The sequence below is a fragment of the Sphingomonas faeni genome, from assembly GCF_024273235.1.
Classification (GTDB): Bacteria; Pseudomonadota; Alphaproteobacteria; order Sphingomonadales; family Sphingomonadaceae; genus Sphingomonas; species Sphingomonas faeni_A.
In genome coordinates, this window is sequence record NZ_JANBVH010000024.1 from 1 (window position 1) to 56,872 (window position 56,872).

A 56,872-nucleotide genomic window follows, 5' to 3' on the forward strand; every position below is an offset into this window, starting at 1 on the left:
GAGCGTGTTCCAGCGCGGCATCGACCGCCTGGAAGCGGGCGCGACGTTAGCCACCGCGTTATTCGTGCGCGCCGTTCTCCACCCCCAACCCCTCCCTGGAAGGGAGGGGTTGGGGGTGGGTCGGGTTCCGCATATCCGAACCGTGGCGGCTCGAGCCGGCCGACCCACCCCCTGCCCCTCCCTTCCAGGGAGGGGGGACTGTGGTGGCCTGGTCAGATGAGGCGTGCGTGGTCCAGCGCTGCATCGACCGCCGCGCGTGATACCTCACCAGCGGGCGTCATCGGCAGGCGTAGGGTTTCGGGGAAGCCCGCCCGTACCTTCGTCATCGCGTATTTCACCGGGCCCGGGGATGCGTCGGTGAACAGCGCTTCGTGGAGCGGATAGAGCTGGTCCTGATAGGCGAGCGCCTTGACGAAATCGCCCGCCTGGCACGCCGCCTGAAACTCGGCGCAGAGCTTCGGCGCGACGTTCGCCGTGACGGAGATGCACCCGGTGCCACCCATCACGTTGAACGACAGCGCCATGTCGTCATTCCCCGACAGCTGGCAAAAGTCCGGCCCGCACGACGCGCGGTGCTGCGAAACGCGGGCGAGGACGCCGCTCGCATCCTTCACCCCGACGAACACGTCCGGAAACGCCTTAACGATCCGCGCGAGAGTCGCGGGCTGGATATCCGTCACGGTCCGTGCGGGGACGTTGTAGAGGATGATCGGCAGCGGGGTCGACGTTGCCAGCGCCTCGAAATGGCGGAAGATGCCCTCCTGCCCGGGCCGGTTGTAATAGGGCGGCACCATCAGCGCGGCGTCGGCACCGGCGTCCTTCGCGGCGCGCAGGTTTGCCGACGCGACGCGCGTGTCGTTCGAGCCGGCGCCGGCGATGACGGGCACGCGGCCCTTCGCCTGGTCGACGCAGACCCGGACGACGTGGAAATGCTCGTCATAAGACAAGGTCGCCGCCTCGCCGGTGGTGCCGCACGCGACCAGCCCCGACGAGCCCTCGGCGATCTGCCATTCGATGAAGTCGCGGTAAGCCGGTTCGTCGAAGCTGCCATCGGCGGCGAACGGCGTGACGAGCGCGGGGATCGATCCTGAAAACATGCGGTAGCCTGCGTCCATACTAGAAGAGAAGTCTGGCCTGTTGCGCCAAATACCGGGCGAAATCCGGATTTCGTTCAGGACAGATACGGGTTGGAGGCGTATGCTGTCCACATGGTAGCATCGATGTTGAAAACGAGCCTTCTTCTTGCAGTGGTCGCACAGACCGCTGTTTCCTCGGGTGCGGGTCAACAGACGCTCGATCGATACAGCACGCAGTTGGCCAATATGGGGCCCAATGCGCAGCCGATGGCGACGGACGGCGCGATCGCCTCGACCATCGCCCAGTGGCGGGCGTTGCAGCAGACCGACGCACTGCCGTTCGACAGTTACGCGGGCTTCCTGATGGCGCATCCCGGCTGGCCGAACGAGGCGGCGAACCGGCGTGCAGCCGAGCGCAAGGCGGCGACCGGTTCGCCGACCAGCGTGGTCGCGTTCTTCCGCCGCTATCCGCCGCAATCGGCTTCGGGCGGTGTCGCCTATGCGCGCGCGCTGATGGCGACCGGTGCGCGCGACCAGGCCTATGCGGCGGTGCGGACGGCGTGGCGCAGCGCCGGGCTGACGCCGACCGACGAGGCGATGGTGACATCAGGCTTCCCCGGCGCGCTGACACCGGACGATCAGGATGCGCGGATGGATGCGCTGTTGTGGGCGGGCCAAACCGGCGCGGCGCAGCGGCAATTGGTGTGGACGAGCGCGGCGCGCCGGCCTGTATTCGCGGCGCGGCTGGCCTTCCGAACGAATGCGCCGAACGCATCGGATATCTCGGCCTCGACGCAGAGCTTGTACGCGAACGACGCGGGCTATGTCGCGGACCGGGCGCAGTGGCTGCGCAACTCGGGTGCGAGCCCTTCGGCGCGGGCGTGGCTGGCGCGGCCTCGGTCGCTGACGACGCGGCCGGGCAATGCGGCAGAATGGTACGAGGTGCTCGTCACCAACGCCAACGGCGCGGCGAACGACGGGCAGTACCAGGTCGCCTACGACATCGCGCGGCAGATCGACGATGCGTATCCGGTTGGTACCGACGTCTCGACGAAATCCTATGCCGAGCGTGACGAATACACCAATCTGGCCTGGCTCGGCGGACGGGTGGCGATGAAGCAGCTCGGTCGGCCGGCGGACGCGATGACGCTGTTCGACCGGTATGCGCGGGGCTCGCGCTCGCCTCAGGTGCGGTCGAAGGGCTATTATTGGGCGGGTCGTGCGGCGGAGGCGGCCGGGTTGGCGCCTCAGGCCGCGGCGTTCTACGGCCAGGCGGCGGGGTACCGCGATCAATATTACGGGCAGCTGGCGAACGAGCGGACCGGGCGCCCGCTGGTTGCGCCGCCTTCGGTCGCTTCGGTGACCGTCGATCCAGCCGCACGCGCCGCGTTCGAGCGGCGCGAGACGGTGCGCGCGGTCAAGTTCCTCGGGCAGATTGCCGACTGGCAGGACCAGACCGCGTTCGTCCGCCAGATCGCGGCGGATGCGACGACCGATACCGATCACCTGCTCGCCGCCGAACTGTCGAAGAGCATCAACCGCCCGGATCTCGGCGTGATGGTCGGGCGGAGCGCGCTGGCGAACGGGCTCAGCGATTATTCTGCGGTCGGCTTCCCGATGGTGTCGGTGCCGGCGGGGTATGAAAGCAACTGGACGATGATCCACGCGATCTCGCGGCAGGAGAGCCAGTTCGATCGGGCCGCGGTGTCGCATGCGGGTGCGCGTGGGTTGATGCAGCTGATGCCGGCGACCGCGCGCGAGCAGTCGGGCAAGATCGGGCTGGCCTATAACCAGGCGGCGCTGACGACCGATCCGAACATGTCGATCATGCTGGGGTCGAGCTATTTCCAGCGGGTCTACGCCAATTACGGCAGTTATCCGTTGGCGGTGGCGGCGTATAATGCGGGCGGCGGCAACGTGAACAAGTGGCTCCGCGCGAACGGAGATCCGCGGACCGGTTCGGTCGATATCATCGATTGGGTCGAAGCTATCCCGTACCAGGAAACGCGCAACTATGTGCAGCGCGTGCTGGAGAATGCGGTGGTGTACGACCTGATGAACCCCGCGCGGGCGAAGAGCCGGGGCGCGGCGCGGTTGTCCTGGTATCTGGGGAAGACCCGGCCGGGTTGAGCTGCACGTCAGGCTGAAGAAGGCTGTTCTCCCGCGAAGGCGGGAGCCCAGACTGGACTCCCGCCTTCGCGGGAGAACACGGAATAGCTGCGGTCGTGCCTCCAGCCATTCTCCGTCACCCCAGCGAAAGCTGGGGTATCCCGGTTGTCGGTCGGACTGGAGCCGCGGAAGACCCCAGCTTTCGCTGGGGTGACGGGCGTTGCTGCTGAGGTAACGGTTGTCGCGGTCGAGGTGACGGTTGTTGCAGTCGAAGTCGGTTGTTCCGGCTAGGGTGACGGATATGGCGGCGTTATAGCGCCCTCCATGGATCGTCCCAACTACATCACCCCTACCGGCTACGCCGTGCTCCGCACAGAATATAAGCAACTCCTGTCGACCGAGCGGCCCGCCTTGGTCGAGGTCATCTCCTGGGCGGCGGGCAACGGCGACCGCTCCGAGAACGGTGACTATATCTACGGCCGCAAGCGCCTGCGCGAGATCGACCGCCGGCTCGGCTGGCTGTCGAAGCGGATGAAGGCGGCCAAGGTCGTCGATCCCGCCGCGCAGGAAGATCGCTCGCGCGTCTGGTTCGGCGCCTGCGTGACGGTCGCCGACGAGGACGATATTGAGCGATTGTGTTGAAAAAGTCGGGGTCGGCAGCGGGCAAGCCCGTGTTTTAAAACAGCTGGGCGCGCGCGGCGCCTTAGGCGGGTGCCATCTGCGCCGGCATCGGGATCAGCTTGGCCATCTTGCGGAGGTTCTGGGCAGTAGCGGCGAGGAGGAACTCGTCTTTGGCGCCGTTTGGACCTCTCAGGCGCAATCGATCCAGCTTCAGGATGCGTTTGAGGTGAGCAAATAGCATCTCGACCTTCTTCCGCTGGCGACGGGAGGTCAGATAGGCGTCGGTGGTGGCAATATCGCGGGCCAGGTCACGAGCGCCTTCGTGGATGGAGCGCGTGACCTTGCGGGCCGGCATGTTGGGCGTGCAGCGTTGCCGCAGGTCGCAGCCGGCGCAATCCTGCTGGCGGGCGCGATAGCGGATGAAGCCGTCCTGGCCGGCATCGTCGCGGGACTGCGTGAAGTTGCGGTTGCGGGGGCGCAGGCGGTTGCCGGCAGGACAGACATAGCTGTCATCGCCCAGATCATAACGGAAGTCTGCCCGCGCGAAGGTGCCATCGCGGCGGGCAGACTTGTCGAACACGGGGATGTGCGGGTGGATGTCGCGCTCGTGAACGAGCCATGCGAGCATCTCGGCCGAACCATAACCGGTGTCCGCTGCCAGCCGTTCGGGCCAGACGCCAAACCGGTCCTGTACGCGCTCGATCATCCGTTTGCAGGCGGTTACCTCGGCCTGCCGGATCGCAGTGCTCGGCTCCACGTCCATGATGACGGCATGGTCGAGATCGATGAGGTAGTTGGTCGAGTAGGCATAATAGGCCTGCCCGCCATGCGCGCAGGTCCAGCGCGACGCAGGATCCGCCGGCGCCAAGTACTTCGGCACGACTGGCGTGGCCGCCCCGAATGCAGCATCGTCGAGGACTGCAAGATACTCGCGGACGGCGCGATTGTCGGCGTCGGGCGGCAGGCCCTCGCTACCCGGGCCGCCAGTCTGACGATTGGCATCGGCCCGGATGAGGCTCGCATCGACAGCGAAGCCTTCGCCACCGACCAGCCCCTCGGCCATGCATCGCTCGACCGTCGTTTCGAACAGCCGGCGCAACAGGTCGCTCTCGCGGAAGCGCCCATGCCGGTTCTTCGAGAAGGTCGAGTGATCGGGAACATCACCTTCCAGCCCCAGTCGGCAGAACCAGCGATAGGCCAGGTTCAGATGCACCTCGTCGCACAACCGGCGCTCGGAACGGATCCCCATACAGTAGCCGATGATGAGCATGCGGATCATCAGCTCGGGGTCGATCGATGGCCGTCCCATCTCGCTGTAGAACGGCTTGAGATGTTCGCGGATGCCCGACAGGTCCACGAATCGGTCGATCGAACGCAGCATGTGGTCCGCCGGCACATGCCGCTCCAGACTGAAGCTGTAGAACAGCGCTTCCTGCGCTACCGTCCGCTCGCCCATCATCGGCCCGTCTCCGCTCACCTCGCGAAGATTGAATCAGACCGCCGACACCACTGCAAGGCCGACTTTTTCAACACAATCGGGCGTTCGCGGAACGGCCGAGATGGGAAGGAAAGCGGCCCGTCCGCTCTTGGAGGATTAGTCGGAAAAGCAGCCGTTGAAGATGATGACATCTGGTGCCATTCCAAGCGGATGCGCACCTCTCCCGCGATCGACGCAGCCCGGCAGTTTTTGGCCGTCGTTTGGGACGGCCCAGTTCCTACTGACTCGGCCCTGACAGGGGCTTTGGATCGCCTCATTGCCGCGTATCACGTCACCGTCGACGCGGAGCCCTCGGACGGCGATCTGGAAGCCCCGCGTGACGGCGGCCCCGATCTATTCCAGAGGGTTGGCGCTCGCTTTCCGGATTATGGGCTCTATCCGCTTGCGGACCCGGCCGATGGACCGGGCGCCAAATTGGGTTGGGGCGACGCAATTGATGACCTTGGCGATCTCACGCTTGATATGCGCGAGGTAGTGTGGCTGGCAGACAATACGGGAGCAGATGACGCCCATTGGTCGTTCCGCCTTCACTTCTTCCATTGGGGCACGCACGCTCGGGATTTATCACGATATTTGCACGGTCGCCAGTTCGGCTGAACTTCCGCTATCGGGAAGCTCCAGCTTCGACAGCAACAAATGGGCGTGTTACCGGCTATTCGAAGTTAGCTGCGCTCACTGTCCATGACGTACGCAAAGTCTGCCACGGCTTCCGATAGATTATCAAACCAACGCGACACGCTCTCCATGATAAAATGCTCCGCCTGCTGCCGAGCATGGAAGGCAAGTGTTTCGTCGTCTTGAGGAGCGGTCAGAACCTCGCCGCTGGACACCGCAAACTTGCCTGTCCCAAGGTTCTCATAGCAGACATACCGAATGGCTTTCGATGAACTGACCTGTTCAAAGACGAGTATCTGTCGATGGTAGTCGCCCATGCGGTTTGCTCCTGATGCATCGACAGGCTGAACGAAGGGCGGCTATCCGGCAACCTACATCGGCACACGAATGACCGAGATTGGGCGGGAGAAGCAGGAAGCGGCAACTGCCTATATGAGAGCGATCCGTGGCTGCACGCGCTGAGCCACCATCGTCAGCACTCCGCGATCGTCGTTTACCAAGGTCAAATAGCTAAGAACATGCTCGTAGTATATCCGCAGCGACGACCCGTCGAATTGCAGGGTTCCCTCGACGAAATCCTCCTCCACGATATAGTTAGGAAGCGAGACGGAGCGGAGCGGGTGTTGTGCTAATGCCTCAGCGATTTCGACAAGCATGGCCCGGAACGGAGTCGCATAGTTGAAGCTGTCCAACACCCAGAAGACGAGTTGCCAACCGCCTTGTGGATCAACCTTGATATCTAACGGGGCTCTGACCTCAATCATCGACGGCATGATGACGACTATCGGGCAGCCCGTCTAGACTCGCGGGCGACAACATCTGCGCGTTAGTTGTCGAACCACGCCAAACGTTCGACTTCGACGGAATTGCTGCCCATGTGGCGTATGAACGCGTCGCGAAGGCCGTCGATGTGCTTTTGCCATTTTGGGAGGTCTTCGCTCGGATCGACGCCATCGGCTTCGAACAGCCACCCGACGAACTGATCGACCGTCACCATTCCTCTATCAGGCAAGAAATCGGTGACGTGCATCGGGCGGTCATCGACCACCGATCCGCACCAACCGCGTTCTACGCAAACCTCTGTCATCAAGGCATGGAAGGGCTCGCGGTCCGTCATCGAGTGATGCTGAACGAATGACCGCATTCGAGCAAGCGCCTCACGGTTCGGAATCGCAACAACTGGGCGATACCCGCCAAAATCATCGCCGCCAAGGCCCGCCAGTTTTCGCTGTCCTACACGCGACCTTGGTGTCACGCTCGGTTCTCGGCTCTTTCAAATCGTCGATCACGGCCGTGGTGCAAAGCCGATGATGCTTTGCACACCGCGTGGCTCTTTGCCCGCTCCACGAAAGACCGCGCGTTGGCCTAACCCACCCTAACCTTCTTTTGCGGCCGGCCCCGTACCGATGGCGTACCGACGCCCCCTCGGTCTTCATAAATCGCCCGAACGCGGCTAAGACGCGCGCATCCCCGCATCCGCAAAGGCGCTGCATGACCGTCATCACCGAAGCCGACCTGATCGAAAGCGTCGCCGACGCGCTCCAGTTCATCAGCTATTACCACCCGATGGATTACATCCGCGCCTTGGGCGTCGCCTATGAGGCCGAGCAGAGCCCCGCCGCCAAGGATGCGATCGCGCAGATCCTCACCAACAGCCGGATGTGCGCCGAGGGCCACCGCCCGATCTGCCAGGATACCGGGATCGTCACGATCTTCGTCAAATGGGGCCAGGATTGCCGGCTCGAGTCGACCCGCAGCTTGCAGGAGGTCGTCGACGAGGGTGTGCGGAAAGCCTATCTCAACCCCGAGAACAAGCTGCGTGCGTCGATCCTCGCCGACCCCGCCTTCACGCGCCGCAACACCAAGGACAACACGCCGAGCGTGATGCATGTCGAGATGGTGCCCGGCAACACCGTCTCGATCGACGTCGCGGCGAAGGGCGGCGGCAGCGAGAACAAGTCGAAGTTCAAGATGATGAACCCGAGCGACTCGATCGTCGACTGGGTGCTCGAGATGATCCCGCAGATGGGCGCGGGCTGGTGCCCGCCGGGGATGCTCGGCATCGGCATCGGCGGCACCGCGGAAAAGTCGATGATCCTCGCCAAGCAGTCGCTGATGGGCTCGATCGACATGGCGCAGCTGAAGGCGCGGGGCCCCAAGAACGACATCGAGGCGCTGCGGATCGAGATCTACGACAAGGTCAACGCGCTCGGCATCGGCGCGCAGGGGCTGGGCGGGCTGTCCACGATCCTCGACGTCAAGATCTTCGACTGGCCGACGCATGCCGCGTCGAAGCCGGTGGCGATGATCCCGAACTGCGCCGCCACCCGCCACGCGCATTTCGTGCTCGACGGCTCGGGCCCGGTGTATCTGGAGGCGCCGAAGCTGGAGGAATGGCCGGACGTGAACTGGACGCCCGACAAGGCTGCGATCCGCGTCGATCTCGACACGTTGACGCCTGAAGTCGTGCAGACTTGGAAGCATGGCGACCGCCTGCTGCTTAACGGCAAGATGCTAACCGGGCGCGACGCCGCGCACAAGCGGATCGCCGACATGCTGGCCAAGGGCGAACCGCTCCCGGTCGATTTCGCAGGGCGCGTGATCTATTATGTCGGCCCGGTCGATCCGGTCGGCGACGAAGTCGTCGGACCCGCCGGCCCCACCACCGCCACGCGCATGGACAAGTTCACCCGCATGATACTCGACCAGGGCCTGCTCGCGATGGTCGGCAAGGCCGAGCGCGGCGCCGACGCGACCAAGGCGATCGCCGAACGCAAATCGGCCTATCTGATGGCGGTCGGCGGCGCGGCCTATCTCGTCGCGCGCGCGATCAAGGGGAGCAAGGTCGTCGGCTTCGAGGATCTCGGGATGGAAGCGATCTACGAATTCGAGGTCGCCGACTTCCCCGTCACCGTGGCGGTCGATTCCGCGGGCGAGAACGTCCACCAGCTTGCGCCGCTGGTCTGGCGCGAGAAGATCGCACGCGAAGGGTTGCTGACGCCCGCATGACGACGCGGGTTCGCAGAAGGGGGCAGGGGCCCGTCCGGTGGGTCGTGTCCGTCCTCCTTCTGCTGACCGTCGGGGTCGTCTACGCGCCGCAGCTGCTCGCGTTTCCGTACAAGCAGCGGATCGGCACCGTCACCGTCTATGCCGAACGCGCGATCGATCCGCGGATCGGCAGCGAACTGGCGCGTGCCGAGGGCTTGTTGCGCGCCAGCCCGCTCTACACCGGTCCGCTCGATCGGTCGCTGTTCCTCACGGACGGCGGCTGGCGCTGGCGGCTTCTTGCAATCCAGTCGCCCGGAGCTTTCGCCTTCCGCCGGCCGTTCAGCTCGGCGATCGTCTTCAATCGCAGCGACACCGGCGCCGACCGCGTGACGAACGGTCGCGCGGTCGGCAACACCCGCACGCTGTCCGGCGTGATCGCGCACGAGACGACGCACATCATGATCGCCAACCACTTGGGCGAAGTGCGCAGTGCGATGCTCCCAACCTGGCAGCAGGAGGGGTATGCGGATCACGTCGCGCGTGAGAGCAGCCTGACGGACGCGGATGCTTCGAGTCTTCGCAAGACCGATCCGGGCGCATCGTCCCTCGTATATTATGACGCCCGTCGCCGGGTCGATGCGACATTGCGGGCTAATGGCGGCTCGGTCGACACGCTGTTCGGCGGTCGCTGAACGAACCTTTTCGGAACGCACCTTGGCCAGTCCCGTTGGTGACACACCCCTATCGGAGCACCCTATCATGCCCAAGACCGCAATCGCCCTCGTGGCCGCCTTAACCTTCGCGACCTCCGCATCGGCGCAGTCCGGCGCACCGCAATCGGCGTCGACGCAAAATGGTCTCGGCGGACTTGGTGGTCTAGGCGATCTCGGCGGACTCGGTGGCTTGCTCGGTGGTGCGTTGCCGAGCGTCGGATCGATCGGCGCCGGCAATGCCGCCGGCCTGCTCGGCTATTGCCTCAAGAACAACCTGCTCGGGCAGGGTGGAGCGCTTGGCGCGCTGACCGGCGGACGAAATGGCGCGCCGCGAGGCGGCAGTTCGACGAATGCGCCGGCCACCGGCGCGCAGTCGATCCTCCAGCGTCTGACCGGGCGGCAGGGCGTGCGCACGTCGCCGGGCTACGCGGCGGGCCAAGAAGGCGAGGTGCAGGCTCCGAACGGGCAGGCGTTCTCGCTCGACGATCTGGGCGGGCAAGTGAAGACGCGGATGTGCAGCATCGTGCTCAATCGGGCGAAGGCGTTGCTGTAGGCGCGGTTCCCTGTATTCGGCACCGCCGTCGGGCAGAGCGCCGCGCGTGTTCCCGGACCAGCATGTTTCCCCGCGAAGGCGGGGATCCAGACTGGGCTCCCGCCTTCGCGGGAGAACAAGGACGCGTGCCGCCTGTTCAATCCGTCAGAGAGAGCCGGATTTAGGGGAGGGAGCTAAGTATTCTTGCCTCTTGGACAGCTTCCGGGGAGCTCCGCCGCAAAACAAAACCGATCGAGTATCTAGCGCGGTGATTGCCGAAACGGTCCGATATTAGACAGCGCTGGCGGTGGCGCAATGGCCTTCCGTCTCGGACGCAGCACGCCAACACACCCCGCAATCCCACAAATGAAAAGAGGCTGCCGGATCGTCTCCCGACGACCCGACAACCTCCTGACATGGTCAGCGGCCGGAGAGCTCCAGCCCGGAGGACCATGCGTACCGCCTAGCCTATGGACCACGTGTTGACTGGGAGAGGATACTCCCCACGCGGACCGGCGGCGTTAGCGGTGCGTCCCCCGAACGAACCGAACCGAACTCACTGCTGAACCATGAGACATCGGATCACCTCCTTTCGCTTGTTGAAACAACGCGGCCAAGCCCGACCGCACCCGCAATGTGTGCCGACCGCGCATGCGATACAAGTCTTGTTTTCCGGAAGTTTTCGGCCGATCTTATGCGACTGTCGTCCTGCCGAAATCAGCCGCGACAATCCTCGGTCACGCGCTCGATCTCGGCCCAGGACGGCACCACGAGCGGTGGCAGTCCGGCCTGCTGGACGACGAACCGCCCGCGACTGAACCCCATCGCCTCCAGCAAGGAATCGTTCGGCATCAGCGCAGCCGCGACATAGGGCGGCGTGCCCCCGGTCGGCTGGACGGATACGGCCCGCGTCACGCTCGACGTGCGGATCGTCAGCGGCGTTGGCGGGGTGCCCGCCCGCGACAGATAGACCTGGCGCGCCGCGGTGTCGCAGCGCAGCGTCAGCGACGCATCCGCATTGGCGGGACCAAACAACGCGATCGAACCGCGGGCGTCGCGGCGATAGACCCAGGTCCCCGGCGAATACGGCCAGTCGCGCCAGTCCGCGGCGATCGGTACCGGGCGCGGCGCCCGAGCAGGAGGCGGCGCAACCGTGCGCGGCGGCGGCGGCGGGGCTTCGGCACGCGGTGGCGGGACGCAGCCGGCGATCGACGCGAGCGTCGCCAGGCCGGCAAGGCGCGCCAGGACGAGGGGGCTGGCAAGCGATCGCAAGCCGACGAGGTGAGGGGACGGAGTGCGCATCGCATCGCTATGCGGCAGGCCCGGCGGTCGCTCAAGTACGACGAAGCGCTCTAGGCGGGAACCGCCGCACGGTGGTACCGGTTCAGCGACGGAAGATATCAGGAGAAATTTCATGTCCGACACCGCCGCCCAGACCCCGACCCAGCTGCTCGTCCAGTCGAACATCTCGGGCACGATGAAAGTCGAGAGCCGCGACGGCGACGCTGTCGGCTCGGTCCATGCGTTCATGGTCCATAAGGGCACCGGTCGCGTCACGCACGCCGTGCTGAGCCTCGGCGGCTTCCTCGGCATGGGCAAGAGCTTCTATCCCCTGCCGTTCGCGCTGCTCCAGTTCGACGCGGTCCGCGACCTCTATGTCGTCACGATCGACAAGCGCGTTCTGGAGGGCGGCCCGAGCTGGTCGAACAACGCACCGGTATTCGATCAGGCCTATGCCGACCGCGTCGCCAGCTATTACGGGTCGAGCAGCGAAGACCTCGTCGTCGGCTAAGCGGCGCGGGGGACGATCCGGTCAAGCGCGCCATTCAAGGCGCGCTTGGCTTCTAAAAGATCATACTGATTTTGCAGTCGGAGAAAAAAACCTTCCGACAGGCGAAAATAGCGCGATAGGCGCAGATCGAGCTCTCCGTCCATCGGCACGGCACCTTCCACGACAGACGCGACGCGTTCGGGAGGCACCCCGATATCGCCGGCAAGTTGTTCAATGGTCAGCCGTTCGGGCTCAAGAAATTCGGTGACCAGCATCTGCCCGGCATGCTCGTTTTCGAGCCATTCAGGGTTAGTGATAGTCGGTGATCTCGACGTCATATGCGTCTCCGTCCTTCCACTCGAAACATATGCGCCACTGCATATTAATGGAAATGGAATATTGGCCAGCGCGGTCGTCTTTCAACGCGTGAAGCCGATTGCCGGGCAGTTCGCCGAGTTCGTCCAGCGATTGAGCCGCATCGAGAAGTTTCATCCGGCGTTGTGCCCGCTGCTGCATGTCGACGGGTAGTTTTCGGCTACGATCACCGGTCCAGATAAGCTTGGTTTCGGTATCTTTGACGGACTTGATCATAGCCAACCTCAAAAAATCGAAGTCACCCTCGATTAGATTTATAAAGGTCGGCCTCCTTTTGCCGTACGACCTGACTTCAGCGGCCAAGTCATATCTTATACCTTAGGTCATGAGTCAGCGGCGTCAATCAGCGCGATCGCGAGCCCCCCATTCGCATCTTCTGGCTCTTGCCGTAGCGCGTCTTCCGCGTGCCCGGCTTGCCCTCGTTGCTTCGCCCCATGACAGGCGCCTTCTGCTGATCCACCGGCAGGCCCAGCTCCTCGTTCTCCAGCTGCCGGATCTCGTCGCGCAAGCGCCCGGCGGTCTCGAACTCGAGATCGCTCGCAGCCTTGCGCATTTGCTTCTCGAGGTCCTCGATGTACGCGCGAAGGTTGTGGCCGACCATGTGCGGGCGATCCTCGTCGATCGGGATCGTCACCTGATCCTGGCTCGCCACGTGCGCGATGATGTCGCCGATGTTGCGGCGGATCGTCGTTGGGGTGATGCCGTGCTCGGTGTTGTACGCGACCTGCTTCTCGCGGCGGCGCGCGGTTTCGTTCATCGCGCGCTCCATCGATCCGGTGACGCGGTCGGCGTACAGGATCACGCGGCCGTCGACGTTGCGCGCCGCCCTCCCGATCGTCTGGATCAGCGACGTCTCGGAGCGCAGGAAGCCTTCCTTGTCCGCATCGAGGATCGCGACCAGACCGCATTCGGGGATGTCCAATCCCTCGCGCAACAGGTTGATGCCGATCAGGACGTCGTACACGCCCAGCCGCAGGTCGCGGATCAGCTCGATGCGTTCCAGCGTCTCGACGTCGCTGTGCATGTAGCGGACCTTGATCCCCGCCTCGTGCATATATTCGGTCAGATCCTCCGCCATTCGCTTGGTGAGCGTGGTGACGAGCGTGCGATAGCCGAGCGCCGTCGTTTTGCCGACCTCGACGATGAGGTCCTGGACCTGTTCCTCGACCGGCTTGATCTCGACGGGGGGATCGATCAGCCCGGTCGGACGGATCACCTGTTCGGCAAACACGCCGCCGGTCTGCTCCATTTCCCAGCTGCCCGGGGTCGCCGAGACATAGGTCGTCGGCGGCCGCATCGCGTCCCATTCGTTGAAGCGCAGCGGGCGGTTGTCGATCGCGCTCGGTAGGCGGAAGCCATATTCGGCCAGCGTCAGTTTACGGCGGTGATCGCCGCGCGACATGCCGTTGATCTGGCCGATCGTGACGTGGCTCTCGTCGACGAACAGCAATGCGTTGTCGGGGAGATATTCGAACAGCGTGGGCGGCGGTTCGCCCGGCATGCGCCCGGTGAGGAAGCGCGAGTAATTCTCGATCCCCGCGCAGGACCCGGTCGCGGCGATCATCTCCAGGTCGAAGTTGGTGCGTTGCTCAAGCCGCTGCGCCTCCAGCAGCTTGCCCTCCAGCACCAGCTCCTTCAGCCGCTCGGCGAGTTCATGCTTGATCGCCTCGCCCGCCTGCTTGAGCGTCGGGCCGGGCGTCACGTAATGCGAGTTCGCATAGACGCGCACCGAGTTCAGCGACGCGACCTTCTTGCCGGTCAGCGGATCGAATTCGGTGATCTCCTCGATATCGTCGCCGAAGAACGAGATGCGCCACGCGCTGTCCTCGTAATGCGACGGGAAGATCTCGAGCGTGTCGCCCTTCACGCGGAAATTGCCGCGCTGGAACGCCGCATCGTTCCGTTTGTACTGGAGCGCGACGAGCTTTCGCACGATCTCGCGCTGGTCGACCGTCGTGCCCTTCTTGAGGTCGAAGATCATCGCCGAATAGGTCTCGACCGAGCCGATGCCGTACAGGCACGACACCGACGCGACGATGATGACGTCGTCGCGCTCGAGCAGCGCGCGGGTGGCGGAATGCCGCATCCGGTCGATCGACTCGTTGGTCGACGATTCCTTCTCGATGTAGGTGTCCGAGCGCGCGACATACGCTTCGGGCTGGTAATAATCATAGTAACTGACGAAATACTCGACCGCGTTCTCGGGGAAGAACGACTTCATCTCGCCGTAGAGCTGTGCGGCCAGGATCTTGTTCGGCGCGAGGATCAGCGCGGGCCGCTGGACGCGGTTGATGACGCTGGCCATCGTGAAGGTCTTGCCCGAGCCGGTGACGCCGAGCAGCACCTGGTCCTTCTCGCCGTCGGCGATCGCCGAAACCAGTTCGGCGATCGCGGTCGGCTGGTCGCCCGCCGGTTCGTACTCGCTGACGAGCTTGAACGGCTTGCCGCCCTCGACCTTGTCGGGACGCGCGGTCGGGCGGTGGGGCACGAAAGTGTCGCCGGTTTCGGGCTCGGCGAGGCTGGTGCGGATCTGAATGGCCATCGAGGGGGAATATGGGGAACATGGCCTGAGTCGGCAACGGCCAGTAATCACCGCGATACCCATCTCCGTTCTCCTGCGAACGCAGGAGTCCAGGGTTACAGGGGACGCCGTTCGTAACCCTGGGCTCCTGCGTTCGCAGGAGAACCGCAGGAGGAAGGGCCTGGTTTGGGCAAGGCCAAGTTTAGCTGTTGTTGACCCACCGCACGCACCCCAATACTGCGACCATTTCGCAAGCAATCGATCCGCCAGCGCGATTCTGCGCGGCCGAAGGAATAGACGCATGACCGCCCCGACCGTCGAAGCAACCCGCGCCCCCGCGCTGATCCCCGAGACGCCCGCGTTCCTCAACGCGAAGGTGCTGTGGGTGCGCCACTGGAACGAACATCTGTTCAGTTTCGCGATCGAGCGGCCCTCGACCTTCCGCTTCCGCTCGGGCGAATTCGTGATGATCGGCCTCCCGCAGGAGGGCGGCAAGCCGATCATGCGCGCCTATTCGATCGCCAGCCCACATTATTCGGAGGAGCTGGAGTTCCTGTCGATCAAGGTCGAGGACGGCCCGCTGACCTCGAAGCTCCAGCTGATACAGCCGGGCGACGAAGTGTATCTCGGCAAGAAGCCCACGGGCACGCTGGTGCTCGACGCGCTGCTGCCGGGCAAGCGGCTGTTCATGTTCTCGACCGGCACCGGCCTCGCGCCGTTCCTCAGCCTGATGCGCGATCCCGACGTGTATGCCGCGTATGAGCAGGTGATCGTCGTGCACAGCGTGCGCCGTGTGAGCGATCTCGCCTATCACGACGAGATGGTCGGGCTGCTGGCGGACGACCCGCTGATCGCGGACGAAGCGCAGACGCAGTTCCACTATATCCCGACCGTGACGCGCGAACCGTTCCGCACCACGCGACGGATCGGCGCGCTGATCGAGGACGCCTCGCTGTTCGGCCATCCGGTCCGCGGCGAGCAGAAGCTCAACCCCGAGACCGACCGCGCGATGCTGTGCGGCTCGACCGAGATGATCAAGGAATTCGCGGTGATGCTCGAGGCTAACGGCTTCGAGGAGGGCGCGAATTCGAAGCCCGGCACGTTCGTGATCGAGCGCGCCTTCGTCGGCTGACGGCGTAACGCCTTGGGTTCCCCCGCGAACGCGGGGCCCCAGGGATTACATCACCGTCGAATGCCGGGAGAGTTCGGGCCTGGACCCCCGCCTTCGCGGGCGCACAGCTAGTTGCGTCCCCCGCTCAACCCACAGATACTCGCCTCAAACAACGAGGAGAGACCCATGATCGGCTACGCAACGCTCGGCACCAACGACATCGACTCGGCGCTGACCTTCTACGACGCGCTGTTCGCGACCGTCGGCGGCAAGCGCTTGATGCAGATGCCGGATTCGCGCCAGCTGACCTTCTACGGTGCCGGCGCAGGCAAGCCGATGCTGGCGATCGGCAAGCCGTATGACGGGCAGGACGCGACCGTCGGCAACGGCACGATGGTCGCGCTGGCGGCCGATACGCGCGAGCAGGTCGATCAGGTCTACGCCGAGGCGATCGAACTCGGCGGCGCGGACGAGGGCGCACCGGGCTCGCGCGGCCCTGAGCAGATGGGCTTCTACGGCGCGTATTTCCGGGATCCGGACGGCAACAAGCTGTGCGTGTTCAAGATGGGGTGAGGGCCCTGCAGCAGGCACCACCCCGGCGAAGGCCGGGGCCCAGTTGGAGAAGGGTGCTAATGGTGTACAGCCCCTCGTTACCGCCACCTATCCAATTGGGCCCCGGCCTTCGCCGGGGTGGTCGGATGTGGGGCTGGCGTTACGCTTCTCTCTCCTTGTTCTCCCGCGAAGGCGGGAGCCCAGTCTGGGTCCCCGCCTTCGCGGGGAAACAGGCTTACCCGCTCGACGGGGATAGCGGCCGAACAAGTCCGGGGTGACGGAGAGTCTACCGCAAAGCCCGAACCGCCGGCGTATCGAGGCACTTCAGCAAGGCCTCCCTCGCCACGGGCGTAACCCCCACCGGCTTCGCATACGCCGCAACATCCACCGGTCGCCCGATCGCCATCGGCGCAAACCCGGTCTGCCCGGTACATCGCATCGCCGCCGCCAGCAGCTTCGGCGGCGTGTCATACGCCTCGAACGACAGTCGGAACGTCCCCCAGTGGATCGGTATCGCGTGCGCCGCGCCCAGCCGCCGATACACTTCGACCGCGTCGACCGGCCCGATATGGCTCCCCGATTCCATCTGCCCGTCGACGAACCGGAACGCACCGATCGGGATCAGCGCCAGCCGGATCGGCCCTAGCGCCGCCGCTTCGACCGGCCACCGGCCGTCGCCCATCCCGGTATCGCCCGCAAAGAACACGTTCCCGCCCGGTAGCGTCACGACGAAGCTCGACCACAGCGCGCGATTGCGATCGGTGAACCAGCGGCTGCCCCAATGATGATTCCGCGTCACGGTGACGGCGACGCCGGGCTTGATCGTCACCCGCTGTCCCCAGTCGAGCGCGGTGGCCTTTGCACCGGTCTGGCCGATCACGCTGTCGTTACCCAGACTGGTGACGATCCGCGGCCGATCGCGCTGCCAGAGGCGCCCGAGCGTCGCCTTGTCGAGATGGTCGTAATGATTGTGGCTGACCAGGACGAGATCGATCTTCGGCAGCGCATCGAACGCGATGCCCGGCTCGGCGACGCGGCGCGGGCCCGTGCCGAGCGGCCCGGCGTTCTCCGCCCAGACCGGGTCGGTGAGGATGTTCAGCCCCTGCGTCTGGATCAGCACGCTCGCGTGGCCGACCCACGTCACGACCATCCGCTCGCCCTCGACGCGCGCGGGCGGCGCGATGCGGTTCACCGCGACCGTCTTCGGCCAAGCTGGGCGGCCATCGCTGCCGGTGAAATAGCGCCAGAAAAAGCCCGCGCGGCCCCCGCCGTTGCCGCTGTTGGCGGGCTGGATCTGCTGCGTGTCGGCGTCGTTGTCGGGATTGGCGAAGCGCTCGCCGTCGAAATGGGCACTAGCCGGCCCGCGGTAATAGACGCGGTCGAGGAAGCGCGGCACGATCGTCACCGCCAGCGCCAGAACCACGATCGCCAGCAGCACCACGCTCCCGACGATCTTCAACACCACACGCACGCCGTTCCCCTAAAGCCATGTCGATCCGTAACGCATCGTATCGAGCATCGTTCAGACCGCTTGGCGCGGGTGCGCAACCCCGATAGCTTCCCGACGAAGGGGAATCGGAAAATGCGCAAGTTTATCATCGGGCTGTTGCTCGCGACGGCACTTCCGGGCGTGGCGGAGGCGAAGACCGTCGCGGTCGAGGAACAGTCGATCGACCAGCTCCAGGCGATGATGACCGCGGGCAAGGCGAGCAGCGTCGATCTCGTCCGCGCCTATCTCGCGCGGATCGCGGCGATGGACCGGAACGGGCCGACCTTGCGCAGCGTGATCGCGCTCAACCCCGATGCACTCGCGCAGGCCAAGGCGCTAGATGCCGAACGCAAGGCCGGGCGCATCCGCGGCCCGCTGCACGGCGTACCGGTGCTGATCAAGGACAATGTCGAGACCGCCGACGCGATGCCGACGACCGCGGGTAGCTTGGCGCTCAAGGACAATCTGACGCGACGCGATGCCCCAGTCGTGGCGCAGCTCCGCGCGGCGGGGGCGGTGATCCTGGGCAAGACCAATCTCAGCGAATGGGCGAACATCCGCTCGACGCGCTCGATGAGCGGCTGGAGCGCGGTCGGCGGGCTGGTGCGCAATCCCTATGCGCTCGACCGGACCGCGTGCGGCTCGTCGAGCGGGTCGGGCGCGGCGATTGCGGCGAGCTTCGCGGCCGCGGCGATCGGCACGGAGACCGATGGCTCGGTGGTGTGCCCGTCGTCGATCAACGGGCTGGTCGGGTTGAAGCCCACGCTCGGCCTCGTCAGCCGCACGCACGTCGTGCCGATCAGCCACAGCCAGGATACGCCGGGGCCGATGGCACGCAGCGTGCGCGATGTCGCGACGATGTTTTCGGCGATGATTGGGGTTGATCGTGCGGATGCCGCGACCGCGGGGGCAGGGACGTATAGGCGCGATTATGCCGCGGCGCTGTCGACCAGCGCGCTGTCGGGCCTGCGCGTCGGCGTGATCCGGCCGGAGATGACCGCAGACCTCGCGGCGAAATACCAAGCGGCGCTCGATGTGCTGAAGGCCGCCGGGGCGGTGCTGGTCGAGGCGAAGCAGCCTAAGCTCGACGGGCTCGGCGAGGCGGAACTGCTCGTGCTCCAGACCGAGCTGAAGGCCGACCTCGACACCTATCTCGCGACCACCCCCGCGGCGGTCCGCACGCGCACGCTCGATCAGGTCATCGCGTTCAACTCCGCCAACGCAGCGACGGAAATGCCGTTCTTCGCGCAGGAGACGTTCGAGGCTGCGGCCAAGACCAAGGGACTGAACGACCCGGCGTACAAGGCGGCGCGCGCGAAATCGCTGCGGCTGGCGGGCGCGGAGGGGATCGACGCGATGCTCAAGGCGGCAGGGGCGACGGTGCTGGTCGAGCCTACCTATGGCCCGGCGTGGCTCAGCGAACCGGTGTACGGCGATCAATATGGCGGGCCGAGTTCGAGCGAACTGCCGGCGGTTGCGGGCTATCCGAACCTGACGGTGCCGATGGGGCTGGTGCGCGGGTTGCCGGTCGGCCTGTCGTTCATCGCGACGAAGTATGGCGACGGCGCGGTGCTGGGCGCCGGCTATGCGTATGAGCAGAGGGCGAAGGCGCGGGTCGCGCCGCGGTATCTGCCGACTGCCGCCGTAGGCCCCGGTTTGGAAGCTGATCGCTGACCTAACGATCCTCCCCCGCCAGGGGGAGGTGGCACCGCAGGTGACGGAGGGGGAGGACACGGGACAGCGGTTACCCTTTCCTCCCCCTCCGTCTGGCAAGAGCCAGCCACCTCCCCCTGGCGGGGGAGGATCGCATCAGCCCATTCGCTTCGCGAAATTCCACTGCCAGAGCATGAGCAACGGCACGACCACCGTTTCCATCACCAGCCCGAGCACATGCCCCTGCGACGGCACGCCCACCGCGAGCAGCGAAATCCCGCGCGATACGCCGCCGACGAAAATCAGCCCGCCCAGCAGACGAAACCGCGACCCCTTCCGCTCGATATCCGGAATACAGCTCAGAAACCCGAGGCCGGTCGCGAAGAATATGCCCGAGATATACCGGAAATGGCTGTCCAGATCGCGCGGCACGTCGGTCAGATGCCCGAACGGCGCCGGCCCGTGCAGCACGCCCTGACCGCCGACGATCAGCGGCAACAGGGACGCGACCGCGATCACGGCTTGCAACAGGCGTTTCTCGATCATGGCAGGTCCCGCAGCAGTTCCGGCCTGATCCGGAAGGCCCGCAACGACATCCGGACCTCGAAAATGAACGACACCAGCGCTGCGATCAGCAGGATCATCGCGAGGATGAAGCACAAGGCGACGGCCGTACCGAAATGCAGCTTGGCGAGCTCGGCGATGAAGAGGAGCGCGATCAGCACGCAGGTCATGATCGCGCTGGATACCGCCAGGAACAGCGCGGCGTTGATGATCGTCATGCGCCGGTCGAGCAACCGCAGCTCCCAGCCGTAGCGGGTCCGCTCGGCCGCCGAGAAATTGGGGTGCAACTGCTCCAGTTTCCGCGCCCTGTCGATCACGCGCGACAGCCGTCCCGCGAGCACGTTCAGCAGCTGGCCGATCCCGGCGAGCATGAACACCGGTGCGAGCGAGAGCTGGATCGTCTGGGCGATGGTGGAGATGGCGGGAATGGTCGGCATGCCGCCACCATGATGGGGAATGGCCGATTGCAAAAGGGGGCGATTGCAAAACAGCATGCAATCGTAACCTTCTGCGCGGTATCTAGCGGGCAATGTCCAAGCCGATGCTCCTGGCCGACTTCGTCCGGCTGCCGCCCAACGTCCGCGGCGACGTGGTCGAGGGGCTTGCCGCCGCGATCGACATTGTCGCGGAGCGGGGCGCGCTCAGCCACCGCTTCCTGCGCTTCGGCTGGTACGCCGCCGCACTCGCCGCCTATGGCGGACAGGCGCGGACGCTGGTGGTCGAGCAGGACGACGCGCCGGTCCTGACGCTGCCGTTCGTCCCGCGGGGACCACGCTTGCTGCGGATGGCGGCGATCCCCGGCTGCTACTGGCCGTTCCGCAGCTTCGGCCTCGCGCTCGAAGCCGGCGAGCCAGCGCTGAAGACCGCCTTGTCGACGCTTGCCGCTCACGTGAACGGTCTCAGGATCGGCCCGGTCTACGATACCGATCCCGCCGCGACCGCGCTGATCGCCGCCGCTCGCGCGCAAGGCTGGACCGCGATCGACCGCACCATCGGCGACAACTGGTCGCTCGACCTGCCGCTGGCGAGAGAAGGCCAGCCCTGGCCGCGCACCTCGACATTGCGCAAGAACCGTTTCCACGAAAAGCACCTTGCCGAGCATGGGGCACCCGACTGGCGCTTCCTGTCAGGTACGGACTGGCCCGCCGCGTTCGCCGATCTCGGCGCGGTCGAGCAGACGAGCTGGATCGCGCACGACACCGATCGCACCGGAATGAAGTTCACCGCCGACGGGCATCTCGCCTTCTGGCAGGCTGCGGTCGCCGATCCGGTGCTTGCCGCGATGTTCCGTGCCGCGCTGCTGACGGTCGACGATAGGTCCGCCGCCTTCTCGTTCGATATCGACACTGGCGAACTGCTGTACGCGGTCGCCAACAGCTACGACCCACGCTTCGCCAAGCATTCGCCGGGCAAACTGCTCTACTGGCGCAACCTGGTCGCGGCGCGCGATCGCGGTATCCGCCGGGTCGACTGGGGCGCGGGCGACAGCGGCTACAAGCAGGTCATCGGGGCGACGATCGACGCGCCGATCCGCGACTGGCTGTTGTTCCGCCCTGGCCTGCCAGCGTTCGTCGGTCGCCTGTTCGGCTGGGTCTGGCGGCGCAGCGCTACATCCTGAGCGCGCGGTCGTAGCCGGTAAGCTCCAGATAGCCGCGTCCGCCGCGCGTTCGTACCGCCCCCTCCCAATAGACCGGCATCCCGCTGCGCCGCGTGTCGAGTTCCTGCGCGGCGAACATCGGTACCAGTCGCCAGCGCTGGACGCGACCCTCGGCGCGGACGCTCAGTTCCTGCGATACCGGGTACACCGCGCCGGTCGCCTTGCTCCGCCACGTCGCCAGCGTGCGGAACGCGACGTCGCCGGGCGCGAACACCGTCATCCTGCCGTCGGGACGGCGCAGCGATCCGCCCGCCCACACCGTCCCGCCGCCCTTACGCCGGATCCGGAACGCCATCAGCGCGGAGCCGTCGTCGAAGTTCAGCCCGGTCCAGTCCCAGCCTTGCGCCGCCGGCGCGAGATAATCCGACGACCATTCGCGATCGAGCCACGCCTCGCCGGTCACCGGAACGGTCTTGCCGGCCCTCGTCACCTGGCCCCGCACTCGGAGATGCGGCACCGAGTAATAATAACTCGCCTCGTCGGGTTGCGCGCCCTTGCGACTATAGCCGCCGCGGCCCTGTGGCGGCGGCGGCTGGGTCGGCTGGAACGACAGGTCGAGCCCGAAATCCTGCGCGGTCACGCGCGTCGCCCAGCGCCCGTCGCCCGCGCGGCGCAACCGCCAGTCGCGGATCGACACATCGGCATCCCCCGTCCGCGCCTCGGCCAGTCCGAAGCCGACGCGTGCCGCCCGCTCGCTATGCGACAATTTGCCCGTCTTAGGATCGGACAACGCCGCATGCGCGAACAGCACTTGCCTTGCCGCGAACCTGCTGGGATTGCGCGTATCGATCGGTGGACGTGTGCGGAAGAACGTCACCTGGAAGCCCAGATCCTTCCCGTCGGCGGTGCGCAGCCACCCGGTGAAATACCACCATTCGGTGCGAAACGCCGGATGCGCGCCGTGATCGGCGGGAAAGCGCAGCGCGATGCCGGGCGCCACGACGGGATAGGAAACGGCCGGGGTGGCGGCAGGCGCGATCGCCGCGACCGCCGCGATCCAGCCAAGCGGGATCCAGGAACGTGCCATCACCAATCCTCCCGCACCGTTTGCACCGCGCTCTTGGCGGTTGCGCGCCGCCCGGCAAGGACCGCGGTCGCCGCTGCCGCACCGGTCAGCGCGGCCGCTACGCCGATCAGCGTGCCGATCGGCACCCGCGTGGTCATCGTCCAGTTGAACGACTGCGGGTTGATCACGTGGATCAGCACCTGCGACAGCAGCAACCCGAGCCCGATCCCGGCCAGCGCCCCGGTCAGTCCGACGATCGCACCTTCTGTCGCCAGCATCGACGTCAACTGCCGCCGCGTCAGCCCGAGATGGCGCAACATCCCGAATTCGCGTTCTCGCGCTATCGTCTGCGCCGACATCGTCGCGGCGACGCCGGCAAGCCCGACGAGGATCGCCACCGCCTCCAGCAGATAGGTAACCGCAAAACTGCGATCGAAGATCGTCAGCGCGAGCCGCCGCAGCGTCGCCGGCTGGCTGACCTCCACCTGTTCGCGCAGCCCGGCGGGCAGTTTGGCGGTTATCGCCCGCGCAACCTGAGCCGGATCCCGGCTGGGCGCGATCATCGCGGAAATCTCGTCGCGGGCGTCGTCGCCGGTCAGTCGCTGGTAATCGCCCTCGTCGATCAGCACAGCCCCCGCCTGGCGCCCGTAATCGCGCCACACTCCGGCGACCACGAACTGTGTCCGTCCGGCGATCGGCAGCGTGATGCGCTCGCCCGGATCCCAGCCATACAGCCGTTGCGCGGGTTCGGAGACCCAGACCGGCAACGCGGTCTTCGGGAGCGGCGGCGCGGTCTGGATCAGCACCAGCAGGGGATCACGGCCGCCGCGTTCGGGTCGCGCGATCAGGCTTACAGGCGGGCGATCGGCGGCGATGGTCAGCGGAATCTGGCGACTGAAGGCAAGTCGCTCGATCCCCGGCGTCGTCGCCAGCCGCGTCCGCGTGGCAGGATCGAAACTCGCGCCCGCCGTGGTGCGCAGATACAGGTCCGCGCCCAGCACCTGGTTCAACCATTCATCGACCGCGCCACGAAAGCTTGTCACCATCGTCGCCATCGCGATCATCAGCGCGGTCGAGGCAACGATCCCGCACAGCGCGGTGGCAGCCTCGCCGGGCGCGCCGTGCAGATGCCGGATCGCGAGCAGCCCCGGCACGCTGCCCCGCGTCCGTTTCGCCAAGGGCGTGAGCAGCGTGCGCGCGAACCACGGTACACCCGCGACGCCGCCCGCGAGCATCAGCGCCATGCCCGCAAAGCCGAACAGCGGCAGGCCACCGACCGCAGGCAGCAACGCCGCCCCTCCGCCCGCGACGAGCAAAGCGACCGCAGGCCACCATGCCACGCGCCGCCGCGGATCGAGCACGTCGCCGGCATTCTTCAGCGCAGCCGCCGGCGCCGCGCGGGCCGCCACGCGTGCCGGCAGCGCACTTCCCAATATCGACGCGAGCAGACCGAGCGAGAAGAAGCCGAGCGCCGCGACCGGCTGGATCACGACATGCGCGGTGGCGCCGCCGAAATATCCCGCGCCGAGATCGCCGCCGAACCAGTGCAGCGCACCCCATGCCAGAGCATAGCCCATGACCAAGCCCGCCGACGCGCCGACCAGCCCGATCGCGAGCCCCTCGACGACCACCGCCGCGATAATCCCGCCGCGCGGCATGCCGAGCGTCCGCAGCAAGGCGAAGGCGCGCTGGCGTCGCACCACCGACAGCGACTGCGCGGAGTAGACGAGGAACCCGCCGGTCAGCAGCGCGACCAGCGCCAGCATGTCGAGATTGACCCGGTACGCGCGCGACAGCGAGTCGCCCTGTGCGTTCTGAGTCTCGGCGGTCGACAGGATCGCGTCGGCCGGCAGCGTGGCCCGCAACGCCGCCTCCGCCGCACCACGGTCCGACAGTGCCAGGTCGAGCCGATCGATCCTGCCAAGCCGACCGAAGCGCCACTGCGCGGCGGCGATGTCCATGACGCCGACCGCTACTGCGGCATCGGTCGCCGGCAGGGTGCCTGCAACGCGAAGCGGCACCGACCGCCCATTGGCGACGACCGTGACCCGGCTGCCGATCTTCGCGCCGACCTGCGTGAGCGCGGCGCGCGACAAGAACAGCGTGTCTTCGTCGAAAACGGCGTCGTTGCCGGTGTCCGCCCCCTGCGGTCGCGCACCGATCAGCGAGGGCGTCACCACGGCTGCGCGAACCACGTCGACGCCAAGCAACGTCAGGCGCTTCGTGCCGATCCGCGCGTCGAGGCGGACGACCGGGCTCGTATCGGCGACGCCGTCGGTTCGTGCGACGCGGGGATAAAGGCGTTCGTCGAAGCCCAGGGGACTGGTCGCGCGCACCGACAGTTCGGCCGCGCCGCTGACCCCGCGCATCGCGCCATCGAACGACGCGAGCGCGGATCCGTTGACGAGATGGACAGCGAACCCCAGCGCGACTCCGACCGCGATCGCCACCGCGGTCATGACGAAGCGGGCAGGGTGGAACCGCCACTCGCCGGCGATCAGCCAGCCCAGCGCGACCCGCGCCGACCAGAGCCGGGGCTCCGGAGGGCGAGGAGCAGCGGGGCGTACGTCAGCGATCACGGCGCTCCACCAGTCCGTCGCGACCGAGCGTCAGTACGCGATCGGCGATCGCCGCGCTGGCGTCCGAATGCGTCACCATCACGCCGGCCGCCTTGTTGTCGCGCACCGCTCCGGCGAACAGCGACAGCACGCGCGCCGCGGTTTCGGGATCTAGATTGCCGGTCGGCTCATCCGCCAGGATCAGCGCAGGCCGGTGGACCAGCGCACGGGCGATCGCCACGCGCTGCAACTCGCCGCCCGACAGGTCGCGCGCATAGCCGTCGCCGCGCTCGCCCAGCCCGACCGCCTCGAGCATGGCCTCCGCCCGCGTGCCGGCCGCGGCGGCGTCGGGCGAGACCAGCGTCAACGGCAGCGCGACATTCTGTTGCAGCGTCAGATAGGGCAGGATGTGGAAGGCCTGGAACACGAAGCCGATCCGCTCGCGCCGCAGCCGCGTGCGCGCGGTATCGTCGAGCGTCCCCAGCACCGTCCCGTCGATCGCGACGCTGCCCTCGTCCGCCTCGTCCAGCCCGGCGAGGATGTTGAGCAGCGTCGATTTCCCGACGCCCGATTCGCCGATGATCGCGACGAGTTCGCCCGCGCCGACGTCGAGCTCCAGGTGTTGGAACAGCAGCCGGGGCCCCGGCACCGACTTGCCCAGCGCGCGTACCGCCAGAAGGGTTCGATCGTCCTGCATTCTCGAGTCCCCCGCGGTCATCCCTGGTTCGAACGCGTCCGCATCCGGCTCGATCGACGTCCCTCATGTGTGTCGCGACGGGCTCGACATCAATGCGTGTACGCGAACAGTTAGGTGTCGGCTTCGCAAACGATTGCTGGCAAACTTTGTAAGGAACAAGTTTCCTTAACACCTTCATGCGACGAGACAAAAAACTGTCGAAGCGAACGTCGTGCCTATTCTCTTCAATCTGCATTTTCAGCATTCCGGGTCCCTGGTGGCGGTTGCGGTCGGCATCTGCCTGACGGCGGGGTGGTCGGTGGCGTTGCTCACCACCGATCTCGCCGATCCGACTGCGCACGAGGCCCTGGGCTGGCGGCACGTCGCCCTCGCGCTTGCCGCCGGGCTCGGCGTCTGGACCACGCATTTCATCGCGATCCTCGCCTATCGTCCCGACCTGCTGCTTCGCTACGACGCGTTGATGACGGTGCTGTCGGCGTTCGTGGGGATCGCCGCGGTCGGGCTGCCGATGGTGGCGATCACGCAGGCACGGACGCGGGGCCAGCGCAGCCTGGCGGGCGTCGTCGCCGGTGGCGGAATCTGGTGCATGCATGCGGTCGGCATCACCGGCATGATGGACTGCGCGCATTTCTTCTCCTGGCCGACCAACGTGATCGGCCTGCTGCTCGGGGCGACAATTATGGCGGCGTGGCAGTTCGATGCGCGCTGGTCGCGTTCGCGCCCGACCGGGTGCCTGTTGTTCGCGCTCGCGGTGTGCGTGACGCATTTCGTCTCGCTGTCCGGCGACGTCGTCATCGGCAGCATCGACGAACGCCAGGGTGGCCTGTTGTCGCCCGGGCTGGTCGCTGCCAGCATGGCGTTCGCGGTTTCGGTGACATGCCTCGGCAGCCTGTTGACGTTCACCCGGATAAAGGCCGCGCGCGAGCAGGAGTCGCGGACGCTCAAGGCGGTGCTGGAGAGCATGACCGACGGGCTCGTGTTCATCGACCGGGACGGGCGGCTGCGTCATTTCAACCACCGCTTCCTCGATCTGTTCGATACGCCGGCCGAGGCGATCGCGCCGGGCCTGACGATCGACGCTTTTCTCGATGCGATCGCGCGGTATCGCGACTGGCCTGCCGAAAAGCGTGCGTTGGTCGGCGGTGCGATGAAGCAATGGGTCGAGGCAGATACCGGCTTCGACCGCGAATGCGAGATGGAGGACGGCCGGACCTATCAGATGCAGTGTCGTCCGGTGCCGCGCCAGGGCATCGTCCTGACCTTCACCGACGTCAGCGCGGAGCGGACCGCGCTCGGCGACCTCAAGCATCTCGCCTATCACGATCCGCTGACGGGGCTGGGCAATCGTCGGTCGTTGCGCGAGACGAAGGAGGCGCTGATCGCGCAAGGCGCGCCGTTCACGCTGCTGTTGATCGATCTCGACGAGTTCAAGCGGATCAACGACGCGTTCGGGCACGGCGTCGGCGACAAGCTGCTGGTGCATGTCGCGACGCAGCTCTCCGGGCTGGTCCCGCGCGACAGCTTCATCGCGCGGATGGGCGGCGACGAGATCGCGATCATCGTGCGCGAGATGGGCGAGGCGGCGACCGCGCTGGCGGAGGCGATCGTGGTGCGGTTGAGCGCCCCGGTGGTGGTCGAGGGACGCCGGCTGCTGCCGAGCTGCAGTATCGGCATCTCGGGTTTCGCCGGCGATCTCTCGCCCGAAGACCTGATGAAGCGCGCGGACATGGCATTGTACGAGGCCAAGCGGCTCGGTCGCCGGCGCGCCCAGGCCTATGTCCCGGGCCTCGCCGAACGCCTCGCCGAACGCCAGCACATCGTCGACGACCTGCACGAAGCCCTCCAGACCGCCGGCTTCACCCTCGCATTCCAGCCCGTCGTGCAACTGTCGACCGGGATCACCACCGGTTACGAGGCGCTGATCCGCTGGAACCACCCGACGCGCGGCTGGGTACCGCCAGCGTTGTTCATTCCGATCGCCGAGGAATGCGGCCTGATCGAGGATATCGGTCGTTGGGTGATCATGGACGCCTGTCGCCAGCTATCCGGCTGGTCTTCACACCTGCACGTCGCGATCAACGTATCCGCCGCGCAGCTCAAGTCCGAGGCGCTGGTGCATCACCTGACCCAGGCGATCCTGGTGCACGGGATCGCCGCCGAGCGAGTCGAGATCGAAATCACCGAGACCGCGCTGATCGACGATGCGGACCGGACCGCGGCGACGATCGACCGGATCCGCAGGATCGGCGTGAAGGTGGCGCTCGACGATTTCGGCACCGGCCAGTCGTCGCTGTCGCATCTGCGCGATTTCAAGTTCGACCGGATCAAGATCGACCGGAGCTTCGTGGTTCGTGCGGGCTTCGATCCGCGATCGATGGCGGTGCTGCGCGGGATCGTCGGGGTCGGCAAGGAACTCGGCGTCCTCACGCACGCCGAGGGTGTCGAAACCAGGGACCAGCTCGATCTGCTGCGGATGATCGGTTGCGATGCCGTACAGGGCTATCTCGTCGGACGGCCAGTTACGCCCAGCAACGAGCAGATCGAGCGGTTCGAGCGCGTTCTTCAGAAGGCTACAGCGCACCGCGAACGTCGGGGGCCGCCCGAACTACCGGAGCAGCCCCAGCGGTTTGCCGCCTGACCCGGGTCAGCGTTCGATCAGCCGATGTCGACGGGATGCGTCACGATGATCGTCGGGCGGGCGGCGGCGAGATCGCGCGCGGCGAGGCCGAACGCCTTGAAGTGATCCGACGCCATGTGCTGCTGCACGGCGGCGTCATCGACATAGAGCTCGTTGAACACGAAGCGACGCTCGCCTTCGCCTTCCTGCCATAGCTCGTAGTGCAGCACGCCCGGCTCGGCCCGCGATGCCTCGACGCAGATCTTCGCAGCGGCGACGAACGCCTCGTCCTGGCCGGGCTTGACGGTAACCAACGCAACTACCTTGACGGCCATGGCTTCGAATCCTCGAAAATTAGATGGTGCGGCCAACCTATCCCAAACATCAGCCCGTGGCGATCAATCCGGTTGCGGCCTGGAGATCGACCGAGACCAGGCGGCTGACCCCGCGTTCGATCATCGTCACGCCGAACAGGCGGTGCATCCGGCTCATCGTGACGGCGTTGTGCGTGACGACGAGGTAGCGCGTGTCGGTATCGCGCGACATGCGGTCGAGCAGGTCGCAGAAGCGCTCGATATTGGCGTCGTCGAGCGGCGCGTCGACCTCGTCGAGGACGCAGATCGGGGCGGGGTTGGTTAGGAACAGGCCGAAGATCAGGGCGACCGCGGTCAACGCTTGCTCGCCGCCTGAGAGCAGCGTCAGCGACTGGAGGCGCTTGCCGGGTGGTTGTGCCATGATCTCGAGCCCGGCTTCGAGCGGGTCGTCTGAGTCTATCAGTTCGAGGTGGGCCGCGCCGCCGTCGAACAGCGTGGTGAAGAGGCGCTGGAAGTGACCGTTCACCGCTTCGAATGCGGCGAGCAGGCGCTGGCGGCCTTCGCGGTTGAGCGTGCCGATCGAGCCGCGCAGCCGGTTGACCGCCTGGCCTAGTTCGTCGCGTTCGACGGCGTTGCCCCGCGCGGAATCTTCGAGTTCGGCGAGTTCGGTTTCGGCGACGAGGTTGACCGGGCCGATGCGTTCGCGGTCGGTGGTGAGGCGGTCGTGGGTGGCGGACTCCTCGGCTGGCGCGCGGACGTCGGCGACTGCGAAGCCGAGGCGTTCGGGGAGGACGGGGGCGGGGCATTGGAAGCGTTCGCCGGATAGTTTGCCGAGGTCGAGGCGGCGCGCTTCGTGGTTCTCGACGCGGGCGATCGCGCCGGCGCGGGCTTCGCGGGCTTGCGACAGGGCTTCGGTGGCGGCGCGGTGGGCGTCGTCGGCGGTGCGGGCGGCGGTTTCAGCGGCGCGTTCGGTGGCGAGCAGCGCGTCGGCGGCGGCGCGGGCTTCGTGGTGTTCGGCGTCGAGCGTTGCGATTTCCGAGTCGAGTGCGGCGGGGCGATCGGCGATGGCAGCTAGATCGACGCCGAGGGTCGTCTCGCGCGCGTCCATCGCAGCGATGCGTTTCGCAGCTTCACCGGCGCGCGCGCGCCAGCTTCGGGTGTCGGCCTGCGCTGCGGACAGGCGTTCGCGGTGGGTGGCGATGCTGCGGTCTAGCGTGGTGCGATCGGCGCGGGCCTGCGCGACCGCGGCGCGGCTACGCTCGGCGTCGTATTGCAGCGCGGCGACCTGGCGGGCGTTGGCGGTGCCGTCCGGGACGGCGGCCATCGCGGCTTCGGCGCGGGTGCGGTCGGCGTGGGCCTCGGCGACGTCGTCGGCGATCCGGTGCGCGCGGATATCGAGGTCGGTGCGCTGGGTGGCAAGGCGTTCGAGCGCTGATGCGGCGCGGTCTTCGTTGCGGGTGGCGTCGCGCGCGGTGGTTTCGGCGCGTTGCAGGGCGGCGCGGGCGGTTTGCGACTCGCGGCGGGCTTCGGCGATCTGGTGGTCGATCGCGGCACGGGTTTGTTCGGCGTGTTCGAGCGCCGTGGCCGCGGCGGGGCGGGCGGCCTGGAGCGCGGCGAGACGGTTGCGGCGGACGAGTCTTTCGGCGGCTGCCGCGCCGGTGCCGGTCGCGGTGAATCCGTCCCAGCGGCGGAGTTGGCCGTCGCGCGTGACGATCCGCTGCCCGACTGCGAGGTGTTGGCCTCTATCGGTGTCGACGACAAAGACCTGCGCGAGCCTGCGGGCGAGGGCGGGGGGCGCGTCGACATGCCTTGCCAGCGGTTCGGCGTCGGCGGGCGCGGCGGGGTCGTCTTCGCGGAGTTCGGCGCCCGCCCATGCGTCAAGGCCGGTGTCGAGATCGTCGCCGAGCGCAGCGGCGAGCGCGCGTTCATAGCCGGTGCTGGCCGAGACATGGTCGAGCAACCGGTCGCGCCCGCTGCGCTGTGTCGCCTTGGTGAGAGCCGCTATTTCGCTGTCGATCGCGGCGAGGTCTGCGCGGGCGGTGGCGCGGGCGGTTTCTGCGGCGTCTCGCGCGCTGGTCGCGGCGGCTTCGTCGGTGTCTGCGCGGGCGATGGCTTGGCGAGCGGTCTCGGCTGCGGCGGTCGCGGTGCGTCGGGCTTCGGCGGCGGTTTCGCGCTCTGCGGCTAGCGGAGCGGGGTCGCTAAGGGCGCGGAGGGCGGCGGCGATCTGCGCGGCATCGCGGTCCGCGCGATCGGCGCGGGTGCGGGCGGCGGCGAGCGCCGCGCTGGCGACACGCACTTCGGCGGCGTCGCGGGCCTGGGTGGCGAGCGCCTGGGCGAGGGAGACTTCGGCGTCTCGGGCTTTGCGTTCGGTGTCGGCGAGCGCGGCGTCGAGATCGGGGATCGCGGCGGTGGCGTCGGCGATCGCGGTGTCGAGGGCCCTGGCCTCGTCGGCGAGGCGGGCGAGCGCGGCGGCGGCGTCGCTGGCGAGCGATCCTTCGCGGGCGCGGTCGTCGGCGATGCGGGTGCGGGCGTCGGCGAGGTCGGCGATCCTGCGCTCGACGCCGGCTTTCTCGGTCTTGAGCGCGGCGAGGCGGTGGGCGAGGTCGCCGATGTGGTCGCGGGCGGCGAGGGCGGCGGTGCGGGCGGTCGAGACGGTTTCGACGGCGCGGTGCTGGTCTGCGGCGGCTGCGCGTTCGGCGTCGGTGGTCGCGCGGACGCGGGTTTCGGCGGCGGTGGCCTCGGCTTTGGCGGCGTCGGATGCGGCGGCGGCTTCGCGCCATCGGGCGAAGAGCGTGCGCGCCTCGGCGACGCGGATCTGTGCGGAGATCAGGCGGTAGCGTTCGGCGGCGCGGGCCTGGCGTTTCAGCGAGGCGGCGCGGGCGTCCTGGTCGGAGATGATCTCGTCGAGCTTGGCGAGGTTGGCTTCGGTGGCGCGGAGCTTGCCCTCGGCGTCCTTGCGGCGGACGTGGAGCCCGGCGATCCCGGCGGCTTCCTCCAGCATCGCGCGGCGATCGGCAGGCTTGGCGGCGATGACCGCGCCGATCCGGCCCTGGCTGACGAGCGCGGGGCTGTGCGCACCGGTGGCGGCGTCGGCGAACAGCAGGCCGACGTCCTTCGCGCGGACGTCGCGGCCGTCGATCCGGTAGGCGGACCCGGCGCCGCGTTCGATCCGGCGGACGATCTCGCGTTCGTCACCGGCTATTTCGGCAAGGATCGAGACTTCGGCGAAGTCGCGCGGCGGGCGGGTCGCGGTGCCGGCGAAGATGACGTCGTCCATGCCGGCGCCGCGCAGGGATTTCGCGCTGGCCTCGCCCATCGTCCAGCGGAGCGCTTCGAGGAGGTTCGACTTGCCGCAGCCATTGGGGCCGACGACGCCGGTCAGGCCGGGTTCGATGCGGAGGTCGGCGGGGTCGACGAAGCTCTTGAAGCCGGCGATGCGGAGGCGCTTGATCTGCATTTCTTGCGCCCCCCGACGACTGGTGCTTGATCTTACCCCGGACCGTTGCGCTGCTGTTTCCCCGCGAAGGCGGGGACCCAGACTGGGCTCCCGCCTTCGCGGGAGAACAAGCAATAGCCCGCATCAGACCAAATTTACGCCACCCCGGCGGAGGCCGGGGCCCAGTTGGAAAGGTGGCAGTAACGGAGCGCAACGCTGATCAGCGATGTCCCCCAACTGGGCCCCGGCCTTCGCCGGGGTGGTGCGGCGGGTAGGCTGCCTACTATTTCCTAAGCCGGAGCCTTACGCCCCAGCCGCCTTCAGCGCCTTCTCCATCTGGTCCCAGCTCACGACCTGGTCGAGCTTCTTGTCGTTGATCAGGAACGTCGGCGTGCCCGTCACCGTCCCCGCCTGCATCGCGTTTTCGGTGGGCTTGGCCATAACCTCGAGCTGCTTCTGGTCGGCGAGGCACGCGCGCGCCTTCGCTTCCGGGATCCCGCGCTGCTTGACGAAATCGATCGCGCCCATCTGTTCGGCGAGCTTGGTCGCGACGACCGTCGGCGGCTGGTTGGCGAGCCCCTGCTGCTGCGCGGGCGTCATCGCCTGGAGCTTGTCGAGAAACGCGATCTGGTTGCCGTACATCTGTTCGAGCAGCGGGAAGAACGGCGCGACCCCGCCGCACTGGCCGAGCAGCGTCAGCGCCACATCGGGCGCGCCGTGGACGAGGAAGTCGCGGAATTCGAAGCTCACCTTGCCGGTCGAGACGTATTTTTCCGTCAGCGGCTTGTACGCCTCGCGGGCGAACGCGCCGCAGGTCGGGCACGAGCGTGCGCCATATTCGACGAGCTTGATGGCGGCATTGGGGTTGCCCATCAGATACCCCTCGGGGGTCTTCACGACCGTCTCGGTCCAGCTCTGGCCGGCAGGCGCGGCGGCAGCGGCGACGGGTGCCGCGGCGGGCGCGTCGACGTTGCCGGTCGAATCGTTCTTCGAGCAGGCGGCGAGCGCCAGCGGCAGGGCGGCGAGGGCGATTACGAACTTCATGCTGTTACTCCAGTGGATCATTGGGCGCCGGCCTTGCGAAGCGCGGGTTCGAGCTGGTCCCAGCCGACATGGGGCACGATCTTGCCGTTGAGGTAGAAGGTCGGCGTCGAGTCGATTTCCTTCGGCGCGTCGGCGGTCAGTTTGACGATGCGGTCGATCTCGGGCTGGTTGGCGAAGCAGGCGTCGATCGCCGCGTCGGACAGCCCGCGTGCCTTGACCATCGCGGTCAGGCCGGAGCCATCGGCGTTCGCGCGGATCTGCGCGGCGGCCGGGTACATGGCGAGGCGCGCGGCGTTGCCCTGCTGATACTCGATGCCACGTTGCAGCCATTGCGGCTGTGCGGCGAAGATCGCGGACGAGGTGGCGGAAAAACCTTTCGGGCCGGTGCAGCGCGCGAGGATCGCCGCCGACAGGTCGAGCCGGTCGCGGATGAAGTGGCGGAATTCGAGGCTGGTCGAGCCCGATGCGATCATCTGGCGCTTGAGCAGGGGTTCGGACTTCACCGAGAAGTCGGCGCAGTGCGAACACGTGTAGCTGGCATATTCGACGAGCTTCACGCGCGCGGCGGGGTTGCCGATCAGGTAGGCGCCCGAGGGGAGGATGCGCGCGGTCTGCGACCAGTCGCGCTTGGGCGCGGCGCCGGTCAGCAGGAAGAGGGCGAAGACGGCAAGGAGGACGCGCATCAGGTGATCCTGGGAAGGCCGTGCGTCGAGGCGACGCCGGCGGCGAGGGATTCGAGGACGGCGCGCAGTTCCGGATCGGCGATGCCCTTCAGGCTCGCACCGAGATCGACGGGGACCGGGCGGATCGACGGCGGGGCTTTCCGCGGCACGGGGGCAGCGACCTCGCCTTGGCGGATCGCGACCTTCACGATCGCGGCATAGCCGAAGAAGCGATTGACGCGCTCGATGATCTCGGGGGCGATGTGCTGCATCATCGGGGCATGCGCGCCGCGGACTGTGAGGGTCAGGACGCCGTCCTGTTTCTTGCCGACCGGGAAGCGGATCGATTCGGGGATGCTCGCGCCGGCGAGCTTCGCGCCGACGATCTCGGGCCAGCGGCTCACGATCGACGACTGGACGAAGCCGAATCGCCGGAACGCCGCGCCGCCGATCGCGGGCAACAGCTCGGCGACCGCGCGCGAGCGATTCTCGCGCGGCGCGTCGGGATCGGTCTTGCCTTTCGTCCGGCGTGTCGCGGGCGGTTTCGGGGAAGGGCCAGGCGGCTTGCTCATCTGCAATCCCATGCCATAGGCGACGCGTGAACGCCAAGCGCTCTTCGGTCTCCGCGGCCCTGCTCGACTGGTATGACGCGCATCGCCGCGAGCTGCCGTGGCGGGCGAAGCCGGGCGAGGCGGTCGATCCGTACCGGGTGTGGCTGTCCGAGGTGATGTTGCAGCAGACGACGGTGGCCGCGGTGACGCCGCGCTTCCTCGCATGGACCGCGCGGTGGCCGGACTTCGCGAGTCTGGCGGCGGCGGACGATGCCGATGTGATGGCGGCGTGGGCGGGGCTTGGCTATTACGCGCGGGCCCGCAACCTCGTGAAGGCTGCGAAGGCCGTGGTGGCGGAGCATGGCGGGATGTTTCCTCGGACCGAGGCGGAGTTGCGCGCGCTGCCGGGGTTGGGCGCATATACCGCGGCGGCGGTGGCGGCGATCGCGTTCGGCGAGCGGGCGGTGGTGGTCGATGCGAATGTCGAGCGGGTGGTCGCGCGGCTGTTCGCGATTCAGACGCCCTTGCCGGCGGCGCGGCCTGCGATTCGGGTGGCGGCGGATTCGATCACGCCGGATGCTCGCGCGGGGGATTTCGCGCAGGCGATGATGGATCTCGGCTCGGGGATCTGCACAACGCGCGCGCCGAAGTGTCTGCTGTGTCCGATCCGCGCGTTTTGCGAAGGGTTCAAGCAGCGGGCACCGGAGCGATTGCCGGTGAAGGCGAAGAAGGCGGCCAAGCCTCAGCGCTACGGGACGATCTTCTGGCTGGAACGCGACGGTCAGGTGTTGCTGGTGCGGCGACCGGATACGGGGTTGCTGGGCGGGATGCGGGCGTTTCCGACCGGAGCCTGGGGCGAGGCAGCGCCCGGTTTCGAGGATGCGCCGGCGCAGGCGGATTGGCGGATGCTGGATGAGACCGTCGCGCACGGATTTACGCATTTCGATCTGCAACTGACGCTTGCGGTGGCGACGGTCGAGGCGCATCAACCGCGCGTTCCAACGGCAAGCGAATGGTGGCCGATCGACGACCTGGATACCGCCGGGCTGCCGACCGTTTTCGCCAAGGCCGGAAAGACCATACGCAACCGGGCCATACGGAGATCTGCATGAAACTGGTGCACTGGATTACGGGCGGCCTCGCCGCATTGGCCGCCGCTACGGCCTATGCCCAGCAGGCTCAGCCGCGCCCGCAAGTTGGCCCGCAGCCTTCGCCTCAGGTTCGCTCGACGCCTCGGATGACGATTCCGGTGCGCGCGCTTTTGCCCGCGACGACGGCGCTGTTCGATGGCTACGTCGCGCAGGACAAGATGCCGGGGATCGTCGGGGCGTTCGGCGTCGGCGACGGTCCGACGATGTTCCCCTCCGCGGGCAGGATCAGCGACGACCCGAATGCTCCGGCGGCGGGCCCCGACTCGCTGTGGCGCGTCTACTCCATGTCCAAGCCGATCACCGGCATGGCCGCGATGATGCTGGTCGAGGACGGCAAGCTCAACCTCGACGATCCGGTCAGCAAATACATCCCGGCGTTCAAGGACATGAAGGTCGCGACCAGCCCCGACACCTCGCTCGCCACGCGGCCGGCGACGCGGCCGATCACGATCCGCAACCTGCTGACGCATACCGCCGGGCTCGGCTACACGATCGTCACCAAGGGGCCGCTGCTCAAGGAGTATGAGCGGCTCGGCATCCTGCCGCTGTCGGTCAGCGCGGCGATGGAAGAAAAGATGCGGCCCGTCCGGCCGAAGTCGCTCGAGGAGTTCGCCAACCGCGTCGCGACGCTGCCGCTGATCGCGGACCCCGGCACCAAGTGGAGCTATTCGATCGGGCTCGACGTGATGGGGCGGGTGATCGAGGTCGCGAGCGGCATGAGCTTCGAACGGTTCGTGCAGACGCGGCTGTTCGATCCGCTCAAGATGAAGTCGAGCTTCTGGCAGGTGCCGCAGAGCGAGGTCGGGCGGCTCGCGACCAACTACGCGTTCGTCGGCGACACGCGGACGCCGCTCGATCCGGCGGCGAACTCGGTGTTCCTGCAGAAGCCGAGCTTTCCGTACGGTGGCGCCGGGCTCGTGATGTCGGCGCGCGATTACGACCGGTTCCTGCACATGATCCAGGACGGCGGGACGCTCGACGGCGTGCGCGTGATGAAGCCCGAGACGATCGCGCTCGCGACGTCGAACCTGTTGCCGCCGGGCGTGGCCTATGGCGGCGTGAGTGGCGGTACCGGCGGCACGAAGGGCAGCAACATGGGCTTCGGCGCGGGCGGATCGGTGGTACTCGCGACGACGCCAAACGGGCCGGGCAAGGGTACCTATGCCTGGGGCGGCGCGGCGGGGACGATCGCGTGGGTCGATCCGCTGAAGCATTCGCGCGGCAACGTGATGGTCAATTACTTCCCCGCGGACCGCATTCCGCTCCGCGAGCAAGTGGTCGCGGCGCTGATGCAGGACGCAGCGAGGTTGCGCCGATGAGCGTGATGGAGGCACCGGGCTTCACGGGTGGGACGCTCGACCGGTCCGATGCGCTGCGCCACGATCCGGAGGGGCTGGCAGCGGCGCAGCGGGATTTGCGGGCGCGGTTGCTGGTGCTCGACGGGTTGCTGCCGGGCACGACCGACGACGGGCGGCTCGCCTGGACGTCGATGGCGGACATGCCCGACGATGCCGATCCGATCCTGCTCGGGCTCGACGAGAGCGGGCGGCCGCATTTCGCGGCGTTGCTGAATGGGATGCGCGTCGACAATGCGCCGGCGATGCGGTCGCCTGCGCTGATGGCAGTGCTCGCCGCCCTCGCGCCGGGTGAGGCTGCGACCTATGCTGGCGCGCGCAGTGTCATCGACTGGCATGTGCGGCATGGCTTCTGCGCGAAGTGCGGATCGCCGACCGAGGTGTTCCGGGCCGGGTGGGCGCGGAAGTGTCCGAACTGCGCGGCCGAGCATTTCCCGCGGGTCGATCCGGTGGTGATCATGATCGCCGAGCATGACGGGCGCGCGCTGCTAGGGCGCGGCAAGGGGTGGCCGCCGGGACGGTATTCGGCGCTGGCGGGGTTCCTGGAGCCGGGCGAGTCGATCGAGGAGGCGGTCGCGCGCGAGATCGTCGAGGAGTCTGGGGTTCGCGTCGGCAAGGTGCGCTATGTCGCGAGCCAGCCCTGGCCGTTCCCGTCGTCGCTGATGGTCGCGTGCGTGGCGGAGGCGGAGGACGACGCGATCACGCTCGACGTGAACGAGCTTGAGGACGCGATGTGGGTGCCGCGGGAAATGGTGCGCGCGGTGTTGCGGGGGGAAGAGGGGCCGTTCCTGCCGCCGCCCCCCTATGCGATCGCGTATACGTTGTTGAAGGAATGGGCGGGGGAATAGGTCTGCCCAAAGAATAACGCACTCCCCTCCCTGAAAGGGAGGGGTTGGGGGTGGGTAGGTCAGCTTTAGCCGCCACGGTTCGAGCTTGCGGAAGCCGACCCACCCCCGTCCCCTCCCTTCCAGGGAGGGGGGGAAGTAGCCCGGCTTACGCCGCGATCTTCAGATCCTGCATCACGTCGGCGGTGATCGACAAGCTCCGCTTGCGCGCGTCATGATCGTAGATCGCGCTGGTCACCATGACCTCGTCCACCCCGGTCCGCTCGATGAACGCCGCGATCCCGCGGGCGACCTTGGCCGGGCTGCCGACCGCCGAGCATTGCAGCACACGGTCGAGGATCTGGTTGCCCTGCGCGCCGAGCGATTCGCGGTAGCCGGCGAGGGGCGGCTTCATCTTGCCGGGGTTGCCGGTACGGAGCGCGACGAACGACTGTTGCTGCGAACTGGCGAGCAGCTCGGCCTCGGCATCGGTGTCCGCGGCGAATACGTTGAAGCCGGCCATCGCGTGCGGCTTGGCAAGCCGCGCCGACGGGCGGAAATCGCGGCGGTAGATCGCCAGCGCGGCATCGAGCGCGTCGGGCGCGAAATGCGAGGCGAAGGCGTAGGGCAGGCCCAGCGCGGCGGCGAGCTGCGCGCCGAACGTGCTGGAGCCGAGAATCCACATGTCGACGTCGGCGCCTGCACCCGGCGTGGCGACGATCCCGGTCTGGCCGTCGTTCGCGAAATAGCTCTGCAACTCCATCACATCCTGCGGGAAGGCGTTGGCGTCGGTCTCCAGCGTGCGACGCATCGCACGCGCGACCCGCTGGTCGGAACCGGGTGCGCGGCCGAGGCCCAGGTCGATGCGGCCTGGAAACAGCGCGTCGAGCGTGCCGAACTGCTCGGCGATCGTCAGCGGCGCGTGGTTGGGCAGCATGATGCCGCCCGCGCCGACGCGGATGGTGCTCGTGGCTGCGGCGATGTGCGCGATCACCACCGCGGTCGCGGCCGAGGCGATCCCGGTCATGCCGTGATGTTCGGCGACCCAATAGCGCTGGAACCCGACGTTCTCGGCGTGACGCGCGAGATCGGCCGCGTTGGCGAGCGATTGGGAGACGGTGCCGCCTTCGAGGACGGGAACCAGATCGAGCAGGGAGTAACGTGTCATGCACCAGAGATAGGTACCGAACGGTAGCTTATCCACCCTTGATGTGGATTGCGGTGCTTTCGTCCGGTCGTACAGACGTCACCCCGCTTGTCGCCACGCCCGGCGCTCCCTAGAGGTTCCGGCCGATGCTTGCCCGCCTAAATCACGTCCGCAACTGGATCTTCGATCTCGACAACACGCTGTACCCGGCGAGCGCGGACCTGTTCGCGCAAGTCGATGCGCGGATGACCGGGTTCATCCAGGATCTGCTCGGCCTCGAGTATGACGAGGCACGGCGCGTGCAGAAGGGATATTTCCACAATCACGGCACGACTCTGTCGGGGTTGATGACCGAGCATCACGTCGACCCGCACGCGTTCCTGGAGCATGTCCACGATATCGAGATGGACGTGCTGGAGCACGACGCGCCGCTGGTGGCGGCGATCGCCAAGCTGCCGGGGCGCAAGCTGGTCTTCACCAATGGCGACAAGCCCTATGCGCTGAAGATCCTCGACCGGCTCGGGCTGGGCGAGAGCTTCGAGGCGATCCACGACATCCACGCGATGGACCTGATGCCGAAGCCGCATGCGTCGGCCTATGCGGGCTTTTGTGCGGCGTTCGATATCGACCCCAGGGAGTCGCTGTTCGTCGACGACATGACGCGCAATCTCGCGCCGGCCAAGGCGATCGGGATGACGACCGTGTGGGTCGACAACGGCTCCGAGCAGTCCCCCGGCGGCGCGCGCGACCACATCGATTTTACCGTGCCGGTGCTTGCGCCGTGGCTCGAAACCATCCTGGAGACATCATGACCTTGCAGACCATCATCGACGCCGCCTGGGAAGACCGCGCCAACCTCGGCCTCGAAACCAAGGGTGAGATTCGCGATGCCGTCGAGTCCGCGCTGGCGATGCTCGATGCGGGCACCGCGCGTGTCGCCGAGCCGACCGGGGCTGAGAATGGGGGCGGCTGGAAGGTCAACCAGTGGCTCAAGAAAGCCGTGCTTCTCTCCTTCCGGCTCAACGACAATGTCGTGATCGACGGCGGTTCGGCGGGCGCGCCGGCGTTCGACAAGGTGCCGTCCAAGTTCGCAGGCTGGGGCGATGCGGAGTTCCGCGCGGCGGGTATCCGCGTGGTGCCGGGTGCGGTCGCGCGGCGCGGGAGCTTCATCGCCAAGGGCGCGATTCTGATGCCGAGCTTCGTCAACATCGGCGCCTATGTCGGCGAGGGCACGATGGTCGACGCCTGGGCGACGGTCGGCAGTTGCGCGCAGATCGGCAGGAACGTGCATCTGTCGGGCGGTGCCGGCATCGGCGGCGTGCTCGAGCCGTTGCAGGCCGACCCCGTCATCATCGGCGACGGCGCCTTTATCGGTGCGCGCGCGGAGGTGGCCGAGGGGGTCCGCGTCGGCGAGGGCGCGGTGCTGTCGATGGGCGTGTATCTCGGCGCGTCGACCAAGATCATCGACCGCGCGACCGGCGAGGTCTTCAAGGGCGAAGTGCCGCCCTATGCGGTGGTCGTGCCGGGCTCGATCGGCGGCGGAGACGGCAAGCCCGCTTTGTACTGCGCTGTCATCGTCAAGCGGGTCGATGCGCAAACTCGTTCCAAAACCTCGATCAATGACCTGCTGAGGGACTGATCGGGTCGACATTCGCGCAGGTGCTGCCTATCCGGGTCGAAACATACCGAGGAGAAATATTTTGACCGCTGCCGCCAGCCAGGTTCTCGACCGCGTCCTCGTCCTCGAAATGGTCCGCGTGACCGAAGCCGCTGCGATCGCCGCGTCCACGCTCGTCGGTCGGGGCGACGAGAAGGCAGCCGATGCAGCAGCGGTCGAGGCTATGCGCGAGGCGCTCAACTCGCTGTACATGGACGGCACCGTCGTGATCGGCGAGGGCGAGCGCGACGAAGCGCCGATGCTGTTCATCGGCGAGAAGGTCGGCTCGGCGATCGGCAAGGGCCCGAAGATCGACATCGCGCTCGATCCTTTGGAAGGCACGACGATCTGCGCGACTGCGGGGCCGAACAGCCTCGCCGTGCTGGCGATCGCCGAAGAGGGCGGGCTGCTGAACGCACCCGACGTCTACATGGACAAGATCGCGGTCGGGCCGGGCTATCCCGAGGGCATCATCGATCTCGACAAGACGCCGACCGAGAACATCATGGCGGTCGCCGCCGCCAAGGGCGTGCCGGCGCGCGACCTGATCGTGTGCGTGCTCGACCGGCCGCGTCACGAGAAGCTGATCGCCGAACTGCGTGCGGTTGGTTGCGGGATCATGCTGATCGGGGACGGCGACGTCGCCGGCGTGATCGCGACGTCCGACCCCGAGACGACGATCGACGTGTACATGGGCTCCGGCGGCGCGCCCGAAGGCGTGCTGGCGTGCGCGGCGCTGCGTTGCGTCGGCGGTCAGTTCAAGGGGCGGTTGCTGTTCCGCAACGACGACGAGCGTGGGCGCGCTGCGAAGTGGGGGATTACGGACCTCGATAAGCAATATGACCTGTCCGAACTGGCCAAGGGCGACTGCATCTTCGCGGCGACGGGCGTGACCGATGGCTCGCTGCTGGCGGGCGTGAAGCGGAAGAAGGGCAAGATGACCACCGAGAGCGTGGTCATGCGCGCGTCTTCGGGGACCGTGCGCTGGGTCAAGGGCGAACATCGGACGGCTTGATCGAGCGACCCGAGCGGGGAGCACCACCCCGGCGAAGGCCGGGGCCCAAATGGGAAACGTCGCTAACGGAGCGATCCGCTTCCTTACTCAGGACGTTCCAATTGGGCCCCGGCCTCCGCCGGGGTGGTGCACTTGGCTAGGGCAGGGGACTGACCAAGTATTGTTTCCCCGCGAAGGCGGGGACCCAGGCTGGGCTCCCGCCTTCGCGGGAGAACAAGGACGAGCGGTGAGGGCGTGAGCGGTGGGAGTGTCGGCATGATCCTTCCCAACGCCCTCCTCCTCGCCACCCTCATGAGCCTGGTCTGGTTCCTCAAGGGTGACCTCCTCGGCTATCGCCGCATCAGGCGCCTCCCCGACACCGCCTCGCGCCAGAAAACCTACCGCCTGTGGATCGCCAAGGCCGTGATCGCCTTCGTCCTGCCCGCCATCATAGGGCTGGCACTACTCGGTCGCCTCGACGCCATCGTCGCTGTCCCCCGCGAGTTCGACGCGCTCCGCAGGCTCCTGCCAAGCCTCGCCGGCGATAGCCGCGCGGAGCTGCTCGGCATGATCGGCGGAAGCGCGCTCGGCGGCCTGGTCATCGGTGCGGTCCTCGCGACGCGGCGCAACTGGCGTATCCTCAAGACGATCGGCAATGTCGGGTCGCTCCTTCCGCGCAACCGGGCGGAGATCGCGCATGCCGCCGCCATGTCGATCGCGGCGGGCATATCGGAAGAACTCGCCTTCCGCTTGTTTCTGCCGTTGCTGGTCGCGCTCGTGTCCGGCAACGCGTTCGTCGCGTTCGGCGTCGCGATCGCGCTGTTCGGCGCGATGCACCTCTATCAGGGGCGGGCGGGCGTGATCGCGACCACGCTCGTCGGCGCGCTGATGGCGGCGATCTACCTGATGTCCGGCGAGCTATGGCTGGCGATGCTCCTGCACGCGCTGATCGATCTCAATTCGCTGGCATTGCGACCGGCGCTGACCGGAGCATGGCGCGCGGCTTGACTTCGCCGGCGCGGGTTCGTCCAATCGCGGCACGGTTCACGAAGGGAAATTCCATGTCGCGCCACGCCCTCCTGCTCGCGCTTGCGGTCACCGCCGCAGTGCCCAGCGCAACCATCGCGCAGACGGGCATGCAGACCGCGGCGCAATCCCCCTTCACCTTCGAGGAGGTGATGGTGCCGATGCGCGACGGGGCGAAGCTGCAGACCGTTATCATGCGGCCGCGCGGAATGACCGGGCCGCTGCCGATCCTGCTCCAGCGCACCCCCTACGGCGTGCCCGATGCGCCGTTTCCCAACGCCAGCCGGTTCGGTCCGCTGATGAAGGACGGCTACATCTTCGTGTTCCAGTCGATGCGCGGGCGGTTCAAGTCGGACGGCGTCTTCACGCTCTCGACCGCGGTGCATGCCAAGGGCAACGGGGCCGGCGATCCGAAAGCGGTCGACGAGGCCACGGACGCCTACGACACCGTCGGCTGGCTGGTGAAGAACGTCTCCGCGAACACCGGCAAGGTCGGCATGTGGGGCGTGTCCTACCCGGGTTTCGCCGCGGCCGTCGCGCTGGCGAACCCGCATCCCGCGCTGAAGGCGGTCTCCCCGCAGGCGGCCTGGATCGATTACTGGCAGTCGGACGACCTCCACCGCAACGGCGCGCTGCGGCTGAGCTATGCGACCGACTGGGTGTCGTCGCTGCAGCTCGACAAGACGAAGAATTCCGACTTCGCCTATCCGAGCGATACGTACGATTATTTCCTCAAGGCGGGCTCGGCGGAGGCGATCGACCGGACCGTCTTCAAGGGCCGCGTGCCGATGTTCACGTCGTTGCTCGATCATCCCAACCACGACAGCTTCTATACCGCGCAGCGCTGGACGGACTCGCTCGGCAAGACGACCGTCCCGACGCTGAACGTCGCCGGGTTCTGGGACCAGGAGGATCCGTGGGGTTCGTGGCAGATCTACGCCAGGCAGAAGCGCAACGACCCCGACAATCTCGCGCAGATGGTGGCGGGGCCGTGGCGTCACGGCGGGTGGCAGGGCACGGCGGATCACCTCGGTCCGATCCCGCTGGGTACGGCCAGCGGTACGCAGTTCCAGGAACAGATCCAGGCGCCGTTCTTCGCCTATTGGCTTCACGGCAAGGGCGCGCGGCCGGACTTTGCGGCGAAGATGTTCCAGTCGGGTTCGAACGTCTGGAAGACCTATCCGGCCTGGCCCCCGACGGGCGCGAAGGCGACGAACCTGTACCTGCACACGGACGGCAGCCTGTCGTTCACCGCGCCGCCGGCCAGCGAGGGGTGCCGCGATTACGTGTCCGATCCGGCGAACCCGGTGCCGTTCCGCCGGCGGCCGATGTCGGCGACCTATGCCAGCCCGGACTGGTCTTGGTGGGAGGCGGACGACCAGCGGTTCGTCGATCACCGGCCCGATGTGCTCGGGTATGTGTCGGAACCGCTGACCGCGGACCTGACCGTGACGGGGGCGTTGTCGGCGACGTTGCAGGCATCGACGAGCGGCACGGACAGCGATTTCGTGGTAAAGCTGATCGACGTGCTGCCCGACGATACCGAGGCGTTCGACGGCCGCACGGCGCAACCGGGCGACTATCCGAAGACGCTGAACGGCTATCAGTTGCCGATCGCGATGGAGGTGCGGCGTGGGCGCTTCCTGGCGAGCGATACGACGCCGCAGCCGTTGGTGCCGGGCAAGGTTATGGCGTGGGACGTGCCGCTGCGCGACCACGACCATGTGTTCAAGGCGGGACACCGGATCATGGTGCAGATCCAGTCGACATGGTTCCCGATGATCGACCGCAACCCGCAATCGTTCGTGCCGAACATCGGGCGGGCGAAACCGGGGGACTATGTGAAGGCGACGCAGAAGGTCTGCGCGGGCTCGCGGATCACGTTGCCGGTTATGCGCTGAGAAGCTTGTTCTCCCGCGAAGGCGGGAGCCCAGACTGGGTCCCCGCCTTCGCGGGGAAACATAAGTCTTCCTTCAGTTCTTCATCCGCCAGCCGGTCTTGAAGATCCAGGCGATGACCAGCAGGCACACCGCCAGAAAGCCCGCCGTCACGGCCAGGCTCACCCCGACCGCGACGTCACCCTGCCCGAAGAAGCTCCAGCGGAAACCGCTCACCAGGTAGACGACCGGGTTGAACAGGCTGACCGTCCGCCACGGCTGGGGCAGCATGTCGATCGAGTAGAACGCGCCGCCGAGGAACGTCAGCGGCGTGATCAGCAGCGCGGGGACGAAATTCAGCTGCTCGAACCCGTTGGCCCAGACGCCGATGATGAACCCGAACAGGCTGAACGCCACCGCGGTCAGGATCAGGAACGCGAGCATCGCGAACGGATGTTCGATGCGCAGCGGCACGAAGAACGACGCCGTCACGAGGATGATCAGCCCGAGGATCACCGACTTGGTGGTAGCCGCGCCGACATAACCGATCACCATCTCCATCGCCGATACGGGCGCCGATAACAGCTCGTAGATCGTGCCCGTGAACTTCGGGAAGTAGATGCCGATCGACGCGTTCGAGATGCTCTGCGTGAGCAACGACAGCATGATCAGGCCGGGAACGATGAAGCTGCCGTAATCGACGCCACCGACATTCTGCATGCGGCTGCCGATCGCACCGCCGAAGACGATGAAATACAGCGACGTCGTGAGGACCGGCGTGACGAGGCTCTGCCACAAGGTGCGCAGCGCACGCGCCATTTCGAAGCGATAGATCGCCCAGATGCCATGGGTATTCATGCGCGTTCCCCCACCAGGTCGACGAAGATGTCTTCGAGGCTCGATTTGCTGGTTTCGAGGTCCTTGAAGCCGATGCCGAGTTCGCTGAGCTTGCGCAGCAACGACGGGATGCCGGTATGATCGGCCTGTGCGTCGAACACGTAGCGGAGGCGCTTGCCGTCGTCCTGGAGCGACACGTCCCACTCTGCGAGGTCGGCGGGGATCGTCGTCATCGGATCCTGGAGCGCGATATCGAGTTCACGCTTGCCGAGCTTCTTCATCAGCGACGCCTTGTCGTCGACCAGCAGCAGCTTGCCCTTGTTGATCACGCCGACGCGGTCGGCCATTTCCTCGGCTTCCTCGATATAATGCGTCGTCAGGATGATCGTCGTGCCGCCTTCGCGCAGGCGGTGGACGAGCTTCCACATGTCGCGGCGCAGCGCCACGTCGACGCCCGCGGTGGGTTCGTCGAGGAACAGGATTTCGGGCTCGTGGCTCAGCGCTTTCGCGATCAGGACGCGGCGCTTCATGCCGCCCGAGAGTTCGCGGATCTTCGCATCGCGCTTGTCCCAGAGCGAGAGGTCACGGAGGACTTGTTCGATATAGTCGCTATGCCCCGAGCGGCCGAACAGGCGGCGGCTGAAGGTGACGGTGGCGAGCACCGTCTCGAACATGTCGACGTTGAGTTCCTGCGGCACGAGGCCGATGCGGCTACGGGCCTGCTTATAGTCGCGGATCGCGTCGTAGCCGGCGACCTTGATCGTGCCGGCGGACGGCGTGACGATGCCGCAGATGATGCTGATGAGCGTCGTCTTGCCGGCGCCGTTCGGGCCGAGAAGGGCAAAGATCTCGCCCTTCTGGATATCGAGGTCGACGGGGTGGAGGGCAGTGGTGCCGCTCTTATAGGTCTTGGTGACGCCCGCGATGGACAGGATCGGTTCGGTCATTGGCACCCCTTTTTCGTGTGGGGAAGATGGGGGTGGGGAGGGGGGAATGATAGGGGCTCCCGCCTTGTTCTCCTGCGAACGCAGGAGCCCAGGATACCGGGCGTTGCGCTTTGTAACCCTGGGCTCCTGCGTGCGCAGGAGAACGGTTAGCCGGTTCTTGCTGCCGCTACCGCCCTTTGCAGGTCTTCCAGCGGCAGTGCCCCCGACAACACGCGGTCGCCTACGACCCAGCTCGGCGTGCCGGTCATGCCGAGCTTGGCGGCGGTTTCCATGTTCTTGGCGATTTCGGCGTCGGCGGTTTTGGTGAAGCTCGCCTGCGTCGTGTCGACCCCGGCCTTGCTCGCAGCGGCGGCGATCGAGGCGTCGCTGACCGGGCCGCCCGCGTAGAGCGCGTCATGGAAGGTGGCGAACTTGCCCTGTTGCGCGGCGGCCAGGCTCGCGCGCGCGGCGATGCGGCTTTCGGCGCTGAGGATCGGGAGTTCGCGGAAGACGACGCGGACCTTGGGGTCGGCGGCGATCAGCTTGGCGATCATCGGCAGGCTCGCGCGGCAATATCCGCAATTATAGTCGAAATACTCGACGAGCGTGACGTCGCCCTTGGGGTTGCCGGCCCAGGCGCTGCCGAATGGCGTGAGAATCGCGTCGCGGTTGGCGGTGACGGTCTTGCCGGACTCGCGGTCGCGCAGTTTCTCCATCGCCTCGGGGAGGATCTCGGGGTGCGCCAACACATAGTCGTGGACGATCGATTCGACCTGCGCGCGCTCGACGCCGCCGCCCTGACGGTCATAGCCCCAGACCGCGAGGCCCCCGAGGGTGGCGCCGATCAAGGCGACGGCGGGAAATACAAGTTTGCTCATTTGCGGCGCTTATACTGCTTGGGATTGTCGTCCATCTCGTTCTGCGCGGCCATCGCGATATCCTGCGCGCGGATCCAGTCGGTCGTGTTCGCCGGAATGTTCGCCAGCGCATATTGCGCGCTCGCCGACGCGGTCCGCATGTCGCCGCCCATGCTCGCGCGCTCGGCGGTGGCGAGCGCGGCGCGCGCGGTGTCGCCGGTCAGTTCGTAGACCGTGCCGAGCTGCATCCACGCGAACGGGTTCTGGTCGTCGCGACCGACCGCGGTGCGCAGGACCTTCGTCGCCTCGGGGTAGTTCGCCTTGTTCTCGGTCGCGATCAGCGCATGGCCGAAGGTGGTGGCGATCAGCGGGTTGTTGCGCGAGCCTTCGGTCGCCTCGCGCAAGGGGACCAGCGATTCGTTGGGCTTGCCCGCCTCGAGCAGGATCTGCCCCTTGATCTCGAGAAAATACGGGTCGGTCGGCTCGGCCTTCACCAGCGCGTTCGCCTCGGCATCGGCTTTGTCGGGGTAGCCGGCCTTGTGGTACGCATAGGCGCGGGCATAGTGCGCGTAGATCGACTGGTCGCTCGGCGGATAGGCCTGGAGCGTCTGGTCGGCGGGCATGACGTAGCCCGCGAGCTTGGCCTTCACGCGACGGAAGCGTTCCTCCAGCGCGGCGTCGGGCTTGTTGGCCCAGGCGGGCGAGGCCTGCAGGTCGGCGGTCAGCGTCGCGACGCGCTCGCCCGAGAGCGGATGCGACTGCATGAACGGGTCGATGTTGGCGGTGCCGTAGCGATATTCCTGCTGCTGCAATTTCTTGAAGAAGCTCAGCATGCCGCGGCCGGAGACGTTGGCCTCGCGGAGGAATTTGGCGCCGGTCGCGTCTGCGGTGGATTCCTGGACGCGGCTGAACGAGAGGTAGCTGCCCATCGCCGCTTGCTGGCCCGCCGCCATGATGCCCGCGCCCGCTTCGCCGCTGCCGGCGGCCATCGCGGCTAGGCCGAGGACCATGGAAAGCAGGTACATGCCCATTGCGGGCTTGGTGCCGCGATCGGCGAGGACGACATGGCCGTCGGCGATGTGGCCGAGCTCGTGCGCGATGACGCCCTGGACTTCGTTGGCGTTGTCGGCGGCCTGGATCAGGCCGGAATGGACGTAGACGGTCTGCCCGCCGGCGACGAACGCGTTGATCGACTCGTCGTTGATGAGGACGACCTTCACGTCGCGCGTCGAGAGCCCGGCGGCCTTGATCAGCGGGTTGGACATCTCCGCGAACATGGTTTCGGTTTCGGCGTCGCGGAGGATCGACTGGGCCTGGAGGGGCGTCGTCCAGAGGAGGAGGGCGGTGGCTGCGGCGGCTACGAAGCGCTTCATATTACGGGGTATCGTCGATTGGGGGCGGGGGGGCAATGGTCGTGCGGTGAGGGGGGCGGCGAGCGTGCGGCGGAGTGAAGTATAGGAAGTGCAGACGCTGGGAGCGGTTTTTGCGGGGTGGATGGGAGAGGAATTGGCATTGGGAGAGGGGAGCAGGGTTTGCTCGTGTAGGACAGGGGTTTGGGGGGGCAGGTGGGGACGGCTCGTCGTTTCCGTTATCCTCCTCTTTCGCTCCGTCATCCCAGCTTTCGCACCGTCATCACGGCTTTCTCACCGTCATCCCAGCGAAAGCTGGGATCTCATCGTTTGGCGGGCGTCGCGTGCCACGGGGGATACCCCAGCTTTCGCTGGGGTGACGGGGTTTGGTTTGCGGTGTTGGTTGCGGTTGCGGGTTTGATTCGGAGTGGCGGGATTTGGTTTGCGGTGTCGGGGTTTGATTCGGAGTGGCGGCGTTTGGTTTGGAGTGGCGGGGTTTGGAGTGGCGTGGCGGGGTTGGAGTGGCGTGGCGGGGTTTGATTCGGAGCGGCGTGGGGACGCGTTCGAGACGGTGTTGCCGAGAGGGTGCCGCCAAATAGCTACCACCCTGGCGGAGGCCGGGGTCCAATTGGGGGACCGGGCTAATCGGGGGCAGCGTGCCGTTATTGCCACCTCTCCAATTGGGCCCCGGCCTTCGCCGGGGTGGTGGTTTGCGTGGAGGGGCAGGCGTGCCCTGCCTGACGCGCGAGCAACATAAAAACCTAGCATCGCCCCTGTGGCTTGTTCACCCGCGAAGGCGGGTGCCCAGCCTGGGTCCCCGCCTTCGCGGGGACACAAGCTTTCGGCTTTCCCGCGAGGGTGCGTTGGCCGCTCAAGGCTGCCAGACGTTCGAAGGGGCGATCCAACCCGCAAACGAAAACGGGCGCGACCTTTCGGTCGCGCCCGTTCTTGACGGCTAGGCTCCAGCGTTAGCCGAACGTGCGCTGCCACCAGCCGCGGCGGGGGGCGCCGTCGGGGTCGTCGTTGGTGTCCGAGGTCGCGACGTCCTGCGGCTGGACTTCGGCCTTGGGCGGGACGGTCTCGATCGGCGTCGCGAGCGGCTCGCTGGTCGGGGCGGCGTCGCCGGCTTCGACCACGGCCACCTTCCGCGGGCGACCGCGGGGCTTGGCGACCTTGGCGGGTGCTTCCTCAACGACCGCCTCTTCAACCGCTGGCGCTTCGACCGCGGCGTCCGACGCCTTGCGACGCGTGCGCTTGGGCTTGGGCGCCGACGCTTCGATGGTCTCGGCGGGCGTTGCGCTCACCTCGTCCATCGTTGCCTCTGCGACCGCTTCGCGACGGCGACGACCAGGCTTCGGAGCCGCCGGCTCGGCCGCGACGGGCTCGGGAACGATCGGCGCCGGAACCACTGGCTCCGGTGCAACCGTCTCGGCTTCCGCCTCGACCGCGCGTGGCTTGCGACCACGGCGAGCCTTGGGTGCTGCATCGGCCACCGCCTCGGCGATGTTCGCCGCTGCGGCCGCCGCGCGTGCCCGCGGACGACGGCGCATCTTCGGGCCCTCGGCCACTTCCGCGACCGGGGCTTGCTCCATAGCGGGCTCGACGGCCGGCTCGTAGGGCGGCTCGGCATAGGTCGACTCGACCGGCTCGTACGCTTCCGGCTCGGGAGCCTCGGCGATCAGCTGGGCGTCGTCGACGCTGCTGACGGCCACGTTGCCCTGCTCGTTGCGGCGACCGCCGCGACGACCGCGACGACCGCGACGACGACGGCCTTCGCCCTCGACGCCATTCGCCTGCTCGGCAGGCGCGCCGTTCTCGATCGCTTCGCCACCGCCGACTTCGACGATGTCGCCCTCGACCTCGTCGATTTCCTCGACGTTGGTGTCGGCGTCCTCGAACGAACCGTCCTCGTTGACGCCCTCTGCGGCGCCCTCTTCACCCGGACGCGCACGACCGCGACGACCGCGACGACGACGACGCTTCTTGCCGCCTTCACCATCGGCATCGCGACCCTCACGCGGCGCACGCTGCTCTCCATTACCCTCGCGAGCCTCACGACGGCGCGGCTGCTCGGCCTCGGCCTCCTCGACCTCTTCCTCCTCGATCTCGTCCTCGATCTCCTCGGGGAGGTCGTCATCGTCTTCTTCGATGATCTGGACGAACTTCGGTGCGTGCGCAGGCGGCGGGCCGCTGGCCTCGACCGTCATGTGTGCGCCCTCCTCGTCCTGGCCGGGGATGATCTCGACGATCACGCCGTAGCGATCCTCGATCTCCGAGATGTCGGCACGCTTGCGGTTGAGGATGTAAACCGCCGCTTCCTGGCTCGCGCGCAGGGTGAGCAGCGAACCACGACCGCGGGCGGCCTCGTCCTCGATGAGACGCAGTGCTGAGATGCCCGACGACGACGCAGTGCGGACCAGACCCGTTCCCTCGCAATGCGGGCAGGGGCGGGTGGACGCTTCGAGCACGCCGGTGCGCAGGCGCTGGCGGCTCATTTCCATGAGGCCGAACGACGAGATGCGCCCGATCTGGATGCGCGCGCGATCGTTCTTGAGCGCCTCCTTCATCGCCTTCTCGACCTTACGGACGTTGGAATTGTTATCCATGTCGATGAAGTCGATGACGACGAGCCCGGCCATGTCGCGCAGGCGGAGCTGGCGGCCGATTTCCTGCGCGGCCTCGAGGTTGGTGGCGGTCGCGGTCTGCTCGATCGAATGCTCGCGCGTCGAACGGCCCGAGTTGATGTCGATCGAGACGAGCGCCTCGGTCGGGTTGATGACGAGGTACCCGCCCGACTTCAGCTGGACGACCGGATGGTACATCGCCGACAGCTGATCCTCGACGCCGGCGCGCTGGAACAGCGGCACGGGGTCGGCGTAATGCTTGATGCGGCGGGCGTGCGTCGGCATCAGCAGGCGCATGAACTCGCGCGCCTGGCGATAGCCGTCCTCACCCTCGACGATGACCTCTTCGATTTCCTTGTTGTAGATGTCGCGGATCGCGCGCTTGATCAGGTCGCTGTCGCCATAGACGAGCGCGGGGGCCGACGCCTTCAGCGTGGCCTCGCGGATGCCGTCCCACAGGCGGGCGAGGTAATCGAAGTCGCGCTTGATCTCGACCTTCGAGCGCTGGAGGCCCGCGGTGCGGACGATGCAGCCCATCGAGGGCGGCAACTGCATGTCGGCCATGATCGTCTTGAGGCGCTTGCGATCGCCCGCGTTGCTGATCTTGCGCGAGATGCCGCCGCCGTGCGACGTGTTCGGCATCAGCACGCAGTAGCGACCGGCGAGCGACAGATACGTGGTGAGCGCCGCGCCCTTGTTGCCGCGCTCCTCCTTGACGACCTGGACGAGCAGCACCTGGCGGCGATGGATCACGTCCTGGATCTTGTACCGGCGGCGCAGGTTCATGCGACGCTCGCGCAGATCCTCGACCGCGGCGTCGTCGCCGTTCGACTTGCGCTTGCGGCGCGGGGCCTCGCCGGCTTCGTTGCCCTCGAGCTCGTCGGCGACGTCGGGATCTACCCCGCCATCGTCCTCGAAGCGCTCGATATCGTCCTCGTCGTCACCCTCTTCGTCGTCCGAATCGTAGTCGGCGCGCAGCGCGGCTTCCTCGGCGGCGTGCTCGGCCTCTTCACGGAGCAGCGCGTCGCGATCTTCCTTGGGGATCTGGTAGTAATCGGGGTGGATCTCGCTGAAGGCGAGGAAGCCGTGGCGATTGCCGCCGTAATCGATGAACGCCGCCTGGAGCGACGGCTCGACCCGCGTGACCTTGGCGAGGTAGATATTGCCCTTGAGCTGCTTGCGTTCGGCACTCTCGAAATCGAATTCCTCGATCCGGTTACCCTTGACGACTGCGATCCGGGTTTCTTCCCGGTGGCGTGCGTCGATCAGCATGCGCGTTGTCATAATAGATTCTCCGCGCGCGCGCCGGGCCTGTCGGCAGCCGTCGCGCGCTTGATGGTGGTGCGGTCGGGCACGGACGCCCGGACTCGCGGATGGTGTGCGAAACTGCCTCTGCGCGAAGTGCATGCCGCGGGAACTCTCCCTGCGGCGCCCGCACGACCGCGAGTCCGTCGGCGAAGGCCGGTCGGAGTGCGGGGCGGGGGGAATGCGTCATTCGAGCGTCAACCTGAAGTGCCGCGCCGGCGAAGGATCCGCAGGCGGGCGTGGAGACCGGCGCGTCGCTGGCAAAATCCAGGCGACACACGGCTGTACGACAGGACTAGCACTGCATACCCGAACTCGCAACTAGCCCGATATTGGCTGCTTTCCGCCGCGTTTCGGCTCGAATTCAGGGCAGGAAGGCGCAGACTTGCCGGCCCGGCAGAGCCTTGCCGGCAAATTCATGGCAAACGGCAAATTAACCGCACACCGCAACCCGCTCTTGGGACGCCGGGGCTTATCTTCCGTGCAGCGATCGGATGTATCGATCAAAGGGGTGTATCATGGCTTTTCGCTGGACCGGCGGTCGTTCCGCACGGCATGGACGCGGGGTGTTCGCGGTAATCGCCCTCATGGCCGGCTGGCTGTCGAGCGTCCCCGCCTGGGCGGCGACCGTGCAGAGCGTCGCGATTCGTGACGGGCGGATCGTCATCCGCTTCGATGAGGCGGTCGGCGATGCCGCGAGCCGCGTGCTGACCGGGCCGCGCCAGATCGCGGTCGACGTGACCGGCGCGACTCCGGGCCGCGAGGTTGCCGCGCGGGGGCTGGTGACCGGCGTTACGCAGATGCGCAGCGGGCGCTCGGGGATGCGGATGGTGTTCGATCTTGCCGAGCCGGCGATCGTCACCGATGGCGGGTTCGACTCCGACGGCCGCGAGCTAACGCTGGCCTTGCGTACGGTCGATTACGCCCAATTCGCGCAGGCCGGGATCGCCGGCCCGCTGACCTTCTTCCCGTTCAATTTCGGTGCGGCGTCGCGGCCCAGGTACAAGGTGTCGGTCCCCGTGCCGCCCAAGGCGCGGGGCATGAAACTGCCGCGCGTGCAAGGCGACGACACGCGGCCGCTGGTGGTGATCGACGCTGGGCATGGCGGCGTGGATCCGGGCGCGATTGGGCCCAACGGCCTGCGCGAGAAGGACGTGACGCTAAAGGTTGCGAAAGCCATCCGCGACGAACTGCTGGCGTCGGGGCGCGTGCGCGTGGCGCTGACGCGGAGTGACGACCGGTATCTGGTGCTGCGCGAGCGCTACGGCGTGGCGCGGCGGCTGAAGGGCGACCTGTTCATCTCGATCCACTGCGACAGCACCGGCTCGGCGGATGCGACCGGCGCGACCGCCTACACCTTGTCGGAGGTGGCGTCCGACAAGGAAGCCGCGCGGCTGGCGGCGCGCGAGAACAAGGCGGACGTGATCTCCGGCGTGAACCTCGGCGAGGCGCCGGCGGACGTGTCGTCGATCCTGATCGACCTGACGCAGCGCGAGACGATGAACGCGTCGGCGACGTTCGCGCGGTTGCTCGGGCGCGAGGCGAGGCCGTTGATGCCGCTCAAGGCGAACTTCCACCGGATGGCGTCGCTGATGGTGCTGAAGGCGCCCGACATGCCGTCGATCCTGTTCGAGACGGGGTATATCTCGAACCCACAGGACGCGGCGTTCCTAGACAGCGAGGAAGGGCGTCGCCGGATCGCGGAGAGCGTAACGCGCGCGGTCGAGGTGAATTTCGCACGCCGGATGGCGGCGCGGTAAGGGGCAGGGTGGGTCAGCCCGCCCGTCCTTACTATATGTTTTCCTGCGCACGCAGGAATCCAGGACCAAGCAGAACAACGCCGTCCGGCATGCGAGACTCCTGGGCTCCTGCTTTCGCAGGAGAGCGATGGGTTTTGAGAAACACGCTCGTTACGGTCGATACGGTTTCCTCTGGCCCCACACCATGTCACAAGTCGCCCGAATTGCTTTGAGGCTGACCAGATGACCGACGCGACGCGGGGCGTATCCGAGACGGGGCCCGAAACCAGCATGCGCGAGCTTACCTTTCGCGGGATCGTGCTCGGCGGGATCATCACGCTGCTGTTCACCGCGGCCAACGTCTATCTCGGGCTCAAGATCGGGCTCACGTTCGCGACCTCGATCCCCGCCGCGGTGATCTCGATGGCGGTGCTGCGGGCGTTCAAGGACTCGACGATCCTCGAGAACAACATCGTCCAGACGATCGCGTCCGCCGCCGGCACGCTCGCGGCGATCATCTTCGTGCTGCCGGGCCTCGTGATGATCGGCTGGTGGCAGGGCTTTCCGTTCTTCACCACCGCGGCGATCACGATGTTCGGCGGCGTGCTCGGCGTGCTGTTCTCGGTGCCGCTGCGCCGTGCGCTCGTCGTCGACACGGTGTTGCCGTACCCTGAAGGCCGCGCGGCTGCAGAGGTGCTGAAGGTCGGCGCGGGCAGTCGCGAAGGCGGCGAGGAGAGCGCACGCGGGCTCGGCATCATCGTCGTGAACGCCGTCGTCTCGGCCGGGTTCGCGATCCTCACGCAGACCAAGCTGGTCGCCGCCGAAGCCGCGACGTGGTTCCGCGTCGGCGCGGGTGCGACCGGGATTTCGGGCGGGCTGTCGTTCGCGTTGCTGGGGGCGGGGCATCTGGTCGGCATCTCGGTCGGCATGGCGATGTTCGCGGGCGTGGTGATCGGCTGGTGGATCCTGCTGCCGATCCTGACCTCGGCCAGCAGCATCACCGGGACTGCCGAGGTGATCGCGACCACCGTGTTCCGCTCGGACGTGCGGTTCTTCGGCGCGGGCGTGATCGGCGTTGCGGCGATCTGGACGTTGTTGAAGATCGCCGGGCCCGTGGTCGGCGGGGTGCGTTCGGCATTGGCGGCTTCGGCGGCCAAGCGGGGCGGTGTCGTGCTGGCGCTGGAGGAGCGTGACATTCCGATCGGGATCGTCGGGATCGCGTCGCTCGCGATGCTGGTGCCGATCGGCATCCTGCTCTGGACCGTGTTGCAGGGCGGGCCGCTGGAGGCGTCGGCGATCGGGCTGATCGCAGGCAGCCTGCTGTTCATCCTCGTCATCGGCCTCGTGATCGCAGCGGTCTGCGGGTACATGGCCGGGCTGATCGGCGCGTCCAATTCGCCGGTGTCGGGGATCGGCATCCTTGCTATCCTGGCGGCCTCGATCCTGTTGGTGTCGTGGTTCGGGCGTGCCGTGGAGCCGGGCACGACGCAGGCGCTGGTCGCCTACGGGCTGATCGTGACGGGCATCGTGTTCGGCATCGCGACGATCTCCAACGACAATCTCCAGGATCTGAAGACGGGCCAGTTGGTCGGTGCGACGCCGTGGAAGCAGCAGGTGGCGCTGCTGATCGGCGTGGTGTTCGGGTCGATCGTGGTGCCGCCTGTGTTGAACTTGCTGGGTAGCACACTCGGGTTCGCCGGTGCGCCGGGAGCGGGGCCGAACGCGCTGGCTGCGCCTCAGGCGGCGTTGATCTCGGCGCTGGCGAAGGGCGTGCTGGGCGGCAATCTCAACTGGGCGATGATCGGCTATGGGGCGCTGACCGGCGTCTTCGTGATCCTGGTCGACGAGTTGCTCGGCAAGGCGGGGAAGCTGCGGTTGCCGCCGCTGGGCGTTGGGCTCGGTGTGTATCTGCCGATGTCGGTGACGTTGCCGGTGACGATCGGGGCGGTCGTCGGGTTCGCGTATGATCGGTGGGCGGATCGGGCTCGCGATCCGGAACTTGCCAAGCGGATGGGGGTGCTGACCGCGACCGGGATGATCGTCGGGGAGTCGCTGTGGGGCGTCGGCTTTGCGGGGATCGTGTATTTGACCAACAAGGAGACGCCGTTGGCGCTGGTCGGGGACGGGTTCGCGAGCGTGGCGCTGGTCGGCGGGACGCTGCTGTTCGCGGTGCTGACGTGGGTGATGTACCGGCGGACTATGGCGGCTTCGCGGTAATACGCATGCCCTCACCCTTCCCACCCGGCAAGTGCCGGGTGGGCCCCTTCCCTCTCCCCCGAGGGGAGAGGGGGTAAGGTTGTTTCCCCGCGAAGGCGGGGATCCAGACTGGGCTCCCGCCTTCGCGGGAGAACAAGGCCCCCTCCCGTTCGTGCTGAGTAGGGACCGAGTAGCTGCGTCAGCGGCGTATCGAGGGCGCGTATCGAAGCATGGGTTCCGCGCGCCAACCTGTCCTTCGATACGCCCTCTCGATACGC

The 56,872-nt window shown here is 67.0% G+C and carries 47 protein-coding genes and 1 pseudogene; 22 read left to right on the top strand and 26 right to left on the bottom strand.

Features of this window, described 5'->3' with window-relative positions; genetic code table 11:
- Positions 1–212: 212 nt before the first annotated feature.
- Complete coding sequence (gene dapA / locus NLI89_RS13630) at positions 213–1,097, bottom strand: 4-hydroxy-tetrahydrodipicolinate synthase (RefSeq protein WP_254687509.1); 885 nt, start codon at positions 1,095–1,097, stop codon at positions 213–215.
- 111 nt (positions 1,098–1,208) lie between these two features.
- Between dapA and NLI89_RS13635 the strand changes: the two genes are divergently transcribed.
- Complete coding sequence (locus NLI89_RS13635; RefSeq protein WP_254687510.1) at positions 1,209–3,206, top strand: lytic transglycosylase domain-containing protein; 1,998 nt, start codon at positions 1,209–1,211, stop codon at positions 3,204–3,206.
- Between the two features lie 303 nt (positions 3,207–3,509).
- Positions 3,510–3,821 (top strand): annotated as a pseudogene (locus NLI89_RS13640) (transcription elongation factor GreB); the annotation flags it as partial.
- A 67-nt stretch (positions 3,822–3,888) separates the two neighbouring features.
- On the opposite strand, the gene NLI89_RS13645 reads toward NLI89_RS13640, so the two are convergent.
- Positions 3,889–5,265: a transposase gene (locus tag NLI89_RS13645; protein ID WP_254687562.1), complete on the bottom strand. Its 1,377-nt coding sequence runs from the start codon at positions 5,263–5,265 to the stop codon at positions 3,889–3,891.
- 189 nt (positions 5,266–5,454) lie between these two features.
- Here NLI89_RS13645 and NLI89_RS13650 point away from each other — a divergent pair, with 189 nt between their 5' ends.
- Positions 5,455–5,901 carry a hypothetical protein gene (locus NLI89_RS13650; RefSeq protein WP_254687511.1) on the top strand — a complete coding sequence of 149 codons (447 nt, stop codon included), beginning with the start codon at positions 5,455–5,457 and terminating at the stop codon, positions 5,899–5,901.
- 65 nt (positions 5,902–5,966) lie between these two features.
- Here NLI89_RS13650 and NLI89_RS13655 read toward each other — a convergent pair whose 3' ends face one another.
- The 3 genes from NLI89_RS13655 to NLI89_RS13665 all read right to left on the bottom strand — a co-directional run bounded on the left by NLI89_RS13655 (position 5,967) and on the right by NLI89_RS13665 (position 7,036).
- Positions 5,967–6,236: a hypothetical protein gene (locus tag NLI89_RS13655; protein ID WP_254687512.1), complete on the bottom strand. Its 270-nt coding sequence runs from the start codon at positions 6,234–6,236 to the stop codon at positions 5,967–5,969.
- 111 nt (positions 6,237–6,347) lie between these two features.
- Entirely contained in the window at positions 6,348–6,683 is a 336-nt protein-coding gene (locus NLI89_RS13660; protein ID WP_254687513.1) for a hypothetical protein, read from the bottom strand.
- Positions 6,684–6,745: 62 nt separating this feature from the next.
- Positions 6,746–7,036 carry a hypothetical protein gene (locus tag NLI89_RS13665; RefSeq protein ID WP_254687514.1) on the bottom strand — a complete coding sequence of 97 codons (291 nt, stop codon included), beginning with the start codon at positions 7,034–7,036 and terminating at the stop codon, positions 6,746–6,748.
- 374 nt (positions 7,037–7,410) lie between these two features.
- On the opposite strand from NLI89_RS13665, the gene NLI89_RS13670 reads away from it, so the two are divergent.
- From NLI89_RS13670 to NLI89_RS13680, 3 genes are all read left to right on the top strand, one after another.
- Entirely contained in the window at positions 7,411–8,928 is a 1,518-nt protein-coding gene (locus tag NLI89_RS13670) for a fumarate hydratase (protein ID WP_254687515.1), read from the top strand.
- Positions 8,929–8,972: 44 nt separating this feature from the next.
- Positions 8,973–9,599: a hypothetical protein gene (locus NLI89_RS13675; protein ID WP_254687516.1), complete on the top strand. Its 627-nt coding sequence runs from the start codon at positions 8,973–8,975 to the stop codon at positions 9,597–9,599.
- Between the two features lie 67 nt (positions 9,600–9,666).
- Positions 9,667–10,173, top strand: coding sequence for a DUF2501 domain-containing protein (locus tag NLI89_RS13680; protein ID WP_254687517.1), 507 nt, complete (start codon positions 9,667–9,669; stop codon positions 10,171–10,173).
- A gap of 696 nt (positions 10,174–10,869) precedes the next feature.
- Here NLI89_RS13680 and NLI89_RS13685 read toward each other — a convergent pair.
- Entirely contained in the window at positions 10,870–11,454 is a 585-nt protein-coding gene (locus tag NLI89_RS13685; protein WP_254687518.1) for a hypothetical protein, read from the bottom strand.
- Between the two features lie 112 nt (positions 11,455–11,566).
- Between NLI89_RS13685 and NLI89_RS13690 the strand changes: the two genes are divergently transcribed.
- Positions 11,567–11,944, top strand: a complete 378-nt coding sequence (locus tag NLI89_RS13690; protein ID WP_254687519.1) for a PRC-barrel domain-containing protein — start codon at positions 11,567–11,569, stop codon at positions 11,942–11,944.
- Here NLI89_RS13690 and NLI89_RS13695 read toward each other — a convergent pair.
- The 3 genes from NLI89_RS13695 to uvrB all read right to left on the bottom strand — a co-directional run bounded on the left by NLI89_RS13695 (position 11,941) and on the right by uvrB (position 14,840).
- Positions 11,941–12,198 carry a HigA family addiction module antitoxin gene (locus tag NLI89_RS13695; protein ID WP_254687520.1) on the bottom strand — a complete coding sequence of 86 codons (258 nt, stop codon included), beginning with the start codon at positions 12,196–12,198 and terminating at the stop codon, positions 11,941–11,943. The genes NLI89_RS13690 and NLI89_RS13695 overlap by 4 nt on opposite strands.
- Positions 12,199–12,232: 34 nt before the next feature.
- Positions 12,233–12,514 (bottom strand): type II toxin-antitoxin system RelE/ParE family toxin, encoded by a 282-nt coding sequence (locus NLI89_RS13700; RefSeq protein WP_254687521.1) that lies wholly within the window; start codon positions 12,512–12,514, stop codon positions 12,233–12,235.
- A gap of 127 nt (positions 12,515–12,641) precedes the next feature.
- The gene (gene uvrB, locus NLI89_RS13705) at positions 12,642–14,840 is read right to left on the bottom strand and encodes an excinuclease ABC subunit UvrB (protein ID WP_254687522.1); all 2,199 of its coding nucleotides are present in this window, start codon (positions 14,838–14,840) and stop codon (positions 12,642–12,644) included.
- Between the two features lie 280 nt (positions 14,841–15,120).
- Here uvrB and NLI89_RS13710 point away from each other — a divergent pair, with 280 nt between their 5' ends.
- Together NLI89_RS13710 and NLI89_RS13715 are read left to right on the top strand one after the other, a co-directional pair.
- Positions 15,121–15,951, top strand: a complete 831-nt coding sequence (locus NLI89_RS13710) for a ferredoxin--NADP reductase (protein ID WP_254687523.1) — start codon at positions 15,121–15,123, stop codon at positions 15,949–15,951.
- 165 nt (positions 15,952–16,116) lie between these two features.
- Positions 16,117–16,503 (top strand): VOC family protein, encoded by a 387-nt coding sequence (locus NLI89_RS13715; protein ID WP_254687524.1) that lies wholly within the window; start codon positions 16,117–16,119, stop codon positions 16,501–16,503.
- 265 nt (positions 16,504–16,768) lie between these two features.
- Here NLI89_RS13715 and NLI89_RS13720 read toward each other — a convergent pair whose 3' ends face one another.
- Positions 16,769–17,944 carry an MBL fold metallo-hydrolase gene (locus NLI89_RS13720; protein WP_254687563.1) on the bottom strand — a complete coding sequence of 392 codons (1,176 nt, stop codon included), beginning with the start codon at positions 17,942–17,944 and terminating at the stop codon, positions 16,769–16,771.
- A gap of 120 nt (positions 17,945–18,064) precedes the next feature.
- Between NLI89_RS13720 and NLI89_RS13725 the strand changes: the two genes are divergently transcribed.
- Positions 18,065–19,645 (top strand): amidase, encoded by a 1,581-nt coding sequence (locus NLI89_RS13725; RefSeq protein WP_254687525.1) that lies wholly within the window; start codon positions 18,065–18,067, stop codon positions 19,643–19,645.
- 135 nt (positions 19,646–19,780) lie between these two features.
- Here NLI89_RS13725 and NLI89_RS13730 read toward each other — a convergent pair whose 3' ends face one another.
- Positions 19,781–20,170, bottom strand: coding sequence for a DUF4345 domain-containing protein (locus tag NLI89_RS13730; protein WP_254687526.1), 390 nt, complete (start codon positions 20,168–20,170; stop codon positions 19,781–19,783).
- On the bottom strand, positions 20,167–20,625 hold the full coding sequence (locus NLI89_RS13735; RefSeq protein WP_187503865.1) for a DUF2721 domain-containing protein: 459 nt from the start codon (positions 20,623–20,625) through the stop codon (positions 20,167–20,169). Before NLI89_RS13735 ends, NLI89_RS13730 begins: the two co-directional genes overlap by 4 nt.
- A gap of 92 nt (positions 20,626–20,717) precedes the next feature.
- On the opposite strand from NLI89_RS13735, the gene NLI89_RS13740 reads away from it, so the two are divergent.
- Positions 20,718–21,806: a GNAT family N-acetyltransferase gene (locus tag NLI89_RS13740; RefSeq protein WP_254687527.1), complete on the top strand. Its 1,089-nt coding sequence runs from the start codon at positions 20,718–20,720 to the stop codon at positions 21,804–21,806.
- Here the strand turns inward: NLI89_RS13740 and NLI89_RS13745 are convergent.
- From NLI89_RS13745 to NLI89_RS13755, 3 genes are read right to left on the bottom strand one after another with little or no spacing between them, the layout of a single operon-like run.
- On the bottom strand, positions 21,796–22,872 hold the full coding sequence (locus NLI89_RS13745) for a lipocalin-like domain-containing protein (RefSeq protein WP_254687528.1): 1,077 nt from the start codon (positions 22,870–22,872) through the stop codon (positions 21,796–21,798). The genes NLI89_RS13740 and NLI89_RS13745 overlap by 11 nt on opposite strands.
- Positions 22,872–25,430, bottom strand: coding sequence for an FtsX-like permease family protein (locus NLI89_RS13750; RefSeq protein ID WP_254687529.1), 2,559 nt, complete (start codon positions 25,428–25,430; stop codon positions 22,872–22,874). The genes NLI89_RS13745 and NLI89_RS13750 overlap by 1 nt, the downstream gene beginning before the upstream one ends.
- Positions 25,420–26,106 carry an ABC transporter ATP-binding protein gene (locus tag NLI89_RS13755; protein WP_254687530.1) on the bottom strand — a complete coding sequence of 229 codons (687 nt, stop codon included), beginning with the start codon at positions 26,104–26,106 and terminating at the stop codon, positions 25,420–25,422. The genes NLI89_RS13750 and NLI89_RS13755 overlap by 11 nt, the downstream gene beginning before the upstream one ends.
- Before the next feature lie 211 nt (positions 26,107–26,317).
- Between NLI89_RS13755 and NLI89_RS13760 the strand changes: the two genes are divergently transcribed.
- A complete protein-coding gene (locus tag NLI89_RS13760; protein ID WP_254687531.1) occupies positions 26,318–28,744 on the top strand; it encodes a bifunctional diguanylate cyclase/phosphodiesterase in 2,427 nt (808 codons plus the stop codon).
- Between the two features lie 17 nt (positions 28,745–28,761).
- Here NLI89_RS13760 and NLI89_RS13765 read toward each other — a convergent pair whose 3' ends face one another.
- The 5 genes from NLI89_RS13765 to NLI89_RS13785 all read right to left on the bottom strand — a co-directional run bounded on the left by NLI89_RS13765 (position 28,762) and on the right by NLI89_RS13785 (position 34,751).
- Entirely contained in the window at positions 28,762–29,058 is a 297-nt protein-coding gene (locus NLI89_RS13765; RefSeq protein ID WP_254687532.1) for a putative quinol monooxygenase, read from the bottom strand.
- 49 nt (positions 29,059–29,107) lie between these two features.
- Complete coding sequence (gene smc / locus NLI89_RS13770; protein WP_254687533.1) at positions 29,108–32,494, bottom strand: chromosome segregation protein SMC; 3,387 nt, start codon at positions 32,492–32,494, stop codon at positions 29,108–29,110.
- A 282-nt stretch (positions 32,495–32,776) separates the two neighbouring features.
- Positions 32,777–33,517, bottom strand: coding sequence for a thioredoxin domain-containing protein (locus NLI89_RS13775; protein WP_254687534.1), 741 nt, complete (start codon positions 33,515–33,517; stop codon positions 32,777–32,779).
- A gap of 17 nt (positions 33,518–33,534) precedes the next feature.
- Complete coding sequence (locus NLI89_RS13780; protein WP_254687535.1) at positions 33,535–34,200, bottom strand: thioredoxin domain-containing protein; 666 nt, start codon at positions 34,198–34,200, stop codon at positions 33,535–33,537.
- Complete coding sequence (locus NLI89_RS13785) at positions 34,200–34,751, bottom strand: DUF721 domain-containing protein (RefSeq protein WP_254687536.1); 552 nt, start codon at positions 34,749–34,751, stop codon at positions 34,200–34,202. Before NLI89_RS13785 ends, NLI89_RS13780 begins: the two co-directional genes overlap by 1 nt.
- 26 nt (positions 34,752–34,777) lie before the next feature.
- Here NLI89_RS13785 and mutY point away from each other — a divergent pair, with 26 nt between their 5' ends.
- From mutY to nudC, 3 genes are read left to right on the top strand one after another with little or no spacing between them, the layout of a single operon-like run.
- Entirely contained in the window at positions 34,778–35,842 is a 1,065-nt protein-coding gene (mutY, locus tag NLI89_RS13790; protein WP_254687537.1) for an A/G-specific adenine glycosylase, read from the top strand.
- Positions 35,839–37,200, top strand: a complete 1,362-nt coding sequence (locus NLI89_RS13795; RefSeq protein ID WP_254687538.1) for a serine hydrolase domain-containing protein — start codon at positions 35,839–35,841, stop codon at positions 37,198–37,200. The genes mutY and NLI89_RS13795 overlap by 4 nt, the downstream gene beginning before the upstream one ends.
- 5 nt (positions 37,201–37,205) lie before the next feature.
- Complete coding sequence (gene nudC / locus NLI89_RS13800; protein WP_254687564.1) at positions 37,206–38,084, top strand: NAD(+) diphosphatase; 879 nt, start codon at positions 37,206–37,208, stop codon at positions 38,082–38,084.
- 145 nt (positions 38,085–38,229) lie between these two features.
- Here the strand turns inward: nudC and NLI89_RS13805 are convergent, their stop codons facing one another.
- Positions 38,230–39,228, bottom strand: a complete 999-nt coding sequence (locus NLI89_RS13805; protein WP_254687539.1) for an LLM class flavin-dependent oxidoreductase — start codon at positions 39,226–39,228, stop codon at positions 38,230–38,232.
- A 125-nt stretch (positions 39,229–39,353) separates the two neighbouring features.
- Here NLI89_RS13805 and NLI89_RS13810 point away from each other — a divergent pair, with 125 nt between their 5' ends.
- From NLI89_RS13810 to NLI89_RS13830, 5 genes are all read left to right on the top strand, one after another.
- Entirely contained in the window at positions 39,354–40,019 is a 666-nt protein-coding gene (locus NLI89_RS13810) for a pyrimidine 5'-nucleotidase (protein WP_254687540.1), read from the top strand.
- Positions 40,016–40,846, top strand: coding sequence for a 2,3,4,5-tetrahydropyridine-2,6-dicarboxylate N-succinyltransferase (gene dapD, locus NLI89_RS13815; protein WP_254687541.1), 831 nt, complete (start codon positions 40,016–40,018; stop codon positions 40,844–40,846). The genes NLI89_RS13810 and dapD overlap by 4 nt, the downstream gene beginning before the upstream one ends.
- Before the next feature lie 61 nt (positions 40,847–40,907).
- Positions 40,908–41,879, top strand: a complete 972-nt coding sequence (gene glpX, locus NLI89_RS13820) for a class II fructose-bisphosphatase (protein WP_254687542.1) — start codon at positions 40,908–40,910, stop codon at positions 41,877–41,879.
- A gap of 255 nt (positions 41,880–42,134) precedes the next feature.
- Complete coding sequence (locus tag NLI89_RS13825; protein WP_254687543.1) at positions 42,135–42,866, top strand: CPBP family intramembrane glutamic endopeptidase; 732 nt, start codon at positions 42,135–42,137, stop codon at positions 42,864–42,866.
- A 53-nt stretch (positions 42,867–42,919) separates the two neighbouring features.
- On the top strand, positions 42,920–44,785 hold the full coding sequence (locus tag NLI89_RS13830; protein WP_254687544.1) for a CocE/NonD family hydrolase: 1,866 nt from the start codon (positions 42,920–42,922) through the stop codon (positions 44,783–44,785).
- A gap of 72 nt (positions 44,786–44,857) precedes the next feature.
- Here NLI89_RS13830 and NLI89_RS13835 read toward each other — a convergent pair whose 3' ends face one another.
- The 5 genes from NLI89_RS13835 to NLI89_RS13855 all read right to left on the bottom strand — a co-directional run bounded on the left by NLI89_RS13835 (position 44,858) and on the right by NLI89_RS13855 (position 52,626).
- Positions 44,858–45,619 carry an ABC transporter permease gene (locus tag NLI89_RS13835; protein ID WP_254687545.1) on the bottom strand — a complete coding sequence of 254 codons (762 nt, stop codon included), beginning with the start codon at positions 45,617–45,619 and terminating at the stop codon, positions 44,858–44,860.
- Positions 45,616–46,545 (bottom strand): ABC transporter ATP-binding protein, encoded by a 930-nt coding sequence (locus NLI89_RS13840; RefSeq protein ID WP_254687546.1) that lies wholly within the window; start codon positions 46,543–46,545, stop codon positions 45,616–45,618. The genes NLI89_RS13835 and NLI89_RS13840 overlap by 4 nt, the downstream gene beginning before the upstream one ends.
- 146 nt (positions 46,546–46,691) lie before the next feature.
- Positions 46,692–47,402, bottom strand: coding sequence for a DsbA family protein (locus tag NLI89_RS13845; RefSeq protein ID WP_254687547.1), 711 nt, complete (start codon positions 47,400–47,402; stop codon positions 46,692–46,694).
- Positions 47,399–48,754, bottom strand: a complete 1,356-nt coding sequence (locus tag NLI89_RS13850) for a M48 family metalloprotease (protein ID WP_254687548.1) — start codon at positions 48,752–48,754, stop codon at positions 47,399–47,401. The genes NLI89_RS13845 and NLI89_RS13850 overlap by 4 nt, the downstream gene beginning before the upstream one ends.
- A 944-nt stretch (positions 48,755–49,698) precedes the next feature.
- Positions 49,699–52,626, bottom strand: coding sequence for a ribonuclease E/G (locus tag NLI89_RS13855; RefSeq protein ID WP_254687565.1), 2,928 nt, complete (start codon positions 52,624–52,626; stop codon positions 49,699–49,701).
- Positions 52,627–53,177: 551 nt separating this feature from the next.
- Between NLI89_RS13855 and NLI89_RS13860 the strand changes: the two genes are divergently transcribed.
- Both NLI89_RS13860 and NLI89_RS13865 read left to right on the top strand, forming a co-directional pair.
- Positions 53,178–54,419: an N-acetylmuramoyl-L-alanine amidase gene (locus NLI89_RS13860; protein WP_254687549.1), complete on the top strand. Its 1,242-nt coding sequence runs from the start codon at positions 53,178–53,180 to the stop codon at positions 54,417–54,419.
- A 222-nt stretch (positions 54,420–54,641) separates the two neighbouring features.
- Positions 54,642–56,615 (top strand): OPT family oligopeptide transporter, encoded by a 1,974-nt coding sequence (locus NLI89_RS13865; RefSeq protein ID WP_254687550.1) that lies wholly within the window; start codon positions 54,642–54,644, stop codon positions 56,613–56,615.
- The last annotated feature ends 257 nt before the right edge of the window (positions 56,616–56,872 follow it).

What these genes read in the sequence shown, in the direction of transcription:
- dapA (WP_254687509.1), bottom strand. Translation starts at nt 1,097, where the DNA reads ATGTTTTCAGGATCGATCCCCGCGCTCGTCACGCCGTTCGCCGCCGAT.
- NLI89_RS13635 (WP_254687510.1), top strand. Translation starts at nt 1,209, where the DNA reads ATGGTAGCATCGATGTTGAAAACGAGCCTTCTTCTTGCAGTGGTCGCA.
- NLI89_RS13645 (WP_254687562.1), bottom strand. Translation starts at nt 5,265, where the DNA reads ATGATGGGCGAGCGGACGGTAGCGCAGGAAGCGCTGTTCTACAGCTTC.
- NLI89_RS13650 (WP_254687511.1), top strand. Translation starts at nt 5,455, where the DNA reads ATGCGCACCTCTCCCGCGATCGACGCAGCCCGGCAGTTTTTGGCCGTC.
- NLI89_RS13655 (WP_254687512.1), bottom strand. Translation starts at nt 6,236, where the DNA reads ATGGGCGACTACCATCGACAGATACTCGTCTTTGAACAGGTCAGTTCA.
- NLI89_RS13660 (WP_254687513.1), bottom strand. Translation starts at nt 6,683, where the DNA reads ATGATTGAGGTCAGAGCCCCGTTAGATATCAAGGTTGATCCACAAGGC.
- NLI89_RS13665 (WP_254687514.1), bottom strand. Translation starts at nt 7,036, where the DNA reads ATGACGGACCGCGAGCCCTTCCATGCCTTGATGACAGAGGTTTGCGTA.
- NLI89_RS13670 (WP_254687515.1), top strand. Translation starts at nt 7,411, where the DNA reads ATGACCGTCATCACCGAAGCCGACCTGATCGAAAGCGTCGCCGACGCG.
- NLI89_RS13680 (WP_254687517.1), top strand. Translation starts at nt 9,667, where the DNA reads ATGCCCAAGACCGCAATCGCCCTCGTGGCCGCCTTAACCTTCGCGACC.
- NLI89_RS13685 (WP_254687518.1), bottom strand. Translation starts at nt 11,454, where the DNA reads ATGCGCACTCCGTCCCCTCACCTCGTCGGCTTGCGATCGCTTGCCAGC.
- NLI89_RS13690 (WP_254687519.1), top strand. Translation starts at nt 11,567, where the DNA reads ATGTCCGACACCGCCGCCCAGACCCCGACCCAGCTGCTCGTCCAGTCG.
- NLI89_RS13695 (WP_254687520.1), bottom strand. Translation starts at nt 12,198, where the DNA reads ATGCTGGTCACCGAATTTCTTGAGCCCGAACGGCTGACCATTGAACAA.
- NLI89_RS13700 (WP_254687521.1), bottom strand. Translation starts at nt 12,514, where the DNA reads ATGATCAAGTCCGTCAAAGATACCGAAACCAAGCTTATCTGGACCGGT.
- uvrB (WP_254687522.1), bottom strand. Translation starts at nt 14,840, where the DNA reads ATGGCCATTCAGATCCGCACCAGCCTCGCCGAGCCCGAAACCGGCGAC.
- NLI89_RS13710 (WP_254687523.1), top strand. Translation starts at nt 15,121, where the DNA reads ATGACCGCCCCGACCGTCGAAGCAACCCGCGCCCCCGCGCTGATCCCC.
- NLI89_RS13715 (WP_254687524.1), top strand. Translation starts at nt 16,117, where the DNA reads ATGATCGGCTACGCAACGCTCGGCACCAACGACATCGACTCGGCGCTG.
- NLI89_RS13725 (WP_254687525.1), top strand. Translation starts at nt 18,065, where the DNA reads ATGCGCAAGTTTATCATCGGGCTGTTGCTCGCGACGGCACTTCCGGGC.
- NLI89_RS13730 (WP_254687526.1), bottom strand. Translation starts at nt 20,170, where the DNA reads ATGATCGAGAAACGCCTGTTGCAAGCCGTGATCGCGGTCGCGTCCCTG.
- NLI89_RS13735 (WP_187503865.1), bottom strand. Translation starts at nt 20,625, where the DNA reads ATGCCGACCATTCCCGCCATCTCCACCATCGCCCAGACGATCCAGCTC.
- NLI89_RS13740 (WP_254687527.1), top strand. Translation starts at nt 20,718, where the DNA reads ATGTCCAAGCCGATGCTCCTGGCCGACTTCGTCCGGCTGCCGCCCAAC.
- NLI89_RS13745 (WP_254687528.1), bottom strand. Translation starts at nt 22,872, where the DNA reads ATGGCACGTTCCTGGATCCCGCTTGGCTGGATCGCGGCGGTCGCGGCG.
- NLI89_RS13755 (WP_254687530.1), bottom strand. Translation starts at nt 26,106, where the DNA reads ATGCAGGACGATCGAACCCTTCTGGCGGTACGCGCGCTGGGCAAGTCG.
- NLI89_RS13765 (WP_254687532.1), bottom strand. Translation starts at nt 29,058, where the DNA reads ATGGCCGTCAAGGTAGTTGCGTTGGTTACCGTCAAGCCCGGCCAGGAC.
- smc (WP_254687533.1), bottom strand. Translation starts at nt 32,494, where the DNA reads ATGCAGATCAAGCGCCTCCGCATCGCCGGCTTCAAGAGCTTCGTCGAC.
- NLI89_RS13775 (WP_254687534.1), bottom strand. Translation starts at nt 33,517, where the DNA reads ATGAAGTTCGTAATCGCCCTCGCCGCCCTGCCGCTGGCGCTCGCCGCC.
- NLI89_RS13780 (WP_254687535.1), bottom strand. Translation starts at nt 34,200, where the DNA reads ATGCGCGTCCTCCTTGCCGTCTTCGCCCTCTTCCTGCTGACCGGCGCC.
- NLI89_RS13785 (WP_254687536.1), bottom strand. Translation starts at nt 34,751, where the DNA reads ATGAGCAAGCCGCCTGGCCCTTCCCCGAAACCGCCCGCGACACGCCGG.
- NLI89_RS13795 (WP_254687538.1), top strand. Translation starts at nt 35,839, where the DNA reads ATGAAACTGGTGCACTGGATTACGGGCGGCCTCGCCGCATTGGCCGCC.
- nudC (WP_254687564.1), top strand. Translation starts at nt 37,206, where the DNA reads ATGGAGGCACCGGGCTTCACGGGTGGGACGCTCGACCGGTCCGATGCG.
- NLI89_RS13805 (WP_254687539.1), bottom strand. Translation starts at nt 39,228, where the DNA reads ATGACACGTTACTCCCTGCTCGATCTGGTTCCCGTCCTCGAAGGCGGC.
- NLI89_RS13810 (WP_254687540.1), top strand. Translation starts at nt 39,354, where the DNA reads ATGCTTGCCCGCCTAAATCACGTCCGCAACTGGATCTTCGATCTCGAC.
- dapD (WP_254687541.1), top strand. Translation starts at nt 40,016, where the DNA reads ATGACCTTGCAGACCATCATCGACGCCGCCTGGGAAGACCGCGCCAAC.
- NLI89_RS13825 (WP_254687543.1), top strand. Translation starts at nt 42,135, where the DNA reads ATGATCCTTCCCAACGCCCTCCTCCTCGCCACCCTCATGAGCCTGGTC.
- NLI89_RS13830 (WP_254687544.1), top strand. Translation starts at nt 42,920, where the DNA reads ATGTCGCGCCACGCCCTCCTGCTCGCGCTTGCGGTCACCGCCGCAGTG.
- NLI89_RS13835 (WP_254687545.1), bottom strand. Translation starts at nt 45,619, where the DNA reads ATGAATACCCATGGCATCTGGGCGATCTATCGCTTCGAAATGGCGCGT.
- NLI89_RS13840 (WP_254687546.1), bottom strand. Translation starts at nt 46,545, where the DNA reads ATGACCGAACCGATCCTGTCCATCGCGGGCGTCACCAAGACCTATAAG.
- NLI89_RS13845 (WP_254687547.1), bottom strand. Translation starts at nt 47,402, where the DNA reads ATGAGCAAACTTGTATTTCCCGCCGTCGCCTTGATCGGCGCCACCCTC.
- NLI89_RS13850 (WP_254687548.1), bottom strand. Translation starts at nt 48,754, where the DNA reads ATGAAGCGCTTCGTAGCCGCCGCAGCCACCGCCCTCCTCCTCTGGACG.
- NLI89_RS13855 (WP_254687565.1), bottom strand. Translation starts at nt 52,626, where the DNA reads ATGCTGATCGACGCACGCCACCGGGAAGAAACCCGGATCGCAGTCGTC.
- NLI89_RS13860 (WP_254687549.1), top strand. Translation starts at nt 53,178, where the DNA reads ATGGCTTTTCGCTGGACCGGCGGTCGTTCCGCACGGCATGGACGCGGG.
- NLI89_RS13865 (WP_254687550.1), top strand. Translation starts at nt 54,642, where the DNA reads ATGACCGACGCGACGCGGGGCGTATCCGAGACGGGGCCCGAAACCAGC.